The organism is Mucilaginibacter sp. Mucisp86 (assembly GCF_047324315.1).
In the GTDB taxonomy this organism is placed as follows: domain Bacteria; phylum Bacteroidota; class Bacteroidia; order Sphingobacteriales; family Sphingobacteriaceae; genus Mucilaginibacter.
Window position 1 is genome coordinate 1,037,380 of sequence record NZ_CP168503.1, and the last position, 57,671, is coordinate 1,095,050.

At 42.1% G+C, this 57,671-nt stretch carries 52 protein-coding genes (2 of these 52 only partly in view); 31 read left to right on the forward strand and 21 right to left on the reverse strand.

Annotated features, from left to right (window positions below):
- From ACEN9X_RS04150 to ACEN9X_RS04170, 5 genes are all read right to left on the reverse strand, one after another.
- Positions 1-142, reverse strand: the 5' portion of a protein-coding gene (locus tag ACEN9X_RS04150) for a hypothetical protein (protein ID WP_413669215.1). It extends 401 nt beyond the left edge of the window; 142 of the gene's 543 nt are visible here — the first part of the coding sequence; the start codon lies at positions 140-142; its stop codon lies beyond the left edge, outside the window.
- Positions 143-202: 60 nt separating this feature from the next.
- On the reverse strand, positions 203-1,363 hold the full coding sequence (locus tag ACEN9X_RS04155) for an IPT/TIG domain-containing protein (RefSeq protein WP_413669216.1): 1,161 nt from the start codon (positions 1,361-1,363) through the stop codon (positions 203-205).
- Positions 1,364-1,370: 7 nt separating this feature from the next.
- Entirely contained in the window at positions 1,371-3,035 is a 1,665-nt protein-coding gene (locus ACEN9X_RS04160) for a RagB/SusD family nutrient uptake outer membrane protein (protein WP_413669217.1), read from the reverse strand.
- A gap of 18 nt (positions 3,036-3,053) precedes the next feature.
- Positions 3,054-6,215 (reverse strand): SusC/RagA family TonB-linked outer membrane protein, encoded by a 3,162-nt coding sequence (locus ACEN9X_RS04165; protein ID WP_413669218.1) that lies wholly within the window; start codon positions 6,213-6,215, stop codon positions 3,054-3,056.
- An 860-nt stretch (positions 6,216-7,075) separates the two neighbouring features.
- Positions 7,076-11,227, reverse strand: coding sequence for a two-component regulator propeller domain-containing protein (locus ACEN9X_RS04170; RefSeq protein ID WP_413669219.1), 4,152 nt, complete (start codon positions 11,225-11,227; stop codon positions 7,076-7,078).
- A 472-nt stretch (positions 11,228-11,699) separates the two neighbouring features.
- Here ACEN9X_RS04170 and ACEN9X_RS04175 point away from each other — a divergent pair, with 472 nt between their 5' ends.
- From ACEN9X_RS04175 to ACEN9X_RS04230, 12 genes are all read left to right on the forward strand, one after another.
- Entirely contained in the window at positions 11,700-12,506 is an 807-nt protein-coding gene (locus ACEN9X_RS04175) for an MlaE family ABC transporter permease (protein ID WP_413669220.1), read from the forward strand.
- 11 nt (positions 12,507-12,517) lie between these two features.
- The gene (locus ACEN9X_RS04180) at positions 12,518-13,291 is read left to right on the forward strand and encodes an ABC transporter ATP-binding protein (protein ID WP_413669221.1); all 774 of its coding nucleotides are present in this window, start codon (positions 12,518-12,520) and stop codon (positions 13,289-13,291) included.
- Positions 13,292-13,319: 28 nt separating this feature from the next.
- Entirely contained in the window at positions 13,320-14,309 is a 990-nt protein-coding gene (locus tag ACEN9X_RS04185; RefSeq protein WP_413669222.1) for an MlaD family protein, read from the forward strand.
- 466 nt (positions 14,310-14,775) lie between these two features.
- Complete coding sequence (locus ACEN9X_RS04190; RefSeq protein ID WP_413669223.1) at positions 14,776-15,225, forward strand: SRPBCC family protein; 450 nt, start codon at positions 14,776-14,778, stop codon at positions 15,223-15,225.
- Positions 15,226-15,495: 270 nt separating this feature from the next.
- A complete protein-coding gene (locus ACEN9X_RS04195) occupies positions 15,496-15,960 on the forward strand; it encodes a hypothetical protein (protein ID WP_413669224.1) in 465 nt (154 codons plus the stop codon).
- Entirely contained in the window at positions 15,944-16,438 is a 495-nt protein-coding gene (locus tag ACEN9X_RS04200) for a hypothetical protein (protein WP_413669225.1), read from the forward strand. The genes ACEN9X_RS04195 and ACEN9X_RS04200 overlap by 17 nt, the downstream gene beginning before the upstream one ends.
- Positions 16,439-16,549: 111 nt before the next feature.
- Entirely contained in the window at positions 16,550-17,104 is a 555-nt protein-coding gene (locus tag ACEN9X_RS04205; protein ID WP_413669226.1) for a DUF1572 family protein, read from the forward strand.
- A 137-nt stretch (positions 17,105-17,241) separates the two neighbouring features.
- The gene (locus ACEN9X_RS04210) at positions 17,242-17,562 is read left to right on the forward strand and encodes an ArsR/SmtB family transcription factor (RefSeq protein ID WP_091217982.1); all 321 of its coding nucleotides are present in this window, start codon (positions 17,242-17,244) and stop codon (positions 17,560-17,562) included.
- The gene (locus ACEN9X_RS04215) at positions 17,559-18,524 is read left to right on the forward strand and encodes an SRPBCC domain-containing protein (RefSeq protein ID WP_413669227.1); all 966 of its coding nucleotides are present in this window, start codon (positions 17,559-17,561) and stop codon (positions 18,522-18,524) included. The genes ACEN9X_RS04210 and ACEN9X_RS04215 overlap by 4 nt, the downstream gene beginning before the upstream one ends.
- A gap of 234 nt (positions 18,525-18,758) precedes the next feature.
- Positions 18,759-20,288 (forward strand): glutamine-hydrolyzing GMP synthase, encoded by a 1,530-nt coding sequence (gene guaA, locus ACEN9X_RS04220; protein ID WP_413669228.1) that lies wholly within the window; start codon positions 18,759-18,761, stop codon positions 20,286-20,288.
- Positions 20,245-21,504 carry an ABC transporter substrate-binding protein gene (locus ACEN9X_RS04225; RefSeq protein ID WP_413669229.1) on the forward strand — a complete coding sequence of 420 codons (1,260 nt, stop codon included), beginning with the start codon at positions 20,245-20,247 and terminating at the stop codon, positions 21,502-21,504. Before guaA ends, ACEN9X_RS04225 begins: the two co-directional genes overlap by 44 nt.
- Positions 21,501-22,670, forward strand: a complete 1,170-nt coding sequence (locus tag ACEN9X_RS04230) for an RsmB/NOP family class I SAM-dependent RNA methyltransferase (protein WP_413669230.1) — start codon at positions 21,501-21,503, stop codon at positions 22,668-22,670. The genes ACEN9X_RS04225 and ACEN9X_RS04230 overlap by 4 nt, the downstream gene beginning before the upstream one ends.
- Positions 22,671-22,806: 136 nt before the next feature.
- Here ACEN9X_RS04230 and ACEN9X_RS04235 read toward each other — a convergent pair whose 3' ends face one another.
- From ACEN9X_RS04235 to ACEN9X_RS04250, 4 genes are all read right to left on the reverse strand, one after another.
- Positions 22,807-23,379, reverse strand: a complete 573-nt coding sequence (locus ACEN9X_RS04235; protein WP_090528400.1) for a MarC family protein — start codon at positions 23,377-23,379, stop codon at positions 22,807-22,809.
- A 12-nt stretch (positions 23,380-23,391) separates the two neighbouring features.
- Positions 23,392-24,555: an MFS transporter gene (locus tag ACEN9X_RS04240; protein ID WP_413669231.1), complete on the reverse strand. Its 1,164-nt coding sequence runs from the start codon at positions 24,553-24,555 to the stop codon at positions 23,392-23,394.
- Between the two features lie 98 nt (positions 24,556-24,653).
- The gene (locus tag ACEN9X_RS04245) at positions 24,654-26,210 is read right to left on the reverse strand and encodes an amino acid permease (RefSeq protein ID WP_413669232.1); all 1,557 of its coding nucleotides are present in this window, start codon (positions 26,208-26,210) and stop codon (positions 24,654-24,656) included.
- A gap of 240 nt (positions 26,211-26,450) precedes the next feature.
- Complete coding sequence (locus tag ACEN9X_RS04250; protein ID WP_413669233.1) at positions 26,451-26,813, reverse strand: hypothetical protein; 363 nt, start codon at positions 26,811-26,813, stop codon at positions 26,451-26,453.
- 151 nt (positions 26,814-26,964) lie between these two features.
- Between ACEN9X_RS04250 and ACEN9X_RS04255 the strand changes: the two genes are divergently transcribed.
- Positions 26,965-27,303, forward strand: a complete 339-nt coding sequence (locus ACEN9X_RS04255) for a single-stranded DNA-binding protein (protein ID WP_413669234.1) — start codon at positions 26,965-26,967, stop codon at positions 27,301-27,303.
- A gap of 161 nt (positions 27,304-27,464) precedes the next feature.
- On the opposite strand, the gene ACEN9X_RS04260 is transcribed toward ACEN9X_RS04255, so the two are convergent.
- The 5 genes from ACEN9X_RS04260 to ACEN9X_RS04280 form a co-directional block, all read right to left on the reverse strand.
- Positions 27,465-27,989 (reverse strand): hypothetical protein, encoded by a 525-nt coding sequence (locus tag ACEN9X_RS04260; protein WP_413669235.1) that lies wholly within the window; start codon positions 27,987-27,989, stop codon positions 27,465-27,467.
- Between the two features lie 15 nt (positions 27,990-28,004).
- Positions 28,005-29,456, reverse strand: a complete 1,452-nt coding sequence (locus ACEN9X_RS04265; RefSeq protein WP_413669236.1) for a PAS domain S-box protein — start codon at positions 29,454-29,456, stop codon at positions 28,005-28,007.
- A gap of 48 nt (positions 29,457-29,504) precedes the next feature.
- Entirely contained in the window at positions 29,505-30,209 is a 705-nt protein-coding gene (locus tag ACEN9X_RS04270) for an SDR family NAD(P)-dependent oxidoreductase (RefSeq protein ID WP_413669237.1), read from the reverse strand.
- Positions 30,210-30,602: 393 nt separating this feature from the next.
- Positions 30,603-32,381, reverse strand: a complete 1,779-nt coding sequence (locus ACEN9X_RS04275; protein WP_413669238.1) for an aromatic amino acid hydroxylase — start codon at positions 32,379-32,381, stop codon at positions 30,603-30,605.
- 101 nt (positions 32,382-32,482) lie between these two features.
- Positions 32,483-33,442 (reverse strand): lysylphosphatidylglycerol synthase transmembrane domain-containing protein, encoded by a 960-nt coding sequence (locus tag ACEN9X_RS04280; protein ID WP_413669239.1) that lies wholly within the window; start codon positions 33,440-33,442, stop codon positions 32,483-32,485.
- A gap of 246 nt (positions 33,443-33,688) precedes the next feature.
- Between ACEN9X_RS04280 and ACEN9X_RS04285 the strand changes: the two genes are divergently transcribed.
- The 5 genes from ACEN9X_RS04285 to ACEN9X_RS04305 all read left to right on the forward strand — a co-directional run bounded on the left by ACEN9X_RS04285 (position 33,689) and on the right by ACEN9X_RS04305 (position 37,298).
- On the forward strand, positions 33,689-34,558 hold the full coding sequence (locus ACEN9X_RS04285) for a carbon-nitrogen hydrolase (protein WP_413669240.1): 870 nt from the start codon (positions 33,689-33,691) through the stop codon (positions 34,556-34,558).
- Between the two features lie 54 nt (positions 34,559-34,612).
- On the forward strand, positions 34,613-34,966 hold the full coding sequence (locus ACEN9X_RS04290) for a four helix bundle protein (RefSeq protein ID WP_413669241.1): 354 nt from the start codon (positions 34,613-34,615) through the stop codon (positions 34,964-34,966).
- 13 nt (positions 34,967-34,979) lie between these two features.
- Positions 34,980-36,077 (forward strand): agmatine deiminase family protein, encoded by a 1,098-nt coding sequence (locus ACEN9X_RS04295; protein WP_413669242.1) that lies wholly within the window; start codon positions 34,980-34,982, stop codon positions 36,075-36,077.
- A 179-nt stretch (positions 36,078-36,256) separates the two neighbouring features.
- Complete coding sequence (locus ACEN9X_RS04300) at positions 36,257-36,721, forward strand: hypothetical protein (protein ID WP_413669243.1); 465 nt, start codon at positions 36,257-36,259, stop codon at positions 36,719-36,721.
- A gap of 169 nt (positions 36,722-36,890) precedes the next feature.
- Positions 36,891-37,298 carry a LiaF transmembrane domain-containing protein gene (locus tag ACEN9X_RS04305; RefSeq protein ID WP_413669244.1) on the forward strand — a complete coding sequence of 136 codons (408 nt, stop codon included), beginning with the start codon at positions 36,891-36,893 and terminating at the stop codon, positions 37,296-37,298.
- A 294-nt stretch (positions 37,299-37,592) separates the two neighbouring features.
- Here ACEN9X_RS04305 and ACEN9X_RS04310 read toward each other — a convergent pair whose 3' ends face one another.
- On the reverse strand, positions 37,593-38,798 hold the full coding sequence (locus ACEN9X_RS04310) for a hypothetical protein (RefSeq protein ID WP_413669245.1): 1,206 nt from the start codon (positions 38,796-38,798) through the stop codon (positions 37,593-37,595).
- Between the two features lie 215 nt (positions 38,799-39,013).
- Here ACEN9X_RS04310 and ACEN9X_RS04315 point away from each other — a divergent pair, with 215 nt between their 5' ends.
- Genes ACEN9X_RS04315 through ACEN9X_RS04330 form a run of 4 tightly spaced genes read left to right on the forward strand, consistent with a single transcriptional unit; the run spans position 39,014 to position 42,043 of the window.
- Positions 39,014-39,868: a LiaF transmembrane domain-containing protein gene (locus ACEN9X_RS04315; RefSeq protein ID WP_413669246.1), complete on the forward strand. Its 855-nt coding sequence runs from the start codon at positions 39,014-39,016 to the stop codon at positions 39,866-39,868.
- 34 nt (positions 39,869-39,902) lie between these two features.
- Complete coding sequence (locus ACEN9X_RS04320) at positions 39,903-40,238, forward strand: DUF4288 domain-containing protein (RefSeq protein WP_413669247.1); 336 nt, start codon at positions 39,903-39,905, stop codon at positions 40,236-40,238.
- Between the two features lie 27 nt (positions 40,239-40,265).
- Entirely contained in the window at positions 40,266-41,300 is a 1,035-nt protein-coding gene (locus ACEN9X_RS04325) for a sensor histidine kinase (RefSeq protein ID WP_244281115.1), read from the forward strand.
- The gene (locus ACEN9X_RS04330) at positions 41,297-42,043 is read left to right on the forward strand and encodes a LytR/AlgR family response regulator transcription factor (RefSeq protein ID WP_091218063.1); all 747 of its coding nucleotides are present in this window, start codon (positions 41,297-41,299) and stop codon (positions 42,041-42,043) included. The genes ACEN9X_RS04325 and ACEN9X_RS04330 overlap by 4 nt, the downstream gene beginning before the upstream one ends.
- 285 nt (positions 42,044-42,328) lie before the next feature.
- Here ACEN9X_RS04330 and ACEN9X_RS04335 read toward each other — a convergent pair whose 3' ends face one another.
- Positions 42,329-43,219, reverse strand: a complete 891-nt coding sequence (locus ACEN9X_RS04335) for a flavin reductase family protein (protein ID WP_413669248.1) — start codon at positions 43,217-43,219, stop codon at positions 42,329-42,331.
- A 361-nt stretch (positions 43,220-43,580) separates the two neighbouring features.
- Positions 43,581-44,576 carry a fumarylacetoacetate hydrolase family protein gene (locus ACEN9X_RS04340; protein ID WP_091218073.1) on the reverse strand — a complete coding sequence of 332 codons (996 nt, stop codon included), beginning with the start codon at positions 44,574-44,576 and terminating at the stop codon, positions 43,581-43,583.
- A 476-nt stretch (positions 44,577-45,052) separates the two neighbouring features.
- Here ACEN9X_RS04340 and ACEN9X_RS04345 point away from each other — a divergent pair, with 476 nt between their 5' ends.
- The 7 genes from ACEN9X_RS04345 (at position 45,053) to ACEN9X_RS04375 (ending at position 52,399) form a co-directional block, all read left to right on the forward strand.
- On the forward strand, positions 45,053-46,210 hold the full coding sequence (locus tag ACEN9X_RS04345) for a homogentisate 1,2-dioxygenase (protein WP_413669249.1): 1,158 nt from the start codon (positions 45,053-45,055) through the stop codon (positions 46,208-46,210).
- Between the two features lie 114 nt (positions 46,211-46,324).
- A complete protein-coding gene (gene hppD, locus ACEN9X_RS04350) occupies positions 46,325-47,449 on the forward strand; it encodes a 4-hydroxyphenylpyruvate dioxygenase (protein ID WP_413669250.1) in 1,125 nt (374 codons plus the stop codon).
- Positions 47,450-47,530: 81 nt separating this feature from the next.
- On the forward strand, positions 47,531-48,787 hold the full coding sequence (locus ACEN9X_RS04355; protein WP_413669251.1) for a TPR end-of-group domain-containing protein: 1,257 nt from the start codon (positions 47,531-47,533) through the stop codon (positions 48,785-48,787).
- A gap of 100 nt (positions 48,788-48,887) precedes the next feature.
- Positions 48,888-49,358: a YciI family protein gene (locus tag ACEN9X_RS04360; protein WP_413669252.1), complete on the forward strand. Its 471-nt coding sequence runs from the start codon at positions 48,888-48,890 to the stop codon at positions 49,356-49,358.
- Positions 49,359-50,015 carry a DNA alkylation repair protein gene (locus ACEN9X_RS04365; RefSeq protein WP_413669253.1) on the forward strand — a complete coding sequence of 219 codons (657 nt, stop codon included), beginning with the start codon at positions 49,359-49,361 and terminating at the stop codon, positions 50,013-50,015. It begins immediately after the preceding gene.
- Between the two features lie 443 nt (positions 50,016-50,458).
- On the forward strand, positions 50,459-51,940 hold the full coding sequence (locus ACEN9X_RS04370) for a sensor histidine kinase (protein ID WP_413669254.1): 1,482 nt from the start codon (positions 50,459-50,461) through the stop codon (positions 51,938-51,940).
- Between the two features lie 15 nt (positions 51,941-51,955).
- Positions 51,956-52,399, forward strand: coding sequence for a two-component system response regulator (locus tag ACEN9X_RS04375; protein WP_413669255.1), 444 nt, complete (start codon positions 51,956-51,958; stop codon positions 52,397-52,399).
- Between the two features lie 19 nt (positions 52,400-52,418).
- Here ACEN9X_RS04375 and ACEN9X_RS04380 read toward each other — a convergent pair whose 3' ends face one another.
- The 3 genes from ACEN9X_RS04380 to ACEN9X_RS04390 form a co-directional block, all read right to left on the reverse strand.
- Positions 52,419-52,892 carry a hypothetical protein gene (locus ACEN9X_RS04380; protein ID WP_413669256.1) on the reverse strand — a complete coding sequence of 158 codons (474 nt, stop codon included), beginning with the start codon at positions 52,890-52,892 and terminating at the stop codon, positions 52,419-52,421.
- A 24-nt stretch (positions 52,893-52,916) separates the two neighbouring features.
- A complete protein-coding gene (locus ACEN9X_RS04385) occupies positions 52,917-53,897 on the reverse strand; it encodes a type I phosphomannose isomerase catalytic subunit (protein ID WP_413669257.1) in 981 nt (326 codons plus the stop codon).
- Between the two features lie 136 nt (positions 53,898-54,033).
- Positions 54,034-55,263 (reverse strand): NADP-dependent isocitrate dehydrogenase, encoded by a 1,230-nt coding sequence (locus ACEN9X_RS04390; protein WP_413669258.1) that lies wholly within the window; start codon positions 55,261-55,263, stop codon positions 54,034-54,036.
- Positions 55,264-55,473: 210 nt separating this feature from the next.
- Between ACEN9X_RS04390 and ACEN9X_RS04395 the strand changes: the two genes are divergently transcribed.
- Positions 55,474-56,184 carry a hypothetical protein gene (locus tag ACEN9X_RS04395; protein ID WP_413669259.1) on the forward strand — a complete coding sequence of 237 codons (711 nt, stop codon included), beginning with the start codon at positions 55,474-55,476 and terminating at the stop codon, positions 56,182-56,184.
- 87 nt (positions 56,185-56,271) lie between these two features.
- Positions 56,272-56,706, forward strand: a complete 435-nt coding sequence (locus ACEN9X_RS04400; RefSeq protein ID WP_413669260.1) for a hypothetical protein — start codon at positions 56,272-56,274, stop codon at positions 56,704-56,706.
- A gap of 50 nt (positions 56,707-56,756) precedes the next feature.
- Here the strand turns inward: ACEN9X_RS04400 and ACEN9X_RS04405 are convergent, their stop codons facing one another.
- Positions 56,757-57,671 carry the 3' portion of a DNA polymerase III subunit gamma/tau gene (locus ACEN9X_RS04405; protein WP_413669261.1) on the reverse strand. The gene runs 873 nt beyond the window's last position, so the window shows 915 of its 1,788 coding nt (coding positions 874-1,788); its start codon lies off the right edge, out of view; the stop codon is at positions 56,757-56,759.

A 57,671-nucleotide genomic window follows, 5' to 3' on the forward strand; every position in this document is an offset into this window, starting at 1 on the left:
ATGGCGTAAGTTTTACGCCGCCGTCATTCCAGCCATACATTTCATCTTCAAAACCGCCGTTGGTTACCAGGTTCTTTTGGGCCTGTACATTGCCTGCCAGCAGCAATAGTACCATACCGGTTATTAAGCTATAAATTTTCATGCTGTTAAACATTTAAAGCAAAGGTCACTGCCTGTTACCCAGGCAGTGACCTCATAAAATTTAAATAAACCCAAGGTCATCAACATAGAAGGTGGCTGGTGCTCCAACTCCTAATGTTTGGAAAGTAATTTCGGATATGGTTGACGGGTTACCCAAACTGCTTAACGGAATAGTGAAATCTGTATAAGCGCCCGGTACAATGGTAAGCGGCACGGCCTTGTCATACCCACCGTTTACAACCACCTGTATCCTATCGCCGGTTTTGAAATTAGTGCCACCGTAGATAGATACCTTTATCGATGTTAAACCCGCTGAAGCCACGTTTAAAGTAGCACCTCCATAGCCCAACTGCAATGCACCATAACCGTTGTCAACATTAACGGCAATGGCATGTGTACCACGTTTTACATGTGCTGTGCTGGCATAGTCGCGGGTGCTGCCGTAGCCATCATAGCCACCGCCATTACCGCCCCAGTACAGGGTAAGGTCATCACCATAAATTAAATATTTAAAGCCAAATGAGGCTGCCGACTTGGTTGTACCACCTGCCGTTGTAACGTATACATAAGCCTGAACAATGCCTGCCGGTACTTTAACTTTTATTTCGGTAGCTGTTGGTGTACCTACAATTTCGGCAGGAGTGTCATCAAACTTAACACTAACAACATCGTTGAACACGCTGCCCGTTATGGTTACAATATCGCCGGCACCTGCGGCAAGCGGCGCAAATGAGGTAATTACCGGAGGCGGCTGCGCTATGCTGAAATCATAATCAACCTTGCCCTGCGTAGTAACAACGGTAAGCTTGTTTGACTGGCTTGGGCCAAAAGGTACATTAGCGTTAATAGTTACAATAATGATTTTATCACTTACCAAAGCGGGATTAAAATAAACCTCAGTACCGTTAAAATACACATGAGTTGTGTTCAGCAAATTTTCGCCGACGATAGCATATTGGGTGTTCAAACGCCCCTGCGTTACTGTCGAGTCAAATTTAACGAGTTTAATATCGTCATAAACATTGGACGAATCGAGGTTTACCGGGTGCGATACATTTTTAATCGTATCCGTTTTACTGATATACCTTACCCTGGTAATTTTAGGCGCCCCGGTGCCACCGGTACCCCTATCGTTATATTTACGGCACGAGGCCATACCAAACACCATCAAAACCGACAGCATCCAGTAAAATGATTTGGATTGTTGAAATATCTTTTTCATGGTTTGATTATTTAAATACATAAGGTACCGGTGCGTCTTTTAACTTAGGGTTTGATGCTACTTCGGTAGCGGGATACGCCAGCCTGAAATTAGCATCGGTAACGGTAGAATTATATTCGTTACCGTAACGTTGAGGTGGGGTACTGTTGTCAGATGTTCCCCTGTCCTGATTTTTGATGATACTGATAGCTATTGGATGTGACGTTACGTTATAGCCATCCAGGCGGCCCAGATCAAACCAAAAATCATTTTCAAAAGCAAACTCACGCCTTCTTTCGTCCAGGATATCATCCCTGTAAAGCTCTTTCGGCGTATTGGCCGGAGCTCCTGCCAGTTTAAGTGCCGGGTTTGGCAGGTAATAACCACGCTTAATAGTGGTAAGGTTACCTAACCCCGCCCTGTTCCGGATTTTGTTGATGGCCGCCAAAGCTTCCGGATCACTGCTGGTTTTAGCACCGGCCATAATAGCTTCGGCCTTGATCAAGAAAACTTCGGCGTAACGCATCATGTAGGTATTGTTGGCAGCAGATTGCGCCGCCCCCAAACCTCCGTTATCAGCAGGGGTACCAACTACATATTTTTTAACCTGGGCATGCGTACCTTGCGAGTTGGCATTGTCGGGCAAAGTATAACCGCCCGCGGCCTGGTTTATTTCAGGATAATGATCGCCCGGAAGCATAATGGTTGCTTTCCTGCGTAAATCGCCCGATTCATACATGTCCTGCAGGTCGAAGGTTGGGGCTAATACACCATAACCATCCCCGGTACCGGTTATTACCGAATTGTAAGCAAATGAAGCCTGTTGCGGGTTGCCTTTTCCGTAACCGCCTGTAGCCGACCATTGCAACTGAATAATAGACTCTTCATTGTTGTTGTTGGCTGTCAGATACAAATCGGCAAAGGTTTTACCGGCTACGTCAACACCATATAATTTAAACTCGCCGCTGCTGATCACCTTATTGGCCTCGGCCAGTGAGTTTTGGTAATCCTGCATGTATAGGTAAACTTTGGCAAGTAACGCTGATGCCGATCCGCTTGAAACACGACCTGATGATTTACCGCTCCTCGGTCCCATTTTAGTGAGGTTATCCTCAGCAAACTTCAAATCGTTAACAATAAACTTATACACATCAGGGATAGGGTTGGTATTGATCTGGTAGTTTGATACATAATCCAAACTATTCTCAATAATTGGCACCGGCCCCCATGTACGTACCAAATGGAAATAAGCTAAGGCACGGAACAGGTGCGCTTCGCCAAGGGCATTGTTTATCACAGCCTTATCAACCCCGGCACCTACTTTTACAGGCAAATTATTGATCAAGGCGTTGGCCTGGGCCACTACAATGTATAGTGAGTTCCATGCGCCTCCCAGCTCAAAGTTGGCATCGGTTACCGAAAAATTTTCAAAGTTTACCACATCCGATGAATAGGTACGGCCATTGCCTCCCATCAGCTCGGTTATTGACCAGCCCGCTTTACCGCACCACCCAAACCATACCGCACTATACAAATCATTTGTACTGGCAACCACCTGGTCGTTAGTTTTATAGTAGTTATCCAAAGTGATGGCACTTTGCGGCGGACGATTAAAGAAGTCCTTTTTACAGCTACTTGCCGTAACACCTGTTACAACCGTAAGCCCTAATAAATATTTTATATATCTTTTCATATCAAGTTCATCCAAAAATTAAAACTCAGCGTTAACTCCAAATGTGATGGTACGTGGCGAAGGATACCTGCCGATATCAACACCGTTTAAAAACGCATCCTGGTTTATTGACCCAATTTCCGGATCGAGGCCTTTGTAAGGTGTAAACACGTACAGGTTTTGGCCGCTTACATAAACTTTAAGGCGGTTAAGTTTGATGTGCCTGATCCATGATAGTGGCAGGTTATAACCAAGACTTACATTTTGCACCCTTAGGAACGATCCGCTTTCGATAAACCTGTCTGAATTTTTCAGGTTAGGGTTATCACCGCCGCGTGGGGCCGGGATGTTTGAATTGGGATTTTGGGGCGTCCAGAAATTAGCCACCGAAGCCAGTTGATTTTGGTAAAGGCCTGATAAGCCACTGATAGAATAGTTGAGCACGTTAAAGATCTTAGCGCCGTATGATCCATTAAGGAAGAACGAAAGATCAAATGATTTATAACTGAACGAGTTGGTGATACCGTAAGTAAATTTAGGGTTACCACTACCCAAACTGGTTTGATCTGCTTCGTCAATTTTACCATCGTGGTTTAAATCCTTATATTGAATATCACCCAACCAGGTACCTGCCGAGTTATTAGCCACCGGGCGGCCAAACTGGACAGGTGCGCTGCGCAGCTGATCGGCAGTTTTGAAAATACCCTGAACTTCATAGCCATAAAACTCACCTACCGGACCACCAGCTACTGTACGGGTAACCGGTAACGACAGGAAGCTTACGCCAACACTCCTGTTGATGAAGGGCACACCATTGGCAAGTGATACAACTTTGTTTTTATACTTTGAGAAGATCAGCGTAGTGTTCCACCTGAAATTAGTTGTGGCGATGTTTCTTGAATTGATAGTGAACTCAATACCACGGTTATACAATTTACCACCGTTAACATAAGGCGGAGCAATTACGCCCGTGCCCGAATATTCGGCACTTTGGCCTAACAGAAATGCCGGTAATGACGCCTGGAACAGGAAGTTTTTTGAAGTTTTATCAAAATAATCAACACTTGCATCAACCCTGCCGAATAAAGAGAAATCAATACCGATATCAGTTTGAATAGCTGTTTCCCAGGTTAGGTTAGGGTTTGCCACTTTATCAATAGTAAAGCCTGTACCCAAACCGGTAGTTAACGAGTTTAATGCAGAACCGTAAAGGTAATTTGGTACGGCCTGATTACCAACCTGACCATAACCTACCCTTAATTTAACATTATCGGCAACAGTTTTTAAACCGGCAAGAAATGGCTCCTCAGATAAGCGCCATGACACCGCAAACGATGGGAAATAACCTACCTGGTGCCCTTCTGCAAATTTTGATGATTTATCACGACGGATAGTAGCTGTTATACTATACTTATTGTTGTAAGTATATATGGCGCGTGCAAATTGCGACTCAAGTGCCTGACCATCTTTATACTCTCCGTTAGTGGCCGTTTTTGCATCACCCAGGTTCAGGGTTTTAAGATCATTACCTAAAAAGTTCTGAACACCGGCGTCAACGCCACCCCAGGTTGATTCGTTAACTTCATAACCCAATAAACCTACCACATTGTGTTTTTTGCCGAAAGTGTGATTATAGTTTAAATACTCCTGCCAGCCCCAGTATACAGTATTGGCAATGTATTCGTTAAGCTTTGCAGTTGGATTAACAAATAAAGGCCCGTAGCTATACGATGGTTGAAATACTTTAGCGTTTGACCAATTGAAATCACCGTTTAACTGGCTTCTTAATGATAGGTCGCGGGTAAATTTCATTTCGGCATAAACGCCTCCGTTAAAATTACTGCGCACCAGGTTATTGTAGATACTTAGTGCCTGGGCTACCGGGTTAATTTGCCCGCCCTGTTGATTAGCCTGTGGCAGCGGACCAGAAAATGATCCGTCCGCATTACGTACCGACTGATCAGGCGCGCTTAGCAAAGCACCGTAAATAACACCGTTATTATCACCGATTGACACATTTTGATTAGTACGACTACCGGATATGGTAGTACCTACCTTCAACCAATCCTTCACCTGCGAATTGATATTGGTACGGATTGTGTAACGTGTAAAGTCGTTACCCAAAATTGTACCTAACTGCCTTAAGTAACCGCCAGAGATATAATAGTCTGTACCTTCCTTACCTCCTGATATAGATACCTGGTGACTTTGCATGGGCGCATTCCTGAAAATTTCATGCTGCCAGTTGGTACCGTTACCCAATAAGCTTGGGTCGGCAAATTCGCCGCGTTTTTGAACACCGATAACATCGGCAATGGCATTTTGCAATGCAGCATATTGTTGCAGGTTCATCATTTTTAAAAATTTTCCCTGTTCCTGGTACCCTACATAACCATCATAATTAACACGCGCACTACCGTTTTTCCCCCTCTTTGTGGTGATGATGATCACACCGTTTGATGCCCGGCTACCATAAATTGCCGTTGCAGATGCATCTTTCAGCACATCGATAGATTCGATGTCGCTCGGGTTAATCAACGCCAGCGGACTTACTGCATTCTCATCATTGTTAGATGTTAATTGCGGTGAACGGCCACTGGTTGATTTATTGGTAGCATCACCCGAAATAGGCACACCATCAATAACATACAGCGGCTCGTTTGATAAGCTTAACGATGTAACACCACGCACCCTAACCGAGGTTGAGCTACCCGGAGCACCCGAGTTTTGGGTGATGGTTAAACCTGCGGCCTTGCCTTGCAGCAACTGATCAACACTCGGCTGCGGAATATTGGCTATATCAGCTGCTTTTACTGATGATATAGCACCGTTAACATCCTGCCTCCTCTGCGATCCGTAGCCAATAGCTACCACATTAACATCAGTAAGCGCCGTAGTTGTTGATTTAAGGGTAATTGTAAATGCTGTTTTGTTACCTATGGGCACCTCTTGTTTTTCGGTACCGATGAAGGTAAAAACAAGTATTTTGGCGTTGGCCGGTAAAGCGAGACGAAATTTACCGTCAACATCGGTAATCACTGTCGTCTTACTATCTTTAACAGCAACTGTAACGCCCGGCAGGGTGACGCCCTTTTCGTCTGAAACTGTTCCCTGTACCACCGTTCCCTGGCTTTGTGCCATCCCCCGGACGCACATAAACATTAAGGAGAACAGGAAGGCTATTCGTAGAATTTTTCCCATAATTGATTGTTAGTTAATATTGATTTATTTAGATTTTAAGCTCTTAATTATACAGACTGGATAATACCGTGTCTTCCCTTGTCTGATGCCTGATCTGCCGGAATAAATTATCTATCCTCCGTAATGACATCTCCGTTTCATCAATTGATATTGACGGATTATCCTGTTAATAAATTGGTTTGTTACTTATTAGGTTTATATCAACCCTTGCCTCAGCAAATGATTGTGGTTAATATTGATTATAACGATGGTAAAATTATATGCAACAAACAGCCCGGTTGTGGATAAATAGGGGTACAAATGTCAACTATACATAACTATTTAATAATCAATAATTTAATATAGAATATTGCCATAAAAAGGTTGTAACAGTTACAAATGTGCACCCTTTGATATGATTTGTAATGATATTTTAGTGCGATAATAGTATCACCAGATGCGGTTTATTGGGAGATAAAAGAAGGTGATTTTAAAATGAAGAGATTCCGCCATCTCCGGATCAAACCCATAAATATTTGAAAGTAAATTTTGAGGTGAAAGGTCATTAGCACCATGTCATTGCGAGCGCAGCGTGGCAATCGCACGGAAGCATAGCCGCTCTGCATAGTATGCGATTGCTTCGTCGTTCCTCCTTGCAATGACATGGGTCTTTTGTATTTCCAATGCTTGTATAATAAAGGAGTGATGTCAGCGCAAATGAACTTCTACTAAAGCTGGAAGCTTTAGTAATGCTAATGCTACACCACGGGTTACGCTATCACTAAACCCGCGACAGTGAAAGCCATTAATCCAAAAAATCCGTTTAATCCCGGTTCAGAAAAAATCAGCGAAATCAACGTAATCAAGAAAAAAATCAACGGTCACTCCTGGTTCATGGCTTCCTGGTACTTTGACGGGATGCTGTTAAACTCAGCCTTAAAGGTACGCACAAAGTATTTCTGGCTCTTGAAGCCAACCTTATGGCAAATTTGAGATATGGTAAGGTGACCGGTTTCCAGCAACTGTGCGGCACGTTTCAAACGCATGGAACGCACAAGTTCGTTAGGAGTTTTACCGGTCATTTGAAGTATCTTTTTATAAAGCGTGTAACGGCTTACAAACATCTCGCTGCTCAACTCTTCAACAGAGAAATTAGGGTTAGAGATATTGGCATCTATCAGCATTAGTACCTTTTTAATAAACATTTCCTCTGGCGAATCCACGTGCAACTCGGTGGGTGTAACATCTACCTGCTTTTGGTAGGTTTTGCGCATTTTTTCCTGCTGGTTGAGGATGTTCTTTATTTTAGAATGCAGGATCTCAAAATTGAAGGGCTTGGTCATATAATCGGTAGCGCCGGTTTCCAGGCCTTTGATCTGTTGCTCCTCTCCCGTTTGAGCTGTAAGCAATATTACCGGGATATGTGATGTACGTGAGTCTCCCCTGATTTTACGGCATAAGTCGATCCCATTCATTTCAGGCATGCTGATATCGCTTACTACCAGGTTGGGGTGCTGGGCCAGCGCCTTTTGCCAACCTTTTTTACCGTTTTCGGCCTCGATAATATTAAAGGCATCCTTCAGATTATCTTTAATGTAAAATCTGAAGTCCTCATTATCTTCTACCAATAGTACCGTCGGTTTCTTGATATCTCGTGTTTCCTTTTGCTGGGCAGGTTTTACCTGGTCAGCATCTGTCATAAATTCCGTACTATGCTGCAAATGATATTCGGTATCAGTAAACAGTGTTTCATCAACCTTTTGCAATGGTAATATTACTGTGAAGCAACTCCCCTGATTATGTTCGCTCTCCACAAAAATCTCGCCCTGGTGCAGCTTCACAAACTCCTTAGTAATGGCAAGCCCGATCCCGCTGCCCTGATTTAACATAGAACCGGGAATATCATGTTGAAAGAAAGGGTCAAAGATCCTTTCCCTTTTATCAGCCGGGATCCCTATGCCGGTATCCACCACCCTTATCTCCAATAGGTACCCGGTATCTTCATCGCAGCGTTTCAGGTTAAGCAACACGCTTACCTGTCCTCCCTCATGTGTAAACTTGTAAGCGTTTGAAAGCAGGTTAAACATGATACGCTCAATTTTATCGTGATCAAAACTGGTAACAAACTCTTCGTTATCGGTATCAAAAACAAATTTGATGTGCTTTTGATCAGCTATATCGGTAAACGACCACGACAAATCTTTAATAAAGTTGATAATGTTACCCGATCGTTTATACAATTTAAGTTCCTGGTATTCCATTTTCCGGAAATCCATTAGCTGATTAACCAGGTTGAGCAGACGTTTGGCGTTGCGGGTGATCATCGTAAGTTGGCGCCGCGTTTCGGGTTCGCTTACCTGTTTCAGAATCTTATCAACCGGTGCCATAATAAGCGATAATGGCGTACGGAACTCATGGCTTATGTTGGTAAAGAATTTGATCTTCATCAAATCAAGTTCATGCATACGCTGGGCTTCTTCCCGTTCTTTTTCAATAGTGAATTGCTCCCGCAGCTTTTTGATGCCCCTCTGCCTGAAATAAAACAGCGCTCCAATACCCAACAGACCGTAAATCACATAAGCCCAGATAGTTTTCCAAAACGGCGGCAGGATTCTGATATGCAGGGCTATTTCTTTTCCATTCCAAAACTCATTTTGAGTTGCCCGCACCTTAAAGGTATAATCACCGGGCTCAAGGTTGTAGGTGGCCTTCCGGAGCTTATTATCAACAGAGATCCAGCCATCATAAAAACCTTCCATAGCATATTGCAGCTTTACCTTATCGGGATTAAAAAAGGTAAGCGCCGCAAATTCAATCGAAAATACGTTTTGATCGTAGTTAAGTACTATTTCCTTAAGCTCAGAAATGGATTCAGGTAATATTACCCTGCCGTTAACCTTTTCGCCTACGCCAAGGCTTTTATCAAACAGTTGAAAATCGGTAAACAGTAATGCCGAACTGCTTTTGTTAAAATGCAGGGCCGATGGCTTAAAAATATTAAAGCCATTACCTCCGCCAAAAATCAATTCCCCTTCACGGGTTTTTACCGATGAATTTTCGGCAAACTCGCGCCCCTGCAAACCATCGGCCTCATTATAGTTTATGAAATTGAACTTAAGTTGTGGCTTGCTTCTGTTTACAATAATATTTGAAAGCCCGTTTGGTGTGCTCACCCATATATTGCGGTTTTCATCTTCCCTGATATCGATAGTTGTATTATCGGGCAGGCCATCCTGTTTGGTAAGGGCTGTAAATTTTTTAGTATCCGGGTTAAAAATATTAAGTCCTTCGCGGGTACTGATCCATATTAATCCCCGGCTATCTTCTAAAATATTATTGGTATTGTTATTTACCAGGCTGTTAGGATCTTTATCGTCATGCAGGTAATGCATAAACTTGTTATCCTTCTGCACCAGTACATCAACACCGTAAGCAGTTACTATCCATATGTTTTTACGCCTATCCTCAAGCAAGGCACTTATGTAGTTTGAATGAATGTTATTTTTGCTGATATCTCCGTCAAACTTATAACTCGCTACTATCTGCCTGTTTTTATCGAGCTTATTTAAACCGGCCGACAAAGTGCCTACCCAAAGATTTTGTTCGCTATCTTCCATAATAGAACAGATCCTGTTTTCAGAAATGCTGTTCGGTACCCCATCGCTGTGCTGATAATGTTTAAATGTTTTACCATCATAACAATCAAGGCCGCCATAATAGGTGCCTATCCACAGCTTTTGCTCGTGATCAACAAATAAGCAAACCACCACATTATTACTGAGGCTGTTTTTATCATTGGCATTGTGCAGGTATTGTTTAAAGCTTCCGGTTTTACGGTTCCAGTAAATAAGGCCGCCGCCGTTTGTACCAATCCAGATATTGCCCAGCTTATCTTCGGCAAAATTATTTACGTCGCTAAAGGGCAGGCTGTTTGCATCGCTTAAGTGATGTGTATAACCTGCAAATTTGATAATGCTTGGATGGTAATAGCTAAGCCCTCTTTTGTAAGTTCCACACCATACAATGCCTGAGTAATCGCGATAAACACAGGTTACACTGTTTTGCCCCACTGTTTTATCATCGTCTTCACGGTTCAGGAGATAGCTCAATTTAAAATCCTGCTTATCAAGTATGTTTATACCGCCATGATCTGTAGCTATCCATATCCTGTTTTGATCGTCCTCTGCCAGGTCCGATACTACATCCGTATTTAAACCAACACCGGCCTGGCCTTTGCCAATATGCTTAAAGATGCCTTTTTGCATATTGAGGTAAAACACACCCGATGAATAGCTTGGTACAAATACCCAGATATCATCCTGCCTGTCGATATATATTTTGTATGACGAGCTCAGGCCCGGAGGCAACTCACCCAAAGCTCTGCGGTAGTTAACTTTGTAAGTAACCGGATCAAGCCTTTCCAAAACCCCTGTGCTGGATACCAGCCAGATACCTTTCTTTGAATCGACAGAAAGATCGGTAACCAAATTGGAGGAAATGGAACTACCGTCATTATCCTTATGCACTAGGTTAGTAAGTAGTTTTGCTTTGGGATCATATTTATATACACCCTGATTTTTATTATGGTGCAAAAACCAGAAATCGCCAAACCTGTCACTTTTAATGGCTGCTATGTAAGGGTCATACAGTTTTATTTTATACAGGAAATCTTTATAGTTGCGGGTAAATTTTTCTGTCGCGGGATCATAAATATTAAACCCCATACGGGTCTCGATCCAGAGCTTATTTTCCGGGCCGGGGGTTATACTAACTATGTAGTCGTCATCTAACGTAGTTGTATCATTACTGGCATGTTTAAAGGTCTTGATCTTGTAACCATCATACTTGTTAAGCCCCGACAGGGTGCCAAACCACATAAAACCTTTACTATCCTTGTAAACGCAGTTGACCTGGTTATGAGACAATCCGTTGTTAATATCAAGCCTTGAAAACTGAAATGGGTTTGATTGCGCACTTAAAAATGCCGGCAAATACAGCATAGTAAGGCAACATATCAAAATTTTACACTTCATTAACTATATTTTAGGAGCTGTGTTACGCTATATAAATTTTAACTTTTAGGTTTGCAGGCAAATAAGTTTAAACATTTAACCCAAATGGTCAAAAGGATTTAATTAGCCGTAATTTAATCTGCCATTAACACTGTATTTGATAATTTGCCTGCTTAAATACCGGTACCGATTCTGGCCGGTGTTTTGCTAAAGCATTTATAATTGGTATATTATCAAATGTACTTTTAATACACAGGTAAGATATAATACTTTTTTTACATTATTTGGTTTTAAATTAACAAAAAGGTTTAAATCATTACTACAAACAGCACAATAAAGCATTGATACATAATACTTTTATTTCATTTTATCAACCGGGCAAAGGTTTTCAAAACGATTTAAAAAGTGTTTTCAATGAAATAAAATAAATACGGCAAACAAAGCCCGGCGGGTTTTGTAGAAATAACCGTATATTAATACAAGTACCTATTGAATGGATAATACGCAAAGCATACCCAGGCATCCAAAAAGGTTCTCTAAGCTTAAGCAAAGCCTGAGCGACTTTTTTTTGACGCTTTATAAGATAAACCAATTTATCCTCCGTTTTTTCAGGGAGGCCTTTGTACCACCTTTTGAACTTAAAGAAGTTGTACGCCAGTGCTATGAAGTAGGAGTACGTTCATTTACGCTGATATCTGTTACCGGTTTTATTGTTGGCGTTATTTTCACCAAACAATCAAGGCCATCATTATCCCAATTTGGGGCCGAATCATGGCTGCCCTCCCTCGTATCAATAGCTATCATGCGTGCACTTGCGCCGTTGGTTACCGCATTAATTGCATCGGGAAAAGTAGGGTCAAGTATCGGCGCCGAGCTGGGATCGATGCGTGTTACCGAGCAGATAGATGCCATGGAGGTATCGGGTACTAAGCCATTTAAATACCTGGTATGTACCCGCGTACTGGCTACTACGCTTACTATTCCAATTTTATCAACCTACACCGGCTTTGTGGCCTTGTTTGGGGGTTATTTAAATGTTACCCAAAACGAAGGCACCACATGGACAACCTTTATCCAGGAAGTTTTTGAACCCTTAACCTTTACCGATTTTGTGGCATCGCTCATCAAATCAATTGTATTTGGTTTTACCATAGGTATTGTTGGTTGCTACCAGGGTTACAACTCAAACAAGGGCACCGAGGGCGTAGGTAAAGCAGCGAACGGCGCGGTAATTACTGCCATGTTCCTGGTGTTTATTGAAGAAGTTATTATTGTACAGATAACCGGCTGGTTCCGCTAATTAACTGAGATATGAGAAAAGCAGCAGTACAGGCAGATCATAATAACCCGGTTATCAGTATCAGGGGGCTTAAAAAAGCTTTCCAGGATTATGCGGTGCTTAGGGGCATTGACCTTGACCTTTACCAGGGCGAAAATTTGGTTGTACTTGGTCGTTCGGGTACAGGTAAATCCGTACTGATCAAGATTATATCGGGCCTGCTTAAGCCTGATGAGGGTATGGTGAAAGTATTTGATCAGGATATTGCCCATATTACAGAAGATGAACTGCAAAAGCTCCGCATCAGGATAGGCTTTTCATTCCAGAACAGCGCATTGTACGATAGTATGACCGTGCGCAAAAATCTGGAGTTTCCTCTGGTACGCAATAAACGGAACCTCACCCGCGGAGAGATCAACACCGCGGTTGAAACTGTGCTTGATGCGGTTGGGCTTTCGCAAACCATTAACCAGATGCCCTCTGAGCTTTCGGGCGGGCAACGTAAGCGGATCGGGATTGCCCGTACGCTGATCCTGAACCCCGAGATCATGCTGTATGATGAGCCTACAGCCGGTCTCGACCCTATTACCTGTATTGAGATCAATGACCTGATTAACGAAGTACAGCAACGCTACAATACTTCATCCATCATCATAACACACGACCTTACCTGCGCCAAACAAACCGGCGACAGGATTGCTATGCTCTTAGACGGGCAGTTTCAGCGTACCGGCACTTTCGAAGAAGTATTTAATACAAACGACAGCCGCGTGAAACCTTTTTACGATTACAACTTTATTGAATAACAACACTTAGATAAGATATACCATTATCATGGATCCAGCAGAAAACAGAAAATCAATCATAGTAGGCATATTCCTGGCACTTGGCCTCGTATTATTTATATTGGGGGTATTTACCCTGGGCGGTCAGCAAAAAGCCTTTGTTAAAAATATAAAGCTTAGCGCGGTGTTTACCGATGTTGCCGGTTTAAAGAAAGGCAATGCCATTTGGTTTTCGGGCGTTAAGGTAGGAACTATCAGCAATATCAATTTTATCGGCCCATCAGAAGTTCAGGTATACATGAATGTTGACGAGGCTGCCCAACAATATATCCGCCGCAATGCTATGGCCAAAATCGGGTCGGACGGTTTAATAGGTAATAAGCTTATTGTGATAGAGGGTGGCACCGCACAGGCGCCGGTAGTAGAAGATGGAGATGTTCTGCAATCAGAAAAAATGCTCTCGACCGATGATATGTTAAAAACCCTGCAAGACAATAACCAAAACCTGCTGGCCATCACTAACGATTTCAAATCATTAAGTCATAACATACTGCAAGGCAAAGGTACTGTAGGCGCTTTATTGGCCGACAGTACTATGGCTATACAGCTGCGTGGCGCCATGCGCAACCTGCAGGCTACCACCCAAAGCGCGGCTTTAATGGCGGTACAACTTGATCAATTTAGCCGTAAAATGAATACCAAAGGCGGCCTTGCCGATAAAATGCTTACGGATACAGCCACATTTGCTCAAATTAAACAGGCAGTAACCCAGTTACAGCAAACCGCAGCAAACGCTTCAACGCTTACCAATAACCTTACCAAGGCAAGTAACAAACTTAATAGTACCGATAATGCGCTGGGTGTATTATTAAACGACCAGAAAGCGGCAGTGCAAACACAATCAGCTATTAATAACCTGCAGGCAGCATCAATTAAATTAAATGATGATCTTGAGGCTGTGCAACATAACTTTTTTCTGAGGGGATTTTTCAAAAAACGTGAAAAAGCAAAGGCTGATAGCTTAAAGGCGAAGCAGTAGCCCGTTTTCCATAAAAGATGTCATTTCGATAGAGCGGAGGTGGGAACGGGTGTTAGGGCGAAAGAGAAATCTTATACACCCTGCTAAGCGATCATGTCAGGTTTGCCGCACGTATAAGATTTCTCACTCGTACCTCGTTTCGAAATGACATTAGATTCATTTCCCTCCCCTTTAAACAAAAAAGTGCGTCCCGTATCTCACCCCGGAACGCAAATCCCGATAACATCTCAAAGCTATCGATCAACTAAATCAGGTTAAATCTCAGCCTGTACTTTATTACACACCTATATCGTGCCATTATTTTAAACAATTAAAAACCAACACCTTAAACAATAACCCATTCCTCTCCAACTGCTTGATTCTGCACATATCATGTTCAATTACGGTCATATAATTGGTTAAGGCTGGTCTTTCCCATTTTTTAATTTTATTTTCACCTTACCTCCTAATCAACTAATAGGGAAACATGACATACAGTCTATCATATGAAACGGAAATAAATAAAATGGTTAATATTAATGCCCCGGTTTTAAAGGTGTGGAGTGCCCTGACAAATCCGGCATTAATTAAGCTATGGATGTCTGATTCAGCAATTAATGTGATATCCGACTGGCAGGTTGGAAGCTCAATAATTTTCCGGGGAGATCTGCACTGGACGAGTTTTGAAAACAGGGGCACTATCCGGCAATTCGATCCCGAAAAGGTTTTTCAATATAGTTACTGGAGCTCGCTTTCAAACCTGCCCGATATACCTGAAAATTACACGGAAGTCCGTTTTGTACTAACCCCCACTGAGGATAGCACCACGGTTAGGCTTACGCTCACTAATTTTCCGGATGAAATAATTTATAAGCATGTTAATTTTTATTGGAGTGTAACACTTAACATATTAAAAAAATTGTGTGAACAATTATAAATTAATATTAAAGCTCATACCAGTCATCTATAGGGAATTTTACCAATAACACCACAAACTTCTGCATGTTACACCAGGGTAACACCTTAGTAAACTATTATACAATTACATACAACATACAGGAGTGTGAAATATAGTATCCGGTTGCACACATTTTGTGCAATTTCTCTTTAATTTGTAACATAGTTTTTATATATTCCGTTGAATAATAAAATATACTATTTTAATTGACCCCCTAATTTGAATACGCGGTTACAAACACCTGCACTCATGGTCCAGAGCAAATCGGCGGCCGTACTGAACCTGTACAATAATTACTCAGCAAAACTTCTGGGTTATATTTATGAGGTTGTGCAAAATAAGCTGGTAGCTGAGCAGTACCTTGCAGCTGTTTTTAACGATGTACCAAACGAGCTTGAGGAGTTTTCAAAAAACGGAACAAGCGCCCTTTGCCGCCTGCAAATAATGGCACGCAAAAAATTGGTCCACTTTTTTGAGGCGTTGGAAAATGATACCGACAAAAGAGCCTGGGAAAATTTACCCCGCATTAATAACCGGTATGTAGCTTTAATGACGCCCTTTCAACAGCAGGTTTTTTGCGGGATTCATTACCAGTGCAAATCGGCAGGAAATATTGCTACAGAACTGAATAAAACAGAAGAAGAAATCAGAAAAACGTTAAAAGAATGTTTTACCATTATCCGGAGCGGGAGGAACAATGAAAGAGTACATTGATAGTGGGATACTTGAAGTTTTTGTAATGGGTGTGGCTACCGATGAGGAAGTAAAGGAACTGATGTATATGAAAGCCAAATATCCTGAGGTAGACGACGCCCTTAGGCAACTGGAAGCCGATATGGAAAAGTTAGCCGCCAACATGGCTATTACCCCGCCTCCGGGAACCTGGGACAGGATTGAGGATGAAATCAACGATCTTATCCGCAGGGAGAACTTCGTTCAACCTGTTAAATTCCGGACAGATCATGGGCATAATGGTTATGAAAAAGCAGCTCCTGCCGATCAGTTCATCCCAATCGAGTCTGAATCGAACCATATGCGCCTGCATAAATCATGGCGATGGGTATTTGCTGCCGTATTTGTATTAGGAAAAATCTTTTTAGGCTTCGCGATATATTTTTACCTCGAAAACCGTCAAACTCAGCAACAGTTGCAGGAGCTAAAAACCGAAATAAGGGAATTAAAGAAGAAGTGATTAGAGGTTGGAGGTCAGAGATTAGGTTTCCTGTTCGTTTAAAATATTTGAGGCATCCCACTGGATGCCTTTTTTGTTGTTTAATATGTTGTTGCCTCCTAACTTTAACTTATGGAAAACGATTATCTAAACAGCATTAAAAAGCAGTTTGCTTATTACAAATCTCTTGGCGAAAAAACGTTTGAGCAACTTAACGACGAGCAGTTACACTGGCAATATAATCTGGAGTCAAACAGCGTTGCGATGATCGTGAACCATATGGCTGGCAACATGATTTCCAGGTGGACTGATATTTTCACCACTGACGGCGAAAAACCTACCCGTAACCGCGAAGCCGAATTCGCCCCATCTTCCACCACCCGTCAAACAGTTTTAGATACCTGGGAACAGGGCTGGAAATGTTTGTTTGGTACGCTTAATAAATTAACTGCCGATGACCTCAGCAAGATCATCTATATCCGTAATCAGGGGCACACTGTTATGGAAGCCATAAACCGGCAATTGGCCCATTACCCCTATCACGTTGGTCAGATAGTTTTTTTAGGCAAGATGCTGTGCAATGAAAACTGGCATTCATTATCTATCCCAAAAGGCCAATCTGAAAGCTATAATGCAGATAAGTTTGCCAAAGAAAAACGCAAAGCGCACTTTACCGACGAGGAATAGATCCACTTATCCCCTCTTATGACATCCTATCTCTTCATCTGCCTTAAACACGCACTTTAAAATATTTTTCAAATAAATTTCCGCAACCGATTAATTGCATTTATATTAGCAATCAAACGGTTGCAAAAAGAGATTTTATGAGAAGAGATGTATTTCAGGCCATTGCCGATCCTACCCGCAGGGCCATTATTAGTCTGCTGGCCTTACAGGCCATGACGCCCAATGCCATTGCCGAACATTTTCAAAGCAGCAGACAGGCTGTATCTAAACATATCCAGATCCTGAGCGAATGCCAATTGGTGAGCCAAAAACAAACCGGTCGCGAAATCTATTATCATTTTAACGCTCAAAAAATGAAAGAGGTAGATGTTTGGATGGATCAGTTCCGCGCCCTGTGGGAAACCCGTTTTAGCCAGTTAGACAATGTTTTACAAAACCTAAAAAACAAACAATCATGACAAACAACGAAGCTGTATTTACCAAAGACCTTCAAAACAAAAAGTTAAATGTGGTAAGGACTTTTGATGCGCCGCTTAACTTAGTATGGCAGGCATGGACCGAAAGCGAAATCCTTGACCAATGGTGGGCTCCAAAACCTTATCGTGCCGAAACTAAAACCATGGATTTCAGGGAAGGTGGTTACTGGTTGTATCAGATGGTTGGCCCCGAACACACAGAGCATCCAACATGGTGCAAGGAGGAATATAAAACCATTGTGGCCCGGCAAAAAATTGCCAATGCGGTTTCCTTTTGTGATGAGAATGCTGTAACAAATACCAATTTCCCTGTCATGAACTGGGAAAAGAACTTTACCGCTGAAGGTGAGCACACTACTGTTAATATCGATATCTATTTTGATAAAGTGGAAGACATGCAAACCATCGTTGGCATGGGATTCCAGGAAGGTTTCACCGCCGGCTTAAGCAACCTGGATCATTACCTGAGCACCGCTTTTAAAATCAGGAAAGATCTAAAGCCCAACAACACCGCAAGAGTTACCACTTATTTAAACTTCCCTGGCAATACCGAAGAGGCTTTAACTTTTTACAAAGAGGTTTTTAAAGGGGAATTTACCGGTAAAAAACTTACGCGTTTTAGCGATATAGAGTTGCCTGCGGAGGTCCGGATGAACGAAGCTGATAAAAAACTGATCATCCATGGTGAACTTACCATTATGGGCGGCCACGTACTGATGGCTACCGACGCGCCGGAAAGTATGGGTTTTAAATTGCAAACCGGCAATAACATGCACATCAACGTTGAGCCCGAAAGCCGCGAAGAAACCGAACGTTTATTCAATGAGCTTTCGGCAGGAGGCAATGTGACTATGCCATTAAGCGATATGTTTTTCGGGGCATACTTCGCAGAGCTTACAGATAAGTATGGCATTAACTGGATGCTGAATTATCAGAATGTCTGAACCGGGATTTGGGGGGATTTTGAGGATTAATAGGATTTAATTTACGGATTTTAAACTTGCGCTCGTTTGCAACGAGCGCTTAATGTGGCTTAGCGATTGCATCGCGACTCGCATTACAAATGCGAAACCATATTAAACACTCATCACAGATGAGCGCAAGTTGGGGGAATCTTCCAAATAAAAAAATCCGAAATCCCAATTCTCAATTCCCAAATCAAAATCCTATCTTTGCCCATGCAAGAAAAAATCCTCATTCTTGACTTTGGTTCGCAATTCACCCAACTTATAGCGCGCCGCGTCAGGGAGCTCAATATTTATTGTGAGATCCACCCCTTCAATCATTATCCCGAAATTGACAGCACTGTAAAAGGTATCATCCTTTCAGGCAGCCCCTATTCTGTAAGGCAGGAAGATGCTCCTCATTTCGATTTTGAAAAATTCCACACCACACGCCCTATTTTAGGCGTTTGCTATGGTGCTCAATACGTTGCCCATTTCCACGGCGGCGAAGTATTGCCATCAAGCACCCGCGAATACGGTCGTGCCAACCTGGAATATATTAAACAGGATAACCCTTTATTTAAAGACGTTCCCGGTGGTTCACAGGTATGGATGTCGCATGGCGATACCATTGCTACCATTGGCGATAACTTTGAGGTAATTGCAAGTACCGATAGCGTTAAAGTTGCCGCTTACCAGGTAACCGGAACCCAAACTTATGGGATCCAGTTCCACCCTGAAGTTACCCACAGCATTGACGGCAAGCAATTGCTGCAAAACTTTTTGGTTGACATATGCGGATGCAAACAAGACTGGACACCGGATTCATTCATCGAAACCACGGTTGCTGCTCTTCGCGAAAAACTGGGCGATGATAAAGTAGTGCTTGGCTTATCAGGCGGTGTCGATTCATCGGTTGCGGCAGTATTGCTTCACCATGCTATAGGCAAAAACCTGCACTGTATATTTGTTGATAACGGCCTTTTGCGTAAAGATGAGTTTGAGCAGGTGCTTGATTCATACCAACACATGGGCTTAAATATAAAAGGCATCGACGCCAAACAACGCTTCTACGACGCATTGGCCGGCTTAACCGATCCTGAAAAGAAACGTAAAGCTATCGGCCGCGTATTCATCGAAGTATTTGATGATGCCGCTCACGAAGTACAGGATGTAAAATGGCTTGGCCAGGGTACCATCTACCCGGATGTTATCGAATCGGTATCAGTTAAAGGCCCTTCGGCTACTATCAAATCGCACCACAACGTAGGTGGTTTGCCTGATTTTATGAAACTTAAAGTTGTTGAGCCGCTTAACACCTTGTTTAAAGACGAGGTAAGGAAAGTAGGCAAGGCTTTAGGTATCGATCCTAATATTTTAGGTCGCCACCCATTCCCCGGCCCAGGCCTGGCTATCAGGATCCTGGGCGATATCACACCCGAAAAAGTGGCGATATTACAGGAAGCTGATGCAATTTATATAAACAATTTACGTGCTGCCGGGGTTTACGATAAAGTTTGGCAAGCCGGTGCTATATTTTTACCGGTACAATCGGTAGGTGTAATGGGCGATGAGCGTACTTACGAAAACGTGATTTGCCTCCGTGCCGTTGAATCGGTTGACGGAATGACCGCCGACTGGTGTCATTTACCGTACGACTTGCTGGCTAAGATCAGCAACGAGATCATCAACAACGTAAAAGGAATTAACCGGGTAGTATATGATATCAGTTCAAAACCACCGGCCACTATTGAGTGGGAATAAGTGGTTAACGTTTTTTTGCATAACCTTGCTGCTGGCCGCATGTTCACCAAAAACGCGGCCGGTAGCAACTACCGTAAAAAAACCGACTGATAATACCGAAAAAAAGCCCGGCAACACCACCGAGAAACCGGCAGAAAAGGCTTCGGAACAAAAAGTGGCAAATATAGCCATGCTTTTGCCCCTTAATCTTGAGCACTTAAATCCGGCTCAAAAATACAGTCCTTTACAACTAAGCCAGGCTAACATAGCTGTTGAATATTACCAGGGATTTAAACTTGCCCTTGATTCGCTTACCGCTTATGGCAATAACTATAAGCTGCAGATTTTTGACTCAAGAGATGAAGTCATGCAAGCGCATGACCTGGCTTTAAACGCGTTTGTCCGTTCAAGCGATTTGATAGTTGGCCCTGTTTTTCCGGATGGCGTAAAGGCATTTTCCGGTGCGCTATCCTATTCAAAGGGGCCTATTCTATCGCCTTTATCACCGGCTAACCCGGCTACTATCAACAGCAAAAATTTGATCACCGCTATCCCTCCGCTTGAATATCATGCCTGGGGCGCAGCAGAGTATATTAACAGAACGGTAAAACCCAAAAAGATCTTTATCCTGCGCTCCGGCTTTAACCAGGAGAATGATTACGCGGTTAATTTTAAAAAAGCCATTGACAGCTTAAGCAAAAAGAAAGTAAAGGTTATCAATGTATATGTTGTACGCGGAAAGCTGAGCAGCTTATTGCCGCAACTTTCAAAAACCGAGAAAAACGTATTTGTGATCCCTGCTATTGATCAGGCATTTTTAGGCGTAACCTTACGGTCGTTAGATACGCTGAACAAGCACTATCCTGTTATGGTGTTCGGGCATCCAAGCTGGGACAAGTTCAGCTTCCTGAAACCACAGCTTCTACAACGTTTGAATACGCATATCACTTCAACCGAAAAAATAAATTACAAAGCCGGGGCTACAATAACATTTTTACGTAACTATAGGCGGGCATATCACGTTGAACCGACCGAATACGCTATTAAAGGTTTTGACGAGGGGTTATACTTTGGCAGGCAGCTTTTTGCCGATAAAGGTTTAGCTTCAATTGAGGGGACCGATTTTACCGGCTTGCATAACGGCTTCCATTTTATTAAAAAGCCGGGACAGGGCTGGATCAATACCCATGTAAATATATTAATGTACACTAACTTTGAGCTAAAACAGGTAGAATGAAGGCTATAAATCAGCTTAAAACGTTTCAGCGAATTTTGGGTGAATACCCTGCCGATACGCCACTAAGTAAATTTTTACCCGGCTTTTACCGGCAAAACAAACAAATGGGCTCAACCGACAGGCGGGTTGCCAACCGGTTGGTGTATAATTACTTTCGCCTGGGCAAAGCACTGCCTGATGTACTTGAAGACGAACGCCTGTTAGTCGCAGAATTTTTATGTAATACCCAAACTAACTCCTACCTGCAAAATTTTAAGCCCGAATGGGCCGTTTGCGTAGGTTTTAGTGATGACGATAAACTGGCCCTCGTAAAAACTGCTTACCCGGATTTTAAACTGGAAGATGTTTTTCCGTGGAGCAGCCAACTTTCAGACGGAATTGATAAACAAGCTTTTCTGAAATCGTTTTTTTGCCAGCCCGATCTGTTTATCCGGGTACGTAACGGCTATGATCATTTGGTAAAGGCTGAGCTAACCAAAGCACAGGTTGTTTTTAAGGATGAGGGCAACGGCTGCTATTCTCTGCCTAACGGGACACGCCTCGAAACTATATTCCCTAAACAGCACTGGTTTGAGGTGCAGGATTATTCATCGCAGCAAACCGGCAATTACTTTAAACCACAGCGCTGGGATAGCTGGTGGGATGCCTGCGCGGCATCGGGCGGCAAATCATTATTACTCCATGAGGACGAACCTAATATCAAACTTGTGGTATCCGACATTCGTGAATCTATACTGGCAAACCTTGATGAGCGCTTTCAATTGGCAGGGTTAACCAAATATCAAAAAAAAGCCCTCGATCTTACCCAAAACATCGATTCGGTGATGCATGACTACGCTTTTGATGGAGTTATCCTTGATGCCCCCTGCAGCGGCTCCGGCACCTGGGGACGCACCCCCGAAATGATAGCCCAGTTTGATCCGCATAAAATAGAGTTTTTTCAAAAACTCCAAAAAAGCATCGCCCAAAACGTAGTGAAATATCTTAAACCGGGTAAGCCGCTTATCTACATCACCTGCTCGGCTTTTAAAGGCGAAAATGAAGATGTGGTTGATTATTTGGTAAATGAGCTTGGTTTAAAACTTGAAGAGAAGGCGGTTTTAAAAGGCTATGAGCGTAAGGCTGACACCATGTTTGTGGCGAGGTTGAGCCCCCCGGCCTTCTAAAGGGGGAGATCCCCCCTACACTGTCCAGTCAGTCAATGTCAATAAGTGTATTTTATCATCGCTCTTTATTTGGCGGGGACAACGGTAAGAAATCAGCAAAATGCTTTTCAAGTTCCCCCTTTAGGGGGCCGGGGGGCTACAAATGCGTATTACTTCTAAACAGCTTAATAGCTATAGCCAGCAAAATTATCCCGAATGCCTTGCGCAGTACACTCAACCCTATCGGCCCAAGCAGCCTTTCAAGCCACTTTACATTTTTAAGTACAAGATATACCACCAGCGTGTTTAACACAATACCTACAAGGATATTTTGTGTTTGATATTGCGATTTAAGCGACAATAAGGTAGTCATGGTACCGGCACCAGCAATAAGCGGGAAAGCCAATGGAACAATGGATGCGGCCTGCGGTAATTCCTCTTTAAAAAAGTCAACACCCAGGATCATTTCCATGGCGATGATGAAAATAACAAGTGAGCCCGCTATCGCGAATGAAGAAATATCCAGACCTATTACAGCAAGCAGCTCATCGCCAATAAAGAGAAAAGTCACCATAAGCACCAGCACAGCTATACTGGCCTTTTCCGATTCGATATGGCCTACCCGTTGCCTGAGCTGAATAATTACCGGTATGGCGCCCAAAATATCAATAATAGCAAACAGGATCATCGTAACCGAAATGATCTCTTTAAATATAAACGGGTGCGGCATGGTGTCTTGAATTTATTCTTTTTTCGTTAACCGGATACTCAGCAGCAGTGCAGCCAAAATATAGCATGAAGATAAGAAGAAAATAGCATGTACCGATAGCAAAGCTGCAAAGCCCGCGGTAACCGGCCCAAGGGTTTGCCCTATAGAAGCATACGATTGATTGATCCCCAATATTTTGCCTTGTTCTTTATGATCAATATGATCGGCAATAATAGCGTTGAGCATAGGGTTTCGTAACCCATTGAACAAACCATAAATACAAATGCCAATAACAAAAGGAATAAAATGATGGGTGAGCCCTGTTACAAACATTGCAGCGAAACAAAGCAGCGTAGAGAGCATCAGAATTGTTGATTTGGACGAGAACCACTTCGTGAACAGCGGCAAGCAGAGTTGCATGATAATGCCACTTACACCGAAACCGGCATACAAAATACCGATCTGAGTAGGGTTGATCTTCAATACATCAACACTAAAGGTTTGAAAGCCTATGATCATGGTAAACTGCGCCATGGTAAGCATAAAGCCGGTAAACACCGCCGTACCAATAACAGGGCGTTTAAGGGTTGTTGCCAGGGCCGTGAACGAGAACTTAGTTTTCTCCGAATCCTTTTTTGTTTTATCTGGCGGATTAGTTTCCTTCAAAAAGAATAGGCTACAGAGCGTGCCAATAAGCGATATCCCCGCCGCGAAATAAAAAGGAACCTGCATGCCATACCTGTTTAGCAAACCGCCTATGGCTGGCCCAATCACAAAGCCGAACCCGAACGCCGAACTCAAAATACCAAACCTTTTGGCCCGGTTATCGGGTCTGGCCGTATCCGATACCATAGCTTGCGCTACAGATACGTTACCACCGGTAAGGCCATCCAGGATCCGCGCGGCAAAGAGCATGATCATGCTGCGCGCTTCGGCAAAAAGGATAAAGGAGATACAGGTACCTGTAAGGCTGATCACCAGTAAAGGCTTCCTCCCCCATTTATCAGAAAGGGCGCCCAACACCGGCGTAGCAAAAAACTGGGCTATCGAGAAGGATGCTGTAAGGATACCTAATGTTTCGCCTGTAATGCCAAAGGTTTTACCATATGAGTAAAGTATCGGTACAATGATGCCGAACCCCAGGGAGTTGATGATACATACAAATACTAATACCCACAGGTTTCTATCGCCCTTCATGAAGCGGTTTTATTGGTTTGACACCATAAAAAAGGGAATGTAACAAAAAAGGTTCTGAAAAATTCAGAACCTTTTTATTTATGATAACATTGTTATAATTACTCAACAAATTTAGGATTGATAGGATCATTTGCACCTTCAACCTTACCATGGCGCACATGCGAGCGTTTGATACTGTAGCCAAAATAAATGATAAAACCAATCAGCAACCAAACAATAAGCCTTGCCCAGTTTTCCCAGCCTTCGCTGGCAATCATACCTAAACAGATTAATGCGCCAAGCGGGCACACAATTAAATAAGCTGGCGTTTTGAACGGACGCTCGATATTTGGATCGGTACGGCGCAGGATAAAGATACCAATACACACCAACACGAATGCAAACAGGGTACCTATACTCACCATGTCACCTACAATACGGTCAGGAATGAAGCCTGCAAAGAAAGCCACAAAACCGAAGAACAACCATTGTGATTTGTATGGGGTGCTGTATTTAGGGTGCAGTTTTGAAAATACTTTAGGCACCAAACCGTCAGTACTCATCGTGTAAAACACACGTGTTTGGCCCAAAAGCATCACCAGGATAACTGAAGAGAAACCTGCAAGAATAGCCACTGTTACAAATTTGGCCAACCAGCCATAACCCGGCATAAACTTGTTGATAGCGTATGAAACAGAAGCCTCTTTACCGTTAATCAGGAAGTCTTTGTAAGGTGCCAAACCTGTTAATACGTGCGAGAACAGGATATAAAGGATAGTACAGAATACCAGCGATATCAGGATACCTTTTGGCATATCTTTTTGTGGATTTTTAGCTTCCTGAGCGGCAGTTGATACAGCGTCGAAACCAATAAAGGCAAAGAACACCACACTCGCGCCACGCAATACACCAAGCCATCCGTGGTTAAATGTATCGCCATAATTAATATCACCGGTACTGGTATGTACAACGCCGGCATCGGCAGGGATCATGTACGGAGTATGGTTAGCAGGGTTAATAAAGCCCCAGCCCAAACCGATGATCAGCAACACGATAGCAACTTTAACAATAACGATGATGTTGTTTACAGCAGCAGATTCGGCAGTACCACGGATCAGGAGCATCGACAACAGGAATACGATCAGGATGGCAGGCAGGTTCACAATACCATGAACCCCCATCTGATCTACATACATACCGGTTGTAGATATATTATGCTCCCATGGTGAATGGCACCACTCAAATGGGATGTGTACATTGAAGAATGTATTCAGGAACTCGTTGAAATACTGCGACCAGCCAATTGATACGGTAGCAGCACCGAGGGCATACTCAAGTACAAGGTCCCACCCTATGATCCAGGCAATCAACTCGCCCATGGTAGCGTATGAATAAGTATAGGCGGAACCAGCGATAGGGATCATACTGGCAAATTCAGCATAGCATAAACCTGCGAGGGCGCAACCTGCAGCTGCAATGATGAACGAAATGGTAACCGCCGGACCAGCATGTTCGCCGGCAGCAGCAGCAGTACGCACAAATATACCGGCACCAATAATGGCACCAATACCCAGTGCAATCAGCGAGCTTAACCCAAGCGTGCGCTTCAGTGTTTTCTCAGTCTCCTTTGAAGCAGCAAGCAGTTGCTGAATGGGTTTCTTGATAAATAACTTCATTTTAAATTAGTAAGATCAGTCAAAAATTAAAAATTCACATTTTCCCCAAACGTACTTAAATTTATTGAAAACATAAAGAGCCGAATGAAACAACAGTTAAGTATTAATTATCAAAATATTAAACTGTTAAAGGCTATTAAATCTATAGAGATAGAGACTGAACCGTGATTTAGAGGATTAAAGGATTTCCTAATGCGGAGCACAGCAAGCTGCCTACTGTAAAACTGCCACTGCCAACTGTTACTGCTCCCCTTCCCGCTTTACCAGCAGCACCTCGTCATTATCTAACAACAGGTAGCCATATTCGTAATTAAAAAAATAAGTCGAGCCGTTTTTTGTTTGATAGATGCTGGTGATATGATCAAAATCAAAGCCTTTCGCCGTAAGTTTTTTACGGGTTGTTTTTGTTTTGCCTGTCGGGTTTAACTCTTCAAGCACACGTCGGTTACGACGCAGGATATTATTGATATTACGCACCAGGTTATAGCTGTTACTGTTAAGCTGGTTATTATAATTGTTGCGGCACAGATCATTACAAAACTTTTTATCGGCACGGCCTTGTAGTGGTGTTCCGCAATCTAAGCATACTCTTTCCTGGTTCATAGTATAAAGATAGCTATTAATTTATCCGTTTGCAAACGCTTACAAACGGATACTATCGACTATAAACGGTTATTATCCGGTTAATTTTTCCACTCTGTCCCATCTTTGTATCGTTGATTCAAACAAACATTAAACAGTAAATATTAAAACGATGAACTCATTAAGAAACAGTGTGCGCCTGGTAGGTAACTTAGGTATGGATCCGGAAGTAAAAGTATTCGACAGTAATAAAAAAATGGTACGCCTTTCCATCGCCACTAACGAAAGCTACAAAAATGACAAAGGCGAAAAAATAACCGATACCCAATGGCATAACCTTGTTTTCTGGGGCCCGCAAGCCAAACTTGCCGAAGACCTGCTTAAAAAAGGCGATGAATTAGCCATCGAGGGCAAACTAACCAATCGTAACTATACCGATAAGGATGGCATTAAACGCTATGTATCAGAAATAGTAGTTAATGAATTTTTAAAAGTAGGTGCCAAAGGCTGAAGAACAAATGGCGAGATCCTTAAAGCTACGGGACATTGGCGGGTAAAGCCAGTTGATTCAAGGGCGCAGGTATCGCCAAGGGAGGAACAACCGTCACCTGAAGTTTAAAATACGTTTTAAACTTCAGGTGTAATGCAATTTTATAATGATTGATTTGCCACTTAAAAAGGATACATACCCAATTTATATTTAAGGCGCGTCCAAAACACCCTTAGCCGATGATTTAGCGGATTCAATTGCCAATTGATATCAAATTTTTTATCCCTGTCCTCTTTCAGCGCCCTGTAATTCGGTATTGGAATCTTACAGTGCAGCATAGGCGGATCGATAATTATTGTATCCCGACACCTTGCATCTAATGAAGTTTTCAGATAATAAGCAATTTCAATTATTGTAACATTTCTTTCAGCCTTGTAAACGTATAAATTGATGTCGTGAAGATTATCAAAAAGTGAAAGCAATTGCGGCGTTACGTCGGCCAGCGACTGGGGTATCTTTTGATCATTCTTTTGTTTCCTCGACTTGTGCAGGTCACAAAAATCCTGCGTGCTGTTTTCTATTTCAGACGTAACGTACAAACAGTTGTCAGTTATTGTGTTCCATGACGCCTCCCTCGCCATTTCAAGTAAAGAAATCGTAGCGTCGGACAAATTATTATGCAAAGTAGTCTTGGTAATTGTATTCATATTTTCGTCCTTGACTTACGCGTCCGCCCCAAAAGCTTTGATATACGCCGTTCTTTCCACAATAGAATGAATTACCCCATCAAGTTGCTGTGATGTTGTATCAATATGTTCGATGATCTCTTTATTAAGCGGGTTTTGCAAGTCGTCGTTATCAAACAAATTAACCAAACCTAAAATAGTAGCTACCGGTTTACGCAACTCATGCGAACTGATATTAGCGATAGTTTGTAGCCTATTGTTCTGTTCCCGGATGTTATCTTCCGTCTTTTTGCTTTCTATTAATACCCGAAGAATATTTACTGTACGTTCGATAATACTCAACTCATCATCATTTGGCTCACGTATTGTGCGGTAGTAAATACCAAACACGGCTAAAACTTTTGAGTTTTTTGAACTCATTACCGGCGATGACCAGCAAGCTTTAAGGCCATAGGGTTTAACCAGATAGACATAGTCGGCCCAAAGCGGGTCATTTTCAATATCGCTTACAATGACCTGTTTTCGGTGAAATGCAGATGTACCGCACGACCCTATATTGGGCCCTATTGACAAACCTTCCAGCTGGTTGCTGTAATCCTGGGGTAATCGTGGACCCGCAAGTGTATACAACCTTTCCTGTGCATCATCAACTTCTAACACCGAACAGATCATATCCGGGAAAATCCTTTCTATACCGGTAAGCAGTTCAACAACAGATTGCACAAGTGTATATTGTGCCATAGCGTTCAATTCCAGCACCCTTTTTTCAAGTTCCAATATCCATTCCTGCATTTTTATCTCCGTTATATCACGTATAAAAACAGCCAGTTGGTTATGGTAAGGATATATATTGATACGAAGCCAGCTGTTTGAATATTCATTTAGATATTGTACCTGTATTGATTTTTTACAGGTTAATGAAAGCTGAAACTCGCTCTCTACCTTTTCGGTTAAACCAAGGCTTTTGATTTCCATGAAATTGGCACCGTCAAGTTCATTTAAACTAACATTTACCATGGCCTGGAAAGCCGGGTTAAACGAAATTATATCCCAGTTGGCGTCAAGTACAATAAAACCCTCATTAAGACTTTGAATAGTGTGCTGAACGATATCGTTTTCGGGCTGCCCAATCATACCCGCAAGGGTATTGCCACTTGAGTAAATAAGGCCATCATCCTCATTTAATATCACCGACCAGATAACGCTAAAGTAGCAGCCATCTTTTGCCTTTATTCGGCTTTGATAACCTATCAGTTTTTTATGGATTAACAGGCTGGCTTGAGATTCGTCCTGTCGTTCCTTATCTGCGGGGTGACAAACGGCCGCTATATTTAAATCGGCTAAGTCCTCGTCATTATAATTAAATGTATTCCGGAAAGCATAGTTGGTATGCAGTATCACTCCATCCATATCCATGACAAAAAAAATGTCTTTTGAATGAGTGAAAAGGGATGTGAACCTCGTATCCATAGGCTGCCGGCATAACATATTTATAATAACTAAGTTATAAAAAATGTTTGCAATATTATCTAATATTTAAGGAGTAGTTGCGGCTACAGGTATTATTTTCCCGTTAAAGAACTTGCTTCCGGTTAAAGCAAAATCGGCGATGTATTTACCCATTTCAAATGCCATTACCGGCGATTCATAACCCGGAAAAGCTTGTTCAAGCATTTCGGTTTGTGCCGATCCTAATGCCAAACAATTTACTTTAATACCTTGTTCTGTTAGCTCCTGTGCCAAACACTCGGTTAGGGTATGTAAAGCCGATTTACTTGCAGAATAAGCCGCTAAACCGGGGAATTTCGCACTCCCCTGGAAGCCGCCCATGCTGCCAATATTCAGGACATGCGAACCGGCGGGCATCAAAGGTACTAAAGCCTGGATAGCGCGTACGTGACCAATAAAATTACTTTGCAGCATTTCCACAAAATCCGATTCAAGCAATTCTGTAAACGGTTTATTGATAAGCACCCCGGCATTGTTGATCAAAATATCAACCCGGTTATCAAAATGCGATGCTATAAAATGTTGCAAACCTTCATAGTCGTCATGAACAATATCAAACTTTAAGGCAAACAACTGGCAATCGGGGTTTAAACCATGAGCTATTTCCAGCAAACGTTCCAGTTTATCCTGTGAGCGGGCCAAAGCAATTACTTTGTGGCTGCCCGAAAGTATCAGTTCAATTACGGCTTCAAAGCCCACGCCACTACTGGCGCCGGTTATTATAATGTTCATATGCCCCCTACCCCCCTAAAGGGGGAATAATTGTTTGTTATTAATTTTATTTCCCAACGTCATTGTAAGGTACGAAGCAATCCCCAATTAGCGGAGCAGCCCTGTAAAGTTTGGAATTGCTTCGTACTTTATAATGACGTGAATGTAAGCTATTGATTATTTGGTTTGTTTTTTTTAAAAATTCATCTATAAATATGGGCGTTGCCTGCGGCCCGTGCTATCCGCTCATACTGCACAGGCATTAGCCACAAGGCCGGTATCCGCTACTATCACTAACGCGGCCCCGCGCACCATCGCTAAAATATATTTTACACGTCATCTCGGTTTTTTTCAGGTTCCTGATGATTGCTCGCAATGACGCTTGATTTTATACCCTAAGATGATAAATCATTGCTAAACTACCAATTTTTGCTCAACCGGGTGCTTGATCAAATAAAAACCATCACTGATAAGCTTACCGTACTCAGGCTCATTATGTCCTTTTTGTTCAAGAAAATGTTTGATCTCGGCAGCTAATGCCGGCTCTACGCCTTCATGATCAAGCATTTCCAGTATCTCCAAAGCACAAAGCCAGTCGTCATGATGATCTTTTTGGAGCTGTTGCCATACATTGCCTAAAAATCCATAATCGCCGTGATTAATGCGGCAATTACGTACCTGCTGGTAAAGCCTGTGCAATTCTTTTGTTTTATAATCATGCACGGCATGATGGGTTTCTGTTTTTGATTTATAAACAATTGTTTCATAAGCTTCCCTGTCGGCCGCGCCGCAAAATACCGAAACGATCTCTCCGCCAACAGCCATATCATAAACGCCCCAGGCCGGATCAAACAACACCATTCCATCTTTATCGGTAACGGTGGCTTCATCAAAAGTAATTAGGTAGATCTTACCATCCGCATAAAGAATATTTTTGACAAGGCCAACTACCTTAATCCCGCTTTCAAAAAGTAATTCAGTTTTGTTACCTTTTACTATGCCGGCTGTTTTTAAATCATCTTCCGAAAAATCTTCCAAAGCAACATTGCTACCTTTCAATTTACCAACCGGCGAACTGAAACCATCCTTATGATAATCTTTACCGTGCCCTTTTAGTTGTTTATTATTAAACGCCAAAGCAGTTGGGCCGGTTGTTTTAATAAAATAAGGTTTACCACCGTCTCCGGTCTTAAAATCGGTAATGTTGCCCGAAACCTGCAATCCCGAACTATAAACCGCGGTGCAGGTATTTTTACTTTCAACAGCTTTCTGCAAGCCATAAGTACCGCCCTTTCTGAACGACATGCTATTGGCAAACTCTTCCAGCACATTGATCAGGTTTTGAAAATCAGGCGTTACAAAAAGCTGCGGCTGGGGTTTGGTAATATCATAGCTGTACTTTACAGCATCAATGGTATACCATAACTTTTCTACATGCTTTTGCATACAGGTCGAGCTCTCCCCGATCGACGAAAGCAAACCTGCTCCGTAAATCTTTGGCTCCTCCAACGTACCGATTAGCCCATACTCAACAGTCCACCAATGTAAACGGCTCAATAAAGCCATTTCTGAAGGCTCGCCCATATTTTCCTGGCAATAAGTTACCAGCTCCTCGGCTTTAATGATTTCCTCTTCATCGGCATCGGGCATTTCTTTTAATATCGATAAGGCACGGATAGCCTCATACAGTTCAAAATCCTGTGCCGAAAACATGGCCCTGGCCCCTATAGATCCAAAATAGCTCAGGTACTCATGGTAATCCTTATCGGCAATTATAGGCGCATGCCCTGCCGATTCATGGATGATATCAGGCGCCGGGGTATATTCAATATGTTTCAACTGGCGGATATCAGCTGCTATAACCAGTACCCGGTAAGCCTGGTACTCCATAAAGGCAGCCGGCGGGATAAAGCCGTCAACGGTAACCGCTCCCCAGCCAATTTTGCCGAGGGCATCATTCATTTCCTGCAAATTGGGAATGTGCTCAATGGTTAAACCGGCTTTTTGCAGGCCAGGGATATACGGATAGTAGGCAACATCCTTAAGATAGCTGTAATTCTGCCGCATGACGTAGCGCCAAACCGCATGATCAACAGGTGTGTAATGCTCGTAGTGCTGGTCGACTATAAATTGTTTTAAATGACCGGGCAATGCCGCAACCTGCGGATTATTAAAATCATTAAAAAGGCTCATTTGATAACTGGCGATTTATAATACAACACCAAGTTTAGCAGATGGTTGCCATGAAAACAAACTTCAGTTTATTATTATGAAATTAAACTTAAAACAGAATATTATTCTTCTATTGGGTGATTTTCCAATTTTGGTTCTTCTCCTTTTTTAAGTCCTGCGTCCAGGCGTTTCGGAACAAGTACGTAATAAACGCCTAATAAAGCCACAATAATTGAGATGAGATAAAATCCAAAGCTCAGGTAAACCGCCATATCTTCGGTCAGGTTAAACTGGCGGGCCAGTGTAAGGAACAGTGCATCGCGGATACCGCCACCGCCCAAACTAAACGGAATAATTGCCGCTAACGATGAGAAAAGGAATGACAGCAAATATGGCGCAAATTTACCATTGAAATCCTGCGCAAGCAGTAAACAAACAATGGTGAGTAATTGCATGCTTTGTACACCTATGGCTTTTAAATGTGCCTGTACAAAGTTGTGGGTATATTCTTTAAAAAACTTACGGGCTACAAAATAATAGATCACCGAACCAACCGATACTATACCAAGCGGCCATGCCAGGTGATAGGGGAAACTCGGGATTAAAATAATTAGCCCCACTACAATAGCGCCTATGGCCCAAAATCCGCTAAGCCTGTCAAACAGGATAGCCCAGAATACTTTTTTTGTGGGTAAATGATAGCGTTTGTGCAGCAGGTAAATTTTGTAGCCATCGCCGCCGATACCGCCTGGCAATAGCACATTATAACACAAGCCAAGAAAATATAAGCGCAGGTTAAAGCGCCAGTCTAACCGTAAACCAATGGATTTGAAATAGCTTAATAACCGCCACGACGAAAAAAGCATTGAGCCAATATAACAGGCTATAGCTGCGGTTAACCAGGCGCGGTCGGCATGGACTAAGCGATATTTAATTTTCGCAAACGGAACCTTACTGAATACATAGTAAAGCAAACCGCCGGTTACTACTATAATAAGGATTACTTTTATAACGCCCCAAAGCTTACCTTTCCAGGTTTTATGTTCGGCACCTTCGTCAATGAGATCTTCTGTTTGTGTCATTCGGCTGCAAAGCTATGTTATTTTTTTATTTGGATGTACAGGATAGTCAATTAACAATTTTTCTTCATTTTGTTTTCACAAACATTAAAACCAGTAAATCAGGTTATTATTTCAGGGAGGGTGCAACATAAAATGGCAAAGGCAATCTCATGCCAGTGTAATCCCACTTTCAACTGAGTGTAATCATAATATTAAATGGGTGAAATCCTTGTTACAAAGTGTTATTTTTGCGCAAATTTTTTGGAGATGAGTAAAGTAAAAGTTGGTTTAGTACAAATGAGCTGCACTGCTGACAAACAGCAGAACCTGCAAAAAGCGATTGTTAAAGTAAGGGAAGCCGCTGCTAAAGGCGCGCAAATAGTTTGTTTACAGGAACTTTTCACCTCGCTTTATTTTTGCGATGAAGAAAATTACGACAATTTTAAGCTGGCCGAAGCTATCCCCGGCCCATCAACCGATGAACTTTCAAAAGTTGCTGCCGAGCTTAATGTGGTGATCATTGCTTCATTATTTGAGAAACGTGCTCAGGGTGTTTACCACAACACTACCGCAGTACTTGATGCCGACGGTAGTTATTTAGGCAAATATCGCAAAATGCATATCCCTGATGATCCGGGCTTTTACGAAAAATTTTACTTCACCCCTGGTGATTTAGGCTACAAGGTTTTCAACACCAAATTTGCCCGTGTAGGCGTATTGATTTGCTGGGACCAATGGTACCCTGAAGCCGCCCGCATCACTGCCTTAATGGGTGCCGATATATTATTTTACCCAACCGCTATCGGCTGGGCTACTACACAGGATGAAGCCACTAACGTGGAGCAATACAACGCATGGCAAACTATCCAGCGTTCGCACGCGGTAGCTAACGGCATACACGTAGTAAGTGTTAACCGTGTAGGCGAAGAAGCCGGTGTAAAATTCTGGGGAGGTTCATTCTTTGCCAATCCGTTTGGTGCTATTATCCACCAAACATCACACAATGATGAGGAAGTGGTAGTACAAGAACTTGATCTGGATAAATCTGATTACTATAGAAGCCACTGGCCGTTTTTACGCGACAGAAGGATTGACAGCTATCAGCCAATAACAAAAAGGCTATTAGACGAAGACTAACGTCTTGAGTCCGAAAGTCAGCAAAGTCCGTAAGTCCGAAAGAAAAATTTTAGTATGAGTTTTAAATTTGAAAAACTAATTGTTTGGCAAAAGGCTGTTGACCTATCAGCCGACATTCATGATCTAACTAAAACTTTTCCAAAAGATGAGTTGTTTATTTTAACGTCTCAAATAAAACGGGCTGCGGATTCTATTTCATTAAATATTGCTGAAGGTTCAACCGGGCAATCAAATGCCGAGTTTAATAAATTTGTGGGTTATGCTTTACGGTCGGATATTGAGGTTGTAGGATGCCTTTATTTGGCGCAAAAACGAACTCTAATATCTGAGGAAGATTTTTCAAAACTATATCAGCAATGTGAAGAAGTTTTAGCTATGTTGAATGGATTACGTAACTCCCTTAAATAACCAATTATATTAAATGTCATCTTTAAAAGATATATCAACTAAATCCGGACTTTCGGACTTTCGGACTTCCGGACTTTCGGACTCGCCTTTAGCACAAGGCTTCTCTTTCCCTGCCGAATGGGCTAAACATACCGCTACCTGGCTGAGCTGGCCTCACAAAGAGGCTTCATGGCCTGGTAAGATCGATACCATTTACGCGCCTTACATTGAGTTTATCAAAATAGTTGCCCAAGGCGAACTGGTACGTATCAACGTAGCGAACGAGGACATGAAAGCCTCGGTGATTTTCCAGCTGCAAAATGCAGGAGTCGATCTTAGTAAAATAGAGATCTTTGAATTCCCTACCAATGATGCCTGGTGCCGTGATCACGGTCCGGCGTTTTTGATAAACCCAACAACAAAGCAAAAAGCTATTGTCGATTGGGGCTACAACGCATGGGGCGGCAAATACCCTCCATTTGATCTGGACGATGTGATTCCTACCAAAATAGGTAACCATTTTGGCTTGCCGGTATTCAACCCGGGCATTGTAATGGAAGGCGGCTCTGTCGACTTTAACGGTAAAGGCACTATTTTAACTACAACTGCCTGCCTGCTCAACAAAAACCGTAATCCGGAGCTTAGCCAGCAGCAAATTGAAAGCTACCTGCAAAACTATTACGGAGCAGAGCAGATCCTTTGGTTAGGCGATGGCATTATAGGTGATGATACCGACGGCCATATTGACGATATTTCCCGTTTTGTAAACGAGGATACCGTAGTTACAGTTGTTGAGGATGATAAGAACGATGAGAACTACCACATCCTTCAGGAAAACCTCGAAACCCTGAAAACCATGCGCCTGCTTAACGGCAAACAACTTAACATTGTTGAATTGCCAATGCCCGACGCCGTAGTATATGAAGATACCCGTTTACCTGCCTCATACGCTAATTTTTACATTGCCAATTCGGCTGTAATAGTACCTACCTACCGTTCAAAGAACGACGATAAAGCACTTGACATACTTACCCAATGCTTCCCCGACCGCAAGGTTGTTGGCATTGACAGCACCGACATTATCTGGGGCCTCGGCAGCTTCCACTGCCTGAGCCAGCAGGAACCGGAATAAGCCCCACCCAACCCTCCCCTTCAGGGGAGGGCTTTAAAAGAATAGTAGAACGGAACAAAAATATCGATCTCCCCCTGTTACTTATTCTTTAGCCTATCATTGATTTTAGATTATTTATTTACGCTGCTCGATACCAAATATCTTATTAAATTGTTACAATCATCTAATCAGTATCACGAATGCATTTCTATAAGAAATATGTTGGCCCTATCTTGATAACAATCTGCGTTTCTTGCTTTTGCAAAAATTCTTTAGCTCAGAGTCCAAACGAAACATTTAACCGAGATTCATCAAAAACAATTACACTTATAGAATTTAAACATCGTGTGGGCAGAGCTACGAAACTTCTTAAAACAGAGAAGCTCTCAGCAATCTCAGATACAGACCATATTAATATTATGATGTGCCTGAATACGATATTTATGACTCATCTTTATAAAAATGGCCTATTCGAAGCCCGGTTTGAAGCAGCTGAATATAAAAATCTTGAAATTTTAGCAGATAAAAAAAACTATTCTCGTGACATTGTTAAAGTTTATTCTGAATGGGTTCCCAATAGAGGCATGGGTTATTACTTTCCGAAGCTAAAGATGGAATTATATGGTACTCCTATGAGATATGCAATATTCAATGTATTAGAATAACGTGCTATCTTCTCTTCTTCTTGACTCTTGACTTCCTGACTCTTGCCGCTCCGCCTCCTTTCACCGCCTTTATCCCCTGCTTTACCGACATCTCCCCCAACATCGCCAAGTATTGATTGCCCCGCCTGCTGCATCGCTGTAGATTTGGGTAACATTAAAACTTAAAGCGATGAACAACGATATAATAAACACCGAAAACAAAAGAAATGGCAAAATCATGTTAGGAATAATATTACTGGCAGCCGGTGGTTTATTTCTGATAGATCAGCTTAATGCCTTACTTATTCCTGATTGGCTTTTTAGCTGGCCAATGTGGTTCATAGCCTGGGGCGCTTACATGGGTGCCAAACACGACTTCAAGAAACCATCATGGATCTTTATGATACTCTTAGGCATAATATTCCTGGTAAATGATAACGTTAATGATGCCGACCGTATAACCTGGCCAATAGCATTGATGCTGCTTGGCGCCTGGATAGCCATCAGGCCGGCCAAACAAACCGACAGAGATTTCTGGGAAAAGAACGAAAAAGCTAAACAGCATTTCGACTTTGAGCAACCCAAAGCCGAAGCTTAAACTCAATCATCCATCATATATATCAAAGCCGGGGCATTTTAAAAAAGCCCCGGCTTTTTGTTGATATTTCCGGGTGTTCAACTTTTTCAGGTGTAAACACTTGCGTTTTTTGCCGAAAGTAAATAGCATTGAAAATCAACAACTTTGATTTTTGGTTTATTTTCAATCAATCAAACATGAACGCATCAATACTGATAATCAACAACTTAACTTTTCTAAAAATAAAAAGTTGAACACCCGTTTTTCAAAAAGTTGAACACTGGTTCGTGTCACTGAATGCATCGAATATTTATGCTACTTACTGATATAAAACCATGGCATTTTAAAAAGCCCAGATTTTAGATTTACGTATACAGTATCCCCAACTTTAACCTGGTCATAAAGCGATTTGGATACTTCGGTTTCTTCGCTTTCCCTCGGCCCCCATTTACTCAAAGTTAAATCATATGATGTGTGTTTACCTGTCGATATCCTTTGACTAAGTACTTGCGCTTTATACTCTTTTGGGGCGCTATAATCAAAATTGCAATTAATTATAACAGGGGCAGTAAAACCGTATAACAATACAAATGCCGCAGCGCTAAGCCAGGTTGTTTTGTTTGAACGTGCTTTTTCTTTCGAGCTCATTATTATCCCCAAAAAAGCAGCCCCTAATACAACTATCACTGTAAACGCGGGCAAGAGCATATCTGTTAAATGCATCAGTTTAAAATCAACCAGTATCCTCAATAAAAGCCCAACTGCAGGCAGTATCAACGCTTTACTTAACGATGGATACATGGCCTGTTTCTTATTGTCAGCACTGTTAAGCACAACTACATCCCTTTTTAAATAAAACACAAACATAACTATTAAGGGCCATGCTATACCGGCTAAAACAGCATAATCGTAAGGCGCAGGATGTATAAACAGCCAAAAACACAAAGCGATACCTCCGTAATTAAAGTATGAGCAAAAGCGTTTTAACTTTTTTAGTTCGGCTAACCTTTCTTCGCTGCTGTGACCATAGCTATCATCATTTTGTATCTCCTCTATACCTTTTTGTTCTTGTTCGGCATCAAGATCTTTGCAATTCGAGGCTACCCATTGCAATATTTCGCTGCCATCGGCAAAATAGCTGTAGTCACTTAAAACTATTGCTTTTTTTGATTTATCGACAGGGCGTATTGTTATCCTTTTACCCTGGGCGGTGTCATAACCTTTAATATCGTTAATTAAAAGTTCTCTGCTACTGAAATAGCCCACTCGTTTTATGCCGTTGTTGGAGATAATTATTTTGCTTGCCTTCAATTCGAGATAGAGATAAAGTCCTAACATTATCAGTCCAATCCCTATTAGTACAAGCCACCAGCTTTTATCGGCGATAGAAGTATAGGTTAGATAAGCGCCCCCGATGACCATCGCCGCCATAAAGATGTACAAAAATATTTTCCACCCGATGCCGAGGGTGTATTCCTTTTCAAACACAATACCGCGGATTGGGCTAAAGTCCTGTTTCATTTTAATGATAAAGTTTAGTACGGTTATTTACTGATAAAAAACCGTCGCAACTTACAATTTTTTATTTTTGCCGAATGTTAAAAAATCAACCGCAACTTTTTCACCGCCAAAACATCCCCACTCACCGATTTCTTTAAATACATCGCCAATTTTTGTTTGGCTCAACTATAATGTTACCTTAGTTTTGGATATGATTTCAATTTGCAGATAATACAATGAACAACGATATAGAACATCCAAAAGATCCCAACAAAGGCAAGTCTGTTGCCGGGATCATTTTACTTGCTGTAGGCGGCATATTGCTGCTTCAGCAATTCCGAATTTTTTTCATACCCGATCATCTCTCCCTGTGGCCATTATGGCTTATTTTCTGGGGTATATATGTAGGTGCTAAACACAATTACAAAAAAGCATCATGGGTAATGCTGGTTGCTTTAGGTACTATATTCCTGATCACCCAAAACATTAACAATTCTGATCGTATAGTAGGCCCTCTGGCTGTAATTGGTTTCGGGATGTGGTTGATATTAAGGCGTAACAAACATTTTGATCCGCAGCAATGGAAACACGATTTCAAAGCAGAAAAATGGACCAACTGGGATAAAAAAGAGCCTTTTCAATTCGAAAAAACCGAGCCTGTGGACTATACAGTAAAAGATGAAGGAGATCCGATCCCCCCTGTTGATCCGTACACTCAAAAACAGCAGCAGTACAATACCAAATATTCAGGCGATGATTATATCGATACTGTATCCATTTTTGGTGGTGTTAATAAAACTATTCTCTCCAAACAATTTCGCGGAGGCGATATCGTAAACATATTTGGCGGTGCCGAACTTGATTTTACACAGGCAGATATCAACGGCCGCATTATCATTGACATTACCCAAATTTTTGGTGGCACCAAAATCATTGTGCCATCAAACTGGCAGGTAGTATCAGATCTGGCAGCTATTTTTGCAAGTGTTGATGATAAACGCATCAGGAGCACCGCAAGTGTAGGCAGCGAAAAAGTGCTGGTACTTAAAGGGGTATCCATTTTTGCAGGGGTAGATATTCGCAGTTATTAATTAAGGCAGATAATTACGAAAAGCATAAAACAACATGAACTGGTACGTAGCAAAATTAGTTTTCAGGGTGATAAGCGGGGATGGCGATCATCAGGCGCAATTTGATGAGCAATTAAGGTTGATCAGCGCGGATAGTGAATTAGTAGCTTATGAAAAAGCAAACCGTATAGGTCACGCCAATCAGGATAGCTTTAAAAATATTGAAAAGCAAACCGTTAAATGGCAATTTATAGATGTAGCCGAACTTAACCAGCTTGGCGAACTTGCAGACGGTACCGAACTGTATTACAATATACATGAAACGCCCGACGCCGACCTGTACATAGCCTGGGCGCACCATAAATCGGCCTTATTGGGCATCAGAAATTAAACCTTAAACCACAGAAAGCAACCCGTTTTGGAAGTTCCATCAATACAATCATCAAAACTATACGCGGCATTTGTAATATGCGGTGTGGCCTGGGCTGCACTGCAAACTTACATCATCCATAGTTTTGGTTTTTTATGGTTCACTGCCGCTACTGATGGCCTGTTGAGCGCCATATTGCTTTCATGCGCCTGCTGGCTTATCAATAATAACTTACGCTACTACCAACCCGGTAAAGGCAGTTACATTAACCTGTTTATATGGTGCGTTGCGCTTGCAGGCATTTGTACAGCCGGCTGCCGTTACCTTTTACCGTTAATAAACAGCGACACCATTTATACGGGTTTCCTGGCCCAGTCATTAACCATCCGCTTGTTTACCGACTTTTTGGCCATCGGCTGGATGGCTATGATCAGCTTATTGTGGTTTTCGCAATTGGATCAGAAAGAAACCCTGAAACGCAAAACCGAGGCTGAGCAGCTGGCCCGCGAAGCCGAGCTATATAACCTGCGCCAGCAATTGCAGCCCCACTTCCTGTTTAACAGTCTTAACTCTATCAACGCGCTTATTGGCTTTAAACCTGATGAGGCCCGCAGGATGATCCACCAGTTGTCCGACTTTTTACGCGGAACGCTTAAAAAAGACGATCAGTTGCAGGTTAGCCTTACCGAAGAGCTGGCCCATCTTAATCTTTATCTTGATATAGAAAAAGTACGCTTTGGTCACCGTTTACAAACCGAAATAAGCTGTGACCCAAAATGCGGAACCGCCATATTACCATCCATGCTGTTGCAACCTTTGGTTGAAAATGCCATTAAATTTGGCCTTTACGATACCATAGGCGAAGTTACCGTGAGCATTCGCGGCGAAATTGAGGATGGTTATCTGAACTTAATGGTACAGAACCCTTATGATCCGCAAACATCCAAACCAAAAAAAGGTACAGGTTTTGGTTTGCGGGGAGTGCAGCGACGATTATATTTGCTGTATGCCCGCAATGATTTAATGGAAACCCATGCGAGCGATGATCTGTACACTACCATTATAAAAATACCGCAACTATGAAGCGAGCTTTAATTATTGATGATGAACCTTTAGCCCGCATGGTTGTAAGGGAATACCTGCTTGATTTTAAAGACATTGAACTGATTCAGGAATGTAACGATGGTTTTGAGGGCCTTAAGGCTATTCAGCAGCATCAGCCCGATTTGGTTTTTTTAGATATCCAGATGCCTAAAATTACCGGTTTTGAAATGCTTGAACTGGTTGAGCAGCCCCCTGCCGTGATATTTGCTACTGCGTTTGATGAATACGCCATAAAAGCTTTTGAAGCCCACGCGGTCGATTATCTGTTAAAACCTTTCAGTAAAGAGCGCTTTAATAAAGCAGTGGAAAAATTCCTGGCTACGGCAGCTCCAAAACCTGCCCCTAAACAAACAGAAGAGTTGCTGGAAACCGCTGCCACACAATCCCCTGCACAACACGAGCGCATTGTGGTAAAAACCGGTACCAAAGTAAAGATCATCCCTGTTGCCGATGTTGAGTACCTACAGGCCGATGACGACTATGTAAGCGTGATCACTAAAGAAGGCTCCTACCTCAAAAATAAGACCATGAGCTTTTTTGAGCAAACGCTTGATCCAAACCATTTTGTACGTGTACACCGCTCATACATCGTGGCTATACCGCAAATCACCCGTATCGATCCATACGAAAAAGACGCACACCTCGCTATCCTGAAATCCGGCGCTAAAATCCCGGTAAGCAAAACAGGATATGTAAAGTTGAAGCAGGTATTGGGGATATAGCAATAAAAGTTTAAAAATCAAGCTACCTGATATTATCTCTCTACCCGTCATTGCGAGTATCTATCAGGGAAATCCTGAAAAAAACTGCGATGACGTATAAAATATATCTTACTGATGGTGCACGGGCCACGTTAGTGATAGTGGCGGATACCGGCAGGGGTTTCATCGACGGATCTATTCGTTTTAAAATGATGCACAAACCCTTCACTGCCACTACACATATCAACACACCCCTTCCGAGGGAAGGAATAAAACCTCCCCGACAGGTTTTAGTGTCCAAATAATTTACTCCATCAATAACACCATTAAAGCCTCCACTATCCTTTCTTCCTCAAGCAGTTGCTTGGCTTTCAAGTGTAATTGCAATTCGCGGGTTTGGCTATCGCCGATGGTGGCGTCGAGTACTTCTTTTATCTCAGGAGTTAGTGCAAAGGCTTCGATGGCTTCGTCTGTAGGTATGGTTTCCAGATTGCCTAATTGTCCAAGATTATTACCGGTCAGTATTCTTGAATTGCGGATAGCATAAGGCAGTGCATCAACGCCTATACCTATCTTGATATTGGGTTTGGCTACTTTAAACAGGTTATCTTTAGTAACCCGGCAATACCAGTCGCCACCAAGACGGGCTACCAGATCCATTTTGGCCTGGTCAATTTTCCCTTCTGCGTCTAAAACAGCATCGCTAATATGGATCAGCTTTATTTCGGCAAGAACGAGATTGCCTGCACCATGGCTTTGCCCTAATTCAATAACCTCGTTAACTACGCATTCCAGCTGCACATATGACTCGGCCACACGTGGCGGTTTTACCAGTTGCGATGGCAGCGGTGTTAACCCCGATTTAATAAACTCATTAACCCCCAACGGATACTCCACGCTTGACAGCGAGGTTTGCTGTACCATATCATAGTTAACAATATTGATCACGCACTCGGGCACTTCTTTTACATTTTCGAGCGTGTGCTTGGTAGTATTGTCCCTCACCCTGCGCGACGGCGAAAAAACACATATCGGAGGATTGGTACTAAAGAAATTAAAAAAGCTGAAAGGGCTCAGGTTTACGTTACCCGCTTTATCCACAGTAGAGGCAAGGCATATTGGCCTCGGCGCTATTACATAGTGCAAATAACTCTGAAGTTGAACCGGCGAAAGATCGGCTATGTTGATGGTAGGCATGGAGGTTGTACTTTTAAACCGTCATTGCGAGGTACAAAGCAATCGCGAACTTTACAGAGCGGCTCTGCTTATCGGGGATTACTTCGTACCTTATAATAACACAATCGTAAATTGTTGATTATTAAGATATTTTAATAATTTTATAACATGGGCGTTGCCTGCGGCCCGGGCTTTCCGTTACAAGTCCTCACCTTTCCTACCCTCAATCCCTACACACGCTGCGGGCTTTACACTGCAATCCCTAACGCGGCCTCCGCACAACATCCCTAAAATATATTTTGCTCGTCATCACGATTTTTTCCAGGAGCTCTCTGGTGATTACTCGCAATGACGCGTTTGTATTTCTATGGATAGTATTTTCTTATTTCTTCAACTTCAATATCGAAAAATCGCTATCTGCTTTCTCAATGATGTTACCCAGCATACCCAACCCTGTTACCTCCATTTCAACCAGATCACCGGGTTGCAGCCATTGCGGTTCATAATCGGCATTATTAAGTACACCGGTACCGTTCAGTTCAAGGAAGCAGCCGGTGCCTACCGTGCCAGAGCCTATCACATCGCCCGGCAAAACGTCGCAACCATAGGCAGCACGCTCAATGATCTCGGCAAAAGTCCAGTCCATATCGGCCATATTACCTGCCGATACCTGTTTGCCGTTCACCACACATTTCATCTCCAGGTTATAAGCATTCCCTGTATGACCAGGTTTTGCAGGCACTTTGTATTGCTCCAATTCATCGGGCGTTACCAACCACGGACCAATCACTGTTGAGAAATCCTTGCCTTTCGCCGGGCCAAGGTTTAGCAGCATTTCTTCCATTTGCAGGGTGCGGGCACTCATATCATTCATAATCATATATCCTGCAATAAAACTATCCGCTTCGGCTGCCGTTATATTGCGCCCTTTTTTATTCAAAACTACAGCCACTTCCAGTTCAAAATCCAGTTTCTTAAAATGATCGGGCATGCACTCAATTTCGCCGGGGCCTTGTATGGCATTATGATTGGTGAAGTAAAAAATAGGGTACTGATCAAACTCCGGTATCATATCCAGCTTACGGTTACGCCTCGCCGAAGCCACATGCTGCCTGAAAGCATAACCGTCGCGACATGACGTTGGATGAGGTACAGGCGCCATCAGTTCAAAAAACAATTCCTCTTTAGCCTCTATTTTTCCCGACCGGATATCTTCATTAACCCGTGCAGCATGTTCCATCAGTTCGGGGCCTCCCCACAAAAACTCGTTCATATTGTCGGGGATCAGCTTATCGCAGGAGTTTAAATTATAGATGTGGCCATTAACAAAAACGCCAAGATGTTCGCGGTCTTCGGTTTTATAGGATACTAATTTCATAGAGTAGCTTAATTGGTATAATCAAAGCTAATGATTTTTTGTTAGGTGAATGGTTGATTAAGTTGATTAGGTGAGTGGTTTCTTACGCGGATATATTCCGCCGCCGAGCGGTGGCATAAATAAAAAACCACAAGGCAACCACTCACCTAATCAACCCAATCAACTACTCACCATTATTCAATCAACCACTCACCTAAATTTGCATCCTAAATATAATCCCGCTAACTTAGTATCATGTTACGCATACAAATGCATTTTCTGTTTTCGTTGGGGTTAACCTCCATGAGCGATGCCTCATCGTTCAGAGATGCTATGCTTGCCAAGATCGTACTGGCGCAATACTAATATCTTCCATTCCCGCTATCTTCATTTTTTAACCATTATTTATTAATGGTTAGGGCAATGCTTTCGGACTTATTATTCCGAACACAAATCAGCATTTTATACGTTTTATTGTTAACCAATTAAACCAATTCATGCCTCTATATCATAGTTTAGGATCAATTCCGCCTAAGCGGCATACGCAATTCCGTAAGCCCGATGGTAGTTTATATGCCGAAGAGCTTGTTTCGACCGAAGGTTTTTCAAGCCTGTATTCGCTGGTGTACCATGCCTACCCGCCCACCATTGTAAAAACACTTGGTGAGCCCTACAGCGTGGAGCCTAAAATAGCGCGCGAAAAACACCTGAAGCATACCAGTTTGATAGGCTTCAACATACAACCAGAAGATGATTACCTGCAAAGCCGCAAGCCCGTACTGGTAAACAGCGACCTGCATATTTCGCTGGCTGCACCACGCCAAAGCATGACCGACTATTTTTACAAGAACAGTCAGGCCGACGAGGTGGTTTTCATCCATGAAGGTACCGGCACTTTAAAAACAGGTTTCGGCAATATCAAATTTCAGTATGGCGATTACCTGGTGATTCCCCGCGGCACCATTTATCAGATGGAGTTTGATGGTACGGCAAACAGGCTTTTTATTGTAGAAAGTTTCAGCCCTATCCGTCCGCCCAAACGTTACCGTAACCAGTACGGACAACTGATGGAACATTCGCCCTATTGCGAGCGCGATATCAAACTACCGGCCGATCTGAAAACTTATGATGAGCATGGCGATTTTAAAATCCTGATTAAAAAGCAGGGCCTCATCTATCCTTACATCTATGGCACCCATCCGTTTGACTTTATAGGCTGGGATGGCTTTCATTACCCCTGGGCTTTATCCATCCATGATTTTGAGCCGATAACGGGCAGGTTGCACCAGCCCCCACCGGTTCATCAAACATTTGAGGGCAACAACTTTGTGATTTGCTCATTTGTGCCCCGCAAATTTGACTATCATCCACTATCAATCCCCGCTCCTTACAACCATAGCAATGTGGATAGCGATGAGGTGCTATACTATGTAGATGGTGATTTCATGAGCCGTAAAAGTGTGGTAAAAGGCCAAATTACCCTGCACCCCGGCGGCATCCCGCACGGGCCGCATCCTGGTTCTGTCGAAAAATCAATAGGCAAAGAATCAACCGATGAACTGGCTGTTATGATTGATCCTTTCAGACCGCTGATGTTAACGGAGGATGCTATTAAAATAGAGGATGAAAATTATTATAAAAGCTGGCAATATTAACTACTAACCCCATGTCATTGCGAGCGTAGCGTGGCAATCGCATGCTATACAGAGCGAATCTGCACAGTTCGCGATTGCTTCGTTCCTCGCAATGACATATTTAAATTCATTAAAATGCACACTCAAACTTTAGATAAACAACCAATCACAACCGATTTCCTGCCCCTAAACGGTACGGATTACGTTGAATTTTATGTAGGCAATGCCAAGCAGGCGGCCCATTATTATAAAACCGCTTTTGGCTTTCAGAACCTGGCCTATGCCGGCCCCGAAACCGGCGTACGCGACAGAGCATCATACGTTTTGCAGCAGGGTAAGATCAGAATTGTACTTACCACTCCCCTACACTCCGAACACCCCATTGCCGAGCATATTAAAAAACATGGCGATGGTGTAAAAGTGCTGGCACTTTGGGTTGATGACGCTTATGATGCTTTTGAACAAACCACTAAACGTGGCGCCGAACCTTATCAGCAACCACAAACCTTAACTGACGAGCATGGCGAAGTGCGTACGAGCGGCATTAAATTATATGGCGAAACCGTGCACATGTTTGTTGAGCGTAAAAACTACAAAGGTTTGTTTTTACCCGGCTATCAAAAACTGGAAAGTAATTATAACCCAACAGATGCCGGACTGTTATATGTTGACCATTGCGTAGGCAATGTAGGCTGGCATAAAATGAACGAGTGGGTTAATTTTTATGAAGAAGTTTTAGGCTTCCGTAACATCCTCACCTTTGATGATAAAATGATCTCGACAGAGTATTCGGCTTTAATGAGCAAGGTAATGAGCAACGGGAACGGCTTTGTAAAATTCCCGATCAACGAGCCTGCCGAGGGCAAGAAGAAATCACAAATTGAGGAATATCTTGAATTTTATGAGGACGAAGGTGTACAACATCTTGCCCTCGCTACCCATGATATTGTAGCAACCGTTACCGAACTGCAAAACCGTGGCGTTGAGTTTTTAACCGTACCCTCAACTTATTATGATGACCTGATTGATCGCGTTGGTCATATAGATGAAGACCTCGAGCCCCTGAAACGTTTAGGCATCCTGGTTGATCGTGATGACGAGGGCTACCTGCTGCAGATCTTTACCAAACCTGTTGAAGACAGACCTACACTATTCTTCGAGATCATCCAACGCAAGGGCGCAAAATCATTCGGGGCGGGCAATTTTAAAGCCCTGTTTGAAGCAATTGAACGCGAGCAGGAAGCGAGAGGAAATCTTTGATTTCGGATTTTTAGATAGTGATTTATGATTATAAGCCGGGCCTTGCCCGGCTTTTTTGTTTTCAATTGTTACTTTTAGTCCATGCGTAAATATTTAACCTACATCTTTATCTTATTAAGCCCAACTGTTTTTGGGCAAAAAAGCCTGAGTAGTAAAGGCGATAGCCTATACGAGGCAAAAAACTTCATTCAAGCAGGGAATTGTTACCTGCAATCGGCCAAACAAGCCGAATTTAAAGCTTCGGCCACCGGCGATTATTACAACGCTGCTTGCTGCTATGCCCTTTCGGGTAAAGCCGACAGCGCAATGTTCATATTGAAATTAGCTATTAATAGCGGCTATAAAAATGCAGCACACCTGGTAACAGATTCGGACCTGAATTCACTACATCAAATGCCCGAATGGCGACCGCTGCTCAACTCCTTAGAAAAGCAGGCTAAAGGATTCACCGATGATCCCTTAAAAGCCAAACTTGTAACCAGCGATATTAAAAACTTCTGGACGGCTTATGACCGTGCTCAAAAAGACACAGCCAACCGGCTTAAAATTTACAAACAATATTATGTTGACCCTGGATCAGCAGGCTTGCAGGATTATTTTGCATACAAAGTTATACATATGAAAAACTTTGTAAAAGGTCATGATAAAAAGCAAAAGTTTTATGCGGCCATCCGCAAAAACACCTATACGGTTGATAAACAAAAGCCGCAGATGATGGCATCGTTTGTAAAACTTAAAGAGCTTTACCCGCAGGCTAAATTCCCGGATGTATATTTTGTAATCGGTGCATTTTCATCGGGAGGCACTTCATCAGATAATGGCCTGCTCATTGGCCTTGACCAGGCAGTTCGTACGCCTGATATACCGGTAGATGAACTTACCCTTTGGGAAAATAACAACTTTGGTAAGCTTGATTACATTCCTAACCTTGTAGCTCACGAACTTATTCACTTTAACCAGGATGGCATGTTAGGCGGCGATACCACACTACTCCGGGCCGTTTTGGTTGAAGGCATGGCCGACTTTTTGGGCGAACTGATTTCTGGCCATACTGCTAACGAGCGCCTCCATGTGTGGGCAAAAGGACGCGAAAAACAAATATGGACCGATTTTGAAAAAGAAATGTATTTAAAGCGTGGCTACAATTGGATAGCCAACTCCAATCAGGAAACTGCAGATAAACCAGCCGATCTGGGTTATTGGGTTGGTTACCAGATCTGCAAGGGCTACTATGATAACAGTCCGGATAAAAAGCAGGCCATTTATGATATGCTGAACATCAAAGACTATAAAGCTTTTTACGAGAAGAGCGGAACAAATAAAAAGTTCAGCAACTAACATAAAATACTGTACTGTATAGGCTTTTAAGCCGGGCATTTGCCCGGCTTTTTATTTGGCAGCCATTAGGTTATATTTGGTATAACTAATTAACGATTTTATGAAAAAAGCTTTACTTATCCTTACCGCTGCCATACTAAGTGTTAACTGCTTAGCCCAAAGTTCACCATCCGCCAAACCCGTTTACGATGCCGCCCTTGCAAAAAAGCTTGGTGCCGATGATTATGGCATGAAAAAATATGTAATGGCCTTCCTGAAAGAAGGCCCAACGCAACTGAAAGATTCGGCTGCTAACATGCAGCTGCAAATGGCGCACCTTAAAAATATTGGCAGGCTTGCTGCCGAGGGCAAGCTGGTAGTAGCCGGTCCGTTTTTGGACAACCAGCCCTTACGTGGCATTTTTATTTTTAATGTAGAAACTGTAGAGGAAGCCCAAAAACTTACCGAAACCGACCCGGCTATCAAAGCAGGGGCTTTAGTGATGGAGCTGCACCCTTTTTATTGCAGCGCTGCCCTGATGCAGGTTGTGCCCATACATAACACCCTTCAAAAGAAAAGCATGACTAACTAAATGGATGCCGTACAATTTGTACTTGAACAGCTTAAAGAAAAAGCTGACGCTACCTATTTAAAAGGGATGGCCCGCTTTGGGATTGATAGTTCAAAAGCTTTAGGTGTAAGGCTACCCGAGATCCGTAAGCTAGCAAAAGTCATTAAAAAAGACCATGACCTGGCGTTAGGCCTTTGGGATACACAAATACATGAAGCCAGGATGCTGGCCTCCATGATAGCCGACCCTCAACAGGTTACACCTCAATTGATGGATAAATGGGTAAGCGATTTTTACTCCTGGGACATTTGCGACCAGGTTTGCGGCAATCTCTTTGACCGTACCCCGTTCGCCATTGATAAGGCTATTGAATATAGTAGTCAGGAAGAGGAGTTTGTGAAACGTGCCGGCTTTGTTTTGATGGCCGAATACGCCATCCACATTAAAACTGCACCAGATGAAGTATTTATAAACCTGTTCCCCATCATGGAGCGGGAAGCCTGGGATAACCGGAATTTTGTTAAAAAGGCCGTTAACTGGGCTTTACGTCAAATAGGCAAACGAAATATTACACTAAAGGTTAAAGCTATTAATACTGCAAGAAATATTTATAACCAACCCGCCAAATCAGCAAAATGGATTGCCAATAATGCACTTAATGAACTAATAAGCAAATAGAATATATAATATTTTTCCATAAAATTAAATGCAGATAAATTGCCTGTAAAATAGGACATTATAATACTCAATAATAGTTCACCCATATTCACTAACTTAGTGCCCACCATTTTTTACAATCAAATTACATCGGAGTGTTTTATTGAAGATATCTTCAACTCTTAATGTATTTAAGTACAGTACAGGTTATTTTACAAAATATTACTTCAATTAGGAGTACATATAGCAAGATATTTTAAAAACCGTAAATACCAGTAAAAGAATACATTATAAAGTATCAAAAATATTATATTTGAGGCTGAGCAAATGTGGAATAATGAATGGGAGGAAAGTCACAGCCAAACAACTGATGGTTGTAAACTTAAAAACTTTAAATCGTGGCACATATTTTAGTAATAAGCATGTGTCAAAAAACAAATTGAATTAGTGAACGGATTGTTGATATGAGTTTTTCGGAAAAGGGTAAACTTTCTGGCGATGATATATATCTTACCCCTTTGATCAATGATCTGGATACGGGTATCTGGAAGTATAATTTCAATACAAAGGAAGTAAAGTGGTCGACAGGCTTTTATAAGGTATTGGATTTTCAATTAAATGAAATTGAATGCAATGCCTATACTTTTTTTGAGCATTTACTTTATCATGGTGATAAACCGGTTTTCCTTAACGCCATCAATAACCGGATTACCGAAAATGCCCCTCCGCTGCAATTACGCTTTTTAACAAAAAAAAATGGATACCAGTGGTTTGAAACCACCATTAGGAAACAGGACAATGAGCATGGCTGTATAGCTTACGGTTCGCTTGTAAACATCAACCGTTACAAACATAACGACCTATTATCGGCACACAACCAGGTTATTAATGATGATGCCTTTAAAACGGCACGCCTTGGGAGCTGGGAGATTAATGCCCAAAGCACTGGCACCATTGAGCTGTCAACACAGGTATATGACTTATTTGATCTTCAAAATCACTTAAACCTTAGTGTTGAAGAGTTTATTAGCTTTTTTGAGCCGCCATACCGGCCTGTTTTGCAAAATGCTATTAACCTTACCTTTGAGCATAGCCGGCCCTTTGACATTAATTTACTACTGCGCTCGGCCAAAAACAATATGTTATGGTTGAAGGTAAAGGGCATACCCGTAATTAACCATTTCGGCAAATGTACTTCTATTAAAGGCATTGTGCAGGATATCGACAGCGAAAAAAGAAAACTGCTGAAACTTGAGCAGTCGATAAATTTACTGACCGACCAAAACCGCCGCTTGCAAAACTTTGCGTACATTGTATCTCACAACCTTCGCTCGCATACAGGTAATCTTCAGTTTATGGTAAACCTGTTTGAACAAACCGAAACAAGTGAAGAACGGGAGGAGATCTTTTCGCATATCAAAACCATCAGTGATAGCCTGGATCTTACTATTGAACACATTAACGAAATAGTTAAGATCCAAACAGAAATTACCAAAGAGCGGAAAATAGTTGAATTGGAGCCGATGTTCAAAAATATCTGCTCGGCGTTAAAGAATAACATTGAAGCTATAAACGCCCGCATTGAAGGTGACTTTACGCAATGCCCCGAGATTAGCTATATCCCGGCCTACATGGAAAGTATTTTGCAAAACCTGCTCACCAATTCGTTAAAATACAGCCACCCCGACAGGCAGCCTGTTATAAAATGCTACACTTTAACAGAAGGAAATCACATTTATCTGATTTTTGAAGATAATGGCCTCGGTATTGACCTGGAGCGCTATGGTGATAAGATTTTTGGTATGTACAAAACCTTTCACCAAAATACCGATGCTAAAGGCATTGGCCTGTTTATTACCCGTAACCAGATCGAAGCATTAGGCGGCAGTATCAAAGTTGACAGCACAGTAAATGTTGGCACAAAATTTACTATCAGACTGGCATAATTAAATTAACGGGAGATGATTGCAGAGCGAAATCCGGTTAACACCTGGATTGTGGATGATGATAGTATTTATGTTTACGGCTTAAAAAAATTAATAGGTATAAAGGAACTGAATACCCGGCTTAGCCATTTTATAAATGGAGAAGAAGCCATTGTTGCATTAGAAAAAGCGAACGAAGATCATAACCTACCAGATGTAATATTACTGGATATTAATATGCCGGTTATGGATGGATGGGAGTTTATGAATGAATTTGCGAAAATAAAGCCCCGATTAGGGAAAAATATTGCAGTTTATATCGTGAGCTCATCAGTTGATCTGAATGATATTCACCGGGGTAAAAATATTTCTGAAATTACCGACTATATTTTCAAGCCGGTAAAAACCAACCATCTTACAGAAATTTTTGATCAAACTATTCGGCAGGCAAATGAAAACATAATGAAATACGGAACATAATAAATGCTCCGTATTTCTTTTATTGCTTAACTAAAACCGATGTGGATATAAAGTATTGAGAGGTATCTTTAAATGTAAGTTGAACCTTCCCTCCTGCATTGCTCAATTGACCGTACGAAGTATTGCTACCTGAAAAGGTAAACTTTATTCTGCTACTACCACTTATTGTCCAATTGCCAGTAGTGGATTCACCTTTCGATCCAATAATTGTGAAACTATCCGGAGTTCTTGAAACGTAGCAATCCTCAGCTCCCACATAAGCCGCAGCCCATGTTCCATCATCTTTAAGCGTGGTTTGGTTATCGCTCATACAAGGTGAAGCTGTACTTGTATACGTTTCAGATACACCTGTTCCAATGTTCAAATTAGTTTCAGAAACAAGAACATATTTACCGGCAAATGCGCTTTTAGGATTGCTGTTTTCTTTCTTGCAGCTATTACCGGCAAATAATATTGTTAAAATCAGGCTTAAGAATAATAATCTTTTTTTCATACAGGCAGGTGTATCAACACTGGATTATTCAATATAACTTTCAAGTATTTTAAAGCCGCCTGTTGTTTCCAGCTCAATTTTATCGATGCTTTTTGGCAACAGGATACATTCGCCCATTTTAACGGCGTACGCTTCATTGTTATATTTTACGGTATATCCGCCTTCAACACAAACATGGATCACAAATGAATCAAGTGCCGAATAGTCTTTCGACGTACTTTCATCAAAATCAAGCACATTGGTTGTAAAGTACGGGCAGCTAACCAGTTTTACGGTTTCATTTTCTTTAGGCTCGTATAACGTTTTGTATTCGGGATAATGCCTGTAATCTATAGCAGCAAGAGCCTCTTCTGTATGCAACTCGCGTTTGTTACCTTTATCATCAACGCGGTCAAAATCGTAAATACGATAAGTGATATCAGATGTTTGCTGAATTTCGGCAATCAGTAAACCTTTACCTATTGTATGTACCCTGCCTGCCGGTAAAAAGAAAACGTCGTCAGCAACTGCTTCTTCCCTGTTCAGAATATCCATGATATGGCCGCTGTTTAAAGCGTCTACATATTTTTGCTCGGTCATGTCCTGGTTAAAACCGGTAATCAATGTCGAACCCGGATCGGCCTCGATGATATACCACATTTCGGTTTTACCAAATGAGTTATGGCGCTCTTTAGCCAGTTTATCATCAGGGTGCACCTGTACCGAAAGGTCATCATTGGCATCAATAAATTTTACCAATAAAGGAAAGATATTACCGAAGTGATCATAAACCTTTTTACCAACCAACTCATCTTTGTATTGCTCCAGTAAATCAGCTAATGATTCACCTTCAAGCGAGCCGGAAGCCACAACCGAAACATCAGATTTTACGCCTGATATCTCCCAGGTTTCGCCGCAGTTTGGCAGGCTGCCAAAATCCTTATGCAAATAGGTTTTGATCTTTTGACCGCCCCATATCTTGTCTTTATAAATGGTTTTAAATTTTAATGGATATAATGCCGACATAGTGTTTATGTATTTTGCCTGCTAAGTTAGGAGTTAAATGTTTAATTGAAAATGCTAAATTGATTTACTTAATATGTTGTATAACAAAAAAGCCCATGCTCATGCACGGGCTTCTTCATATTAAGCAGTCTTAAAATTACTTACCTAAGCGCTTTTTCAGGTTCTCGTCAATTGCAGCTAAAAACTCTTCAGTGTACAGGTAATCGGTACCGTGCTCTACTTTAGGTTTAATAGTGATGGCCAAATCTTTGGTCATTTTGCCGCTCTCAACAGTTTCGATACAAACTTCTTCCAAAGCTTTACAGAAATCGATCAACTCCTGGTTTTTATCCAGGATACCACGGAACTCTAAACCTCTTGTCCATGCAAAGATAGATGCAATCGGGTTAGTTGAAGTTGGTTTACCAGCCTGGTGGTCACGATAGTGACGGGTTACTGTACCATGGGCAGCTTCGGCTTCCATTACGGTACCATCCGGGGTAACCAAAGTTGAGGTCATTAAACCCAATGAACCAAAGCCTTGTGCTACAGTATCAGACTGTACGTCGCCGTCATAGTTTTTACAAGCCCAAACAAAGTTACCGTTCCATTTCAGGGCCGACGCAACCATGTCATCAATTAAGCGGTGCTCGTAAGTGATGCCAGCAGCGTCAAACTTCTGTTTGTAATCATTTTGATAGATCTCTTCAAAAATATCTTTGAAGCGGCCATCATATTTTTTAAGGATGGTATTTTTGGTTGAAAGGTATAAAGGCCAGCCTTTCATTAAAGCCTGGTTAAAGCAGGCATGAGCAAAACCTCTGATAGACTCATCGGTATTGTACATGGTTAATGCAACACCATCACCTTTGAAGTTAAATACTTCGTATGATTGCTCAGGGCCTCCATCTTCAGGAGTAAACTTAACAGTAAGTTTACCTTTACCTTTGGTTAAGAAATCAGTAGCACGGTACTGATCACCAAAAGCATGACGACCGATACAGATAGGAGCTGTCCAGTTAGGTACCAAACGAGGTACATTTGACATAACGATCGGCTCACGAAAAACTGTACCATCCAGGATGTTACGGATAGTTCCGTTTGGTGATTTCCACATTTGTTTTAACCCAAACTCAGCAACCCTTGCTTCGTCGGGAGTAATAGTAGCGCATTTGATACCAACGCCATATTGTTTAATAGCGTTAGCTGCGTCAATAGTTACCTGGTCGTCGGTTTGGTCGCGGTACTCGATACCCAAGTCATAGTATTTGATATCAAGATCAAGATACGGGGTAATCAATTTGTCTTTGATGAATTTCCAGATAATTCGGGTCATTTCATCGCCATCCAGTTCAACTACCGGATTCTCTACTTTTATTTTTGACATGCCTGATGTGGTTTTTGTTATACAAACGGCCAAATATATAAAATTGACTTTATCAATTTTATCAAATAATGCAATGAAAAATTATAGATTTCGTTATAATGACAATTATTACTACCAGCATTGTTGTTTTTATAAACTTTGGTGCTATTTTTATAAAATAAAAACGCTTACCATAAAACAAACTCCATTTAGCCGGAGTTATCGTTCATTATGATAAAACTCATACTAAAAACCTCCATTATAATCCTGTTGTGTTCCGTATCATTTTTAGCAAAAGCCCAGATAGGTTTTGATTACGCCCAATATGATGTTGGCTTTGCTGCAGGTATTAATCAGGCCAGCTCGGTTGATGTACAATCTCTAAAAACAACCCCCTCTATAAATCTTAACTTTACCTACAACCAAAGCCCCTTTTTAAATTATATAGTAAATTTAGAAGTAGGCCGGTTAAAGGGAGGTTCGCCCAATACTGCTACACAAAGGCAGTTTGAAAATCATTTCAGTGCTTACTCATTCAGGGTGCAGGTACAGGCAGGCGAGTTAATTGACTACTCGAAAAGTGCTGTTGCAAACGCCTTTAAAAACCTCTATGTATCCTCGGGTTTGGGATATATCAATAATAACGTTGTGTACAGGACAGACGATGCCCTTTTATTGGAGCATGACCAGGTATTACCTTTTACACCTAAAACAAATGAAATATTCATACCTGTAAGGTTAGGTTATGAGTTTAAGTTTTTTAACAGCTACAATCAGCCTTCCGTTAAAATTGACCTGGGTTATCAATACAACTTTATCATGGGCGATAATCTTGACGGCTATGTTGCCGGAGCTCATAATGACGCATATTCACAAATTACATTAGGCTTTAAATTTGCTATCGGTGGCGTTACTTCGTACCGAAAACAAATCCATTATTAAGCTTTAAGTAAAAATCTTTTTTTTAACTTGATTTGCTTTTTGGCAGGGTTTTTACTGTGTATATTTATATTATAAAAACACAGAACTATGAACAACGATCAAATTGACGAAGCAGGTTTCAATGACGATCTCCCCGATCGCGACGAAACGCTGAGGGACGAATTGGGAGAAACAATCGATACAGAAGATCTGAGCTACAATCCCGACGATAACAGCTACGAATACGACGTTAAAAGTGATGATCCGGATTATGACCATCCCGATCCATATCATACCACAGCAAAAAACGGCGAGGATTTTAACTCCACTTATGATGAAGCAAACCCATACGATGTTGATGGCGAATTTGATGAAGACCGTTCGCTTGAAACTGATGTAGATGAATTAGGAATGCACATTGATAATGGAGAAAGTGTTGAAGTTGATCCTGTTGATGCCGCCTTATCTCATACGCCCGAAGATGACCGGGATGATCTTGACGAGGAAGGGTACCCCAAAAACGACAGGGAACATCTGAAATAATTTTGTTAACTGTTGAGTTGTAAATTTTAATTAGTTACACAACTCAACAGTTAATCAAAGTCGAGATTAAACCTGCTCTTTAATTCCAGCAGCTCCGGGTTACGGGCTGCCATATGCTGAAACTTTTCGGGTGCGGTATAAGGTTTGCGTACTACTTTTTGCTCATCAACCCGGGCATTTACCTCAATAGTAAAATTCTTGAGGTTACTGCGCAGATAATTAAGCATAATCGGCTTTTCATCCCTGAAAATATTTTCCTGCACCATATTGCCTACTATTACCTCAAAAACGTAAGGCTTCAGCATACGCGGTGCATTGGATGTAAAAATGGTTACCAGATTTTTCTTCCCTTCTTTTTTTGCGTATGCTGCAAAATCACTCCAGCATTGCAAAAACGCATCCATGGTAAAATCCTCTTTATCATCGCCTTTTAAATAAGGATCTTCCTCTTCAAGTAATTGCTCCTGCGTTTTTACCTCGCCGGTTAATGAAGGCGTAAGCGTACTGCGCAACGGCATTACTATCCTGGGTTTTTCGGCTGGCGAAGTGTCTTTTGCTTGTGCAACCGGTGTTGCTGTTTCTTTTACGGGTGTGTTGTATATGGGGGCGGCCTCGCTTGCTATAGATACAGCAGGGCTTGCCGGGGTGCTATTAGCAGGCGTTATTGCTGAGGTATCAGGTTTTTTTTTTAATCCCCCGTCGGTAGCGGGCGTTACTGTTAGCGGTGTGGTTGCCAGGTTAAATACCGATGGCAGATGGCACATCTTGAGTAACGCTAACTCAACCTGCAGCCGTTGGTTTTTGCTGAGCTTATAACTGATATCGCACTGGTTGGCGATATTCATGGCCGAGAGCAAAAACGAAACCGATGCGTGCTGCGATTGCTGCAGATATTTTGTCCTGATGCCCTCGCTTACTTCAAGCAGTTTTATTGTTGATTGATCTTTTCCAACTAACAGGTTTCG

Excerpts from the sequence above, each read along its gene's own strand:
- ACEN9X_RS04285 (WP_413669240.1), top strand. The coding sequence starts at position 33,689 with ATGAGTAAAGTAAAAGTTGGTTTAGTACAAATGAGCTGCACTGCTGAC.
- ACEN9X_RS04335 (WP_413669248.1), bottom strand. The coding sequence starts at position 43,219 with ATGCCTACCATCAACATAGCCGATCTTTCGCCGGTTCAACTTCAGAGT.
- ACEN9X_RS04330 (WP_091218063.1), top strand. The coding sequence starts at position 41,297 with ATGAAGCGAGCTTTAATTATTGATGATGAACCTTTAGCCCGCATGGTT.
- ACEN9X_RS04275 (WP_413669238.1), bottom strand. The coding sequence starts at position 32,381 with ATGAGCCTTTTTAATGATTTTAATAATCCGCAGGTTGCGGCATTGCCC.
- ACEN9X_RS04300 (WP_413669243.1), top strand. The coding sequence starts at position 36,257 with ATGCATTTCTATAAGAAATATGTTGGCCCTATCTTGATAACAATCTGC.
- ACEN9X_RS04395 (WP_413669259.1), top strand. The coding sequence starts at position 55,474 with ATGATAAAACTCATACTAAAAACCTCCATTATAATCCTGTTGTGTTCC.
- ACEN9X_RS04390 (WP_413669258.1), bottom strand. The coding sequence starts at position 55,263 with ATGTCAAAAATAAAAGTAGAGAATCCGGTAGTTGAACTGGATGGCGAT.
- ACEN9X_RS04320 (WP_413669247.1), top strand. The coding sequence starts at position 39,903 with ATGAACTGGTACGTAGCAAAATTAGTTTTCAGGGTGATAAGCGGGGAT.
- ACEN9X_RS04200 (WP_413669225.1), top strand. The coding sequence starts at position 15,944 with ATGAAAGAGTACATTGATAGTGGGATACTTGAAGTTTTTGTAATGGGT.
- ACEN9X_RS04250 (WP_413669233.1), bottom strand. The coding sequence starts at position 26,813 with ATGAACCAGGAAAGAGTATGCTTAGATTGCGGAACACCACTACAAGGC.
- ACEN9X_RS04295 (WP_413669242.1), top strand. The coding sequence starts at position 34,980 with ATGTCATCTTTAAAAGATATATCAACTAAATCCGGACTTTCGGACTTT.
- ACEN9X_RS04160 (WP_413669217.1), bottom strand. The coding sequence starts at position 3,035 with ATGAAAAGATATATAAAATATTTATTAGGGCTTACGGTTGTAACAGGT.
- ACEN9X_RS04175 (WP_413669220.1), top strand. The coding sequence starts at position 11,700 with ATGGATAATACGCAAAGCATACCCAGGCATCCAAAAAGGTTCTCTAAG.
- ACEN9X_RS04180 (WP_413669221.1), top strand. The coding sequence starts at position 12,518 with ATGAGAAAAGCAGCAGTACAGGCAGATCATAATAACCCGGTTATCAGT.
- ACEN9X_RS04340 (WP_091218073.1), bottom strand. The coding sequence starts at position 44,576 with ATGAAATTAGTATCCTATAAAACCGAAGACCGCGAACATCTTGGCGTT.
- ACEN9X_RS04255 (WP_413669234.1), top strand. The coding sequence starts at position 26,965 with ATGAACTCATTAAGAAACAGTGTGCGCCTGGTAGGTAACTTAGGTATG.
- ACEN9X_RS04375 (WP_413669255.1), top strand. The coding sequence starts at position 51,956 with ATGATTGCAGAGCGAAATCCGGTTAACACCTGGATTGTGGATGATGAT.
- ACEN9X_RS04290 (WP_413669241.1), top strand. The coding sequence starts at position 34,613 with ATGAGTTTTAAATTTGAAAAACTAATTGTTTGGCAAAAGGCTGTTGAC.
- ACEN9X_RS04245 (WP_413669232.1), bottom strand. The coding sequence starts at position 26,210 with ATGAAGTTATTTATCAAGAAACCCATTCAGCAACTGCTTGCTGCTTCA.
- ACEN9X_RS04260 (WP_413669235.1), bottom strand. The coding sequence starts at position 27,989 with ATGAATACAATTACCAAGACTACTTTGCATAATAATTTGTCCGACGCT.
- ACEN9X_RS04365 (WP_413669253.1), top strand. The coding sequence starts at position 49,359 with ATGGATGCCGTACAATTTGTACTTGAACAGCTTAAAGAAAAAGCTGAC.
- ACEN9X_RS04265 (WP_413669236.1), bottom strand. The coding sequence starts at position 29,456 with ATGTTATGCCGGCAGCCTATGGATACGAGGTTCACATCCCTTTTCACT.
- ACEN9X_RS04280 (WP_413669239.1), bottom strand. The coding sequence starts at position 33,442 with ATGACACAAACAGAAGATCTCATTGACGAAGGTGCCGAACATAAAACC.
- ACEN9X_RS04355 (WP_413669251.1), top strand. The coding sequence starts at position 47,531 with ATGCGTAAATATTTAACCTACATCTTTATCTTATTAAGCCCAACTGTT.
- ACEN9X_RS04210 (WP_091217982.1), top strand. The coding sequence starts at position 17,242 with ATGAGAAGAGATGTATTTCAGGCCATTGCCGATCCTACCCGCAGGGCC.
- ACEN9X_RS04155 (WP_413669216.1), bottom strand. The coding sequence starts at position 1,363 with ATGAAAAAGATATTTCAACAATCCAAATCATTTTACTGGATGCTGTCG.
- ACEN9X_RS04270 (WP_413669237.1), bottom strand. The coding sequence starts at position 30,209 with ATGAACATTATAATAACCGGCGCCAGTAGTGGCGTGGGCTTTGAAGCC.
- ACEN9X_RS04215 (WP_413669227.1), top strand. The coding sequence starts at position 17,559 with ATGACAAACAACGAAGCTGTATTTACCAAAGACCTTCAAAACAAAAAG.
- ACEN9X_RS04195 (WP_413669224.1), top strand. The coding sequence starts at position 15,496 with ATGGTCCAGAGCAAATCGGCGGCCGTACTGAACCTGTACAATAATTAC.
- ACEN9X_RS04205 (WP_413669226.1), top strand. The coding sequence starts at position 16,550 with ATGGAAAACGATTATCTAAACAGCATTAAAAAGCAGTTTGCTTATTAC.
- hppD (WP_413669250.1), top strand. The coding sequence starts at position 46,325 with ATGCACACTCAAACTTTAGATAAACAACCAATCACAACCGATTTCCTG.
- ACEN9X_RS04165 (WP_413669218.1), bottom strand. The coding sequence starts at position 6,215 with ATGGGAAAAATTCTACGAATAGCCTTCCTGTTCTCCTTAATGTTTATG.
- ACEN9X_RS04305 (WP_413669244.1), top strand. The coding sequence starts at position 36,891 with ATGAACAACGATATAATAAACACCGAAAACAAAAGAAATGGCAAAATC.
- ACEN9X_RS04385 (WP_413669257.1), bottom strand. The coding sequence starts at position 53,897 with ATGTCGGCATTATATCCATTAAAATTTAAAACCATTTATAAAGACAAG.
- ACEN9X_RS04170 (WP_413669219.1), bottom strand. The coding sequence starts at position 11,227 with ATGAAGTGTAAAATTTTGATATGTTGCCTTACTATGCTGTATTTGCCG.
- guaA (WP_413669228.1), top strand. The coding sequence starts at position 18,759 with ATGCAAGAAAAAATCCTCATTCTTGACTTTGGTTCGCAATTCACCCAA.
- ACEN9X_RS04400 (WP_413669260.1), top strand. The coding sequence starts at position 56,272 with ATGAACAACGATCAAATTGACGAAGCAGGTTTCAATGACGATCTCCCC.
- ACEN9X_RS04380 (WP_413669256.1), bottom strand. The coding sequence starts at position 52,892 with ATGAAAAAAAGATTATTATTCTTAAGCCTGATTTTAACAATATTATTT.
- ACEN9X_RS04360 (WP_413669252.1), top strand. The coding sequence starts at position 48,888 with ATGAAAAAAGCTTTACTTATCCTTACCGCTGCCATACTAAGTGTTAAC.
- ACEN9X_RS04230 (WP_413669230.1), top strand. The coding sequence starts at position 21,501 with ATGAAGGCTATAAATCAGCTTAAAACGTTTCAGCGAATTTTGGGTGAA.
- ACEN9X_RS04315 (WP_413669246.1), top strand. The coding sequence starts at position 39,014 with ATGAACAACGATATAGAACATCCAAAAGATCCCAACAAAGGCAAGTCT.
- ACEN9X_RS04370 (WP_413669254.1), top strand. The coding sequence starts at position 50,459 with ATGAGTTTTTCGGAAAAGGGTAAACTTTCTGGCGATGATATATATCTT.
- ACEN9X_RS04235 (WP_090528400.1), bottom strand. The coding sequence starts at position 23,379 with ATGCCGCACCCGTTTATATTTAAAGAGATCATTTCGGTTACGATGATC.
- ACEN9X_RS04185 (WP_413669222.1), top strand. The coding sequence starts at position 13,320 with ATGGATCCAGCAGAAAACAGAAAATCAATCATAGTAGGCATATTCCTG.
- ACEN9X_RS04190 (WP_413669223.1), top strand. The coding sequence starts at position 14,776 with ATGACATACAGTCTATCATATGAAACGGAAATAAATAAAATGGTTAAT.
- ACEN9X_RS04240 (WP_413669231.1), bottom strand. The coding sequence starts at position 24,555 with ATGAAGGGCGATAGAAACCTGTGGGTATTAGTATTTGTATGTATCATC.
- ACEN9X_RS04225 (WP_413669229.1), top strand. The coding sequence starts at position 20,245 with ATGATATCAGTTCAAAACCACCGGCCACTATTGAGTGGGAATAAGTGG.
- ACEN9X_RS04345 (WP_413669249.1), top strand. The coding sequence starts at position 45,053 with ATGCCTCTATATCATAGTTTAGGATCAATTCCGCCTAAGCGGCATACG.
- ACEN9X_RS04310 (WP_413669245.1), bottom strand. The coding sequence starts at position 38,798 with ATGAAACAGGACTTTAGCCCAATCCGCGGTATTGTGTTTGAAAAGGAA.